This window comes from Hylemonella sp. W303a (genome assembly GCF_046452315.1).
In the GTDB taxonomy this organism is placed as follows: Bacteria; Pseudomonadota; Gammaproteobacteria; order Burkholderiales; family Burkholderiaceae_C; genus Hylemonella.
In genome coordinates this window covers 506,293-563,088 of record NZ_JBKFDG010000002.1, presented here as the reverse complement: position 1 = coordinate 563,088, position 56,796 = coordinate 506,293, and the positions used below count along the sequence as shown (strand labels likewise).

The 56,796-nt window shown below is 63.7% G+C and carries 51 protein-coding genes (2 of these 51 cut by a window edge); 35 read left to right on the top strand and 16 right to left on the bottom strand.

Features of this window, described 5'->3' with window-relative positions:
- From ACLBKS_RS06240 to ACLBKS_RS06210, 7 genes are all read left to right on the top strand, one after another.
- The coding region annotated (locus ACLBKS_RS06240; RefSeq protein WP_410191916.1) for a hypothetical protein crosses the window boundary (this coding region is incomplete at its 5' end): on the top strand, window positions 1–4,603 show 4,603 of its 5,250 nt. Its footprint begins 647 nt before the window's first position.
- Window positions 4,604–4,680: 77 nt separating this feature from the next.
- On the top strand, window positions 4,681–5,163 hold the full coding sequence (locus ACLBKS_RS06235; RefSeq protein ID WP_410191915.1) for a hypothetical protein: 483 nt from the start codon (window positions 4,681–4,683) through the stop codon (window positions 5,161–5,163).
- Window positions 5,164–5,280: 117 nt separating this feature from the next.
- Window positions 5,281–6,180 (top strand): adenylate/guanylate cyclase domain-containing protein, encoded by a 900-nt coding sequence (locus ACLBKS_RS06230; RefSeq protein ID WP_410191914.1) that lies wholly within the window; start codon window positions 5,281–5,283, stop codon window positions 6,178–6,180.
- 17 nt (window positions 6,181–6,197) lie between these two features.
- Window positions 6,198–7,010, top strand: coding sequence for a PP2C family protein-serine/threonine phosphatase (locus tag ACLBKS_RS06225; RefSeq protein ID WP_410191913.1), 813 nt, complete (start codon window positions 6,198–6,200; stop codon window positions 7,008–7,010).
- 31 nt (window positions 7,011–7,041) lie between these two features.
- The gene (locus ACLBKS_RS06220; RefSeq protein ID WP_410191912.1) at window positions 7,042–11,487 is read left to right on the top strand and encodes a protein kinase domain-containing protein; all 4,446 of its coding nucleotides are present in this window, start codon (window positions 7,042–7,044) and stop codon (window positions 11,485–11,487) included.
- Between the two features lie 26 nt (window positions 11,488–11,513).
- The gene (locus ACLBKS_RS06215) at window positions 11,514–11,687 is read left to right on the top strand and encodes a hypothetical protein (RefSeq protein WP_410191911.1); all 174 of its coding nucleotides are present in this window, start codon (window positions 11,514–11,516) and stop codon (window positions 11,685–11,687) included.
- A gap of 103 nt (window positions 11,688–11,790) precedes the next feature.
- A complete protein-coding gene (locus ACLBKS_RS06210; protein ID WP_410191910.1) occupies window positions 11,791–14,991 on the top strand; it encodes an efflux RND transporter permease subunit in 3,201 nt (1,066 codons plus the stop codon).
- Between the two features lie 66 nt (window positions 14,992–15,057).
- Here the strand turns inward: ACLBKS_RS06210 and ACLBKS_RS06205 are convergent, their stop codons facing one another.
- Both ACLBKS_RS06205 and ACLBKS_RS06200 read right to left on the bottom strand, forming a co-directional pair.
- Window positions 15,058–16,347, bottom strand: a complete 1,290-nt coding sequence (locus tag ACLBKS_RS06205; RefSeq protein WP_410191940.1) for a winged helix-turn-helix domain-containing protein — start codon at window positions 16,345–16,347, stop codon at window positions 15,058–15,060.
- Window positions 16,348–16,590: 243 nt separating this feature from the next.
- The gene (locus ACLBKS_RS06200) at window positions 16,591–17,646 is read right to left on the bottom strand and encodes a hypothetical protein (protein ID WP_410191909.1); all 1,056 of its coding nucleotides are present in this window, start codon (window positions 17,644–17,646) and stop codon (window positions 16,591–16,593) included.
- Between the two features lie 239 nt (window positions 17,647–17,885).
- Between ACLBKS_RS06200 and ACLBKS_RS06195 the strand changes: the two genes are divergently transcribed.
- From ACLBKS_RS06195 to ppk1, 4 genes are all read left to right on the top strand, one after another.
- A complete protein-coding gene (locus ACLBKS_RS06195; RefSeq protein ID WP_410191939.1) occupies window positions 17,886–18,599 on the top strand; it encodes a LysE family transporter in 714 nt (237 codons plus the stop codon).
- A 163-nt stretch (window positions 18,600–18,762) separates the two neighbouring features.
- The gene (locus tag ACLBKS_RS06190; protein WP_410191908.1) at window positions 18,763–19,668 is read left to right on the top strand and encodes a GNAT family N-acetyltransferase; all 906 of its coding nucleotides are present in this window, start codon (window positions 18,763–18,765) and stop codon (window positions 19,666–19,668) included.
- Entirely contained in the window at window positions 19,668–20,573 is a 906-nt protein-coding gene (locus ACLBKS_RS06185; protein ID WP_410191907.1) for a UDP-2,3-diacylglucosamine diphosphatase, read from the top strand. The genes ACLBKS_RS06190 and ACLBKS_RS06185 overlap by 1 nt, the downstream gene beginning before the upstream one ends.
- Window positions 20,570–22,771: a polyphosphate kinase 1 gene (ppk1, locus tag ACLBKS_RS06180; RefSeq protein ID WP_410191906.1), complete on the top strand. Its 2,202-nt coding sequence runs from the start codon at window positions 20,570–20,572 to the stop codon at window positions 22,769–22,771. The genes ACLBKS_RS06185 and ppk1 overlap by 4 nt, the downstream gene beginning before the upstream one ends.
- Here ppk1 and ACLBKS_RS06175 read toward each other — a convergent pair.
- The gene (locus ACLBKS_RS06175; RefSeq protein WP_410191905.1) at window positions 22,759–23,313 is read right to left on the bottom strand and encodes a hypothetical protein; all 555 of its coding nucleotides are present in this window, start codon (window positions 23,311–23,313) and stop codon (window positions 22,759–22,761) included. The genes ppk1 and ACLBKS_RS06175 overlap by 13 nt on opposite strands.
- A 239-nt stretch (window positions 23,314–23,552) precedes the next feature.
- Here ACLBKS_RS06175 and ACLBKS_RS06170 point away from each other — a divergent pair, with 239 nt between their 5' ends.
- Together ACLBKS_RS06170 and lplT are read left to right on the top strand one after the other, a co-directional pair.
- Window positions 23,553–25,355, top strand: coding sequence for a GGDEF domain-containing protein (locus ACLBKS_RS06170; RefSeq protein ID WP_410191938.1), 1,803 nt, complete (start codon window positions 23,553–23,555; stop codon window positions 25,353–25,355).
- Between the two features lie 24 nt (window positions 25,356–25,379).
- Entirely contained in the window at window positions 25,380–26,762 is a 1,383-nt protein-coding gene (gene lplT, locus ACLBKS_RS06165) for a lysophospholipid transporter LplT (protein ID WP_410191904.1), read from the top strand.
- 75 nt (window positions 26,763–26,837) lie between these two features.
- Here the strand turns inward: lplT and ACLBKS_RS06160 are convergent, their stop codons facing one another.
- Window positions 26,838–28,187, bottom strand: a complete 1,350-nt coding sequence (locus ACLBKS_RS06160; protein ID WP_410191903.1) for a glycosyltransferase family 4 protein — start codon at window positions 28,185–28,187, stop codon at window positions 26,838–26,840.
- A 289-nt stretch (window positions 28,188–28,476) separates the two neighbouring features.
- On the opposite strand from ACLBKS_RS06160, the gene ACLBKS_RS06155 reads away from it, so the two are divergent.
- Complete coding sequence (locus ACLBKS_RS06155) at window positions 28,477–29,118, top strand: hypothetical protein (protein WP_410191902.1); 642 nt, start codon at window positions 28,477–28,479, stop codon at window positions 29,116–29,118.
- A gap of 142 nt (window positions 29,119–29,260) precedes the next feature.
- Here ACLBKS_RS06155 and ACLBKS_RS06150 read toward each other — a convergent pair whose 3' ends face one another.
- A complete protein-coding gene (locus ACLBKS_RS06150) occupies window positions 29,261–30,955 on the bottom strand; it encodes an aminotransferase class III-fold pyridoxal phosphate-dependent enzyme (protein ID WP_410191901.1) in 1,695 nt (564 codons plus the stop codon).
- A 131-nt stretch (window positions 30,956–31,086) separates the two neighbouring features.
- Here ACLBKS_RS06150 and asd point away from each other — a divergent pair, with 131 nt between their 5' ends.
- The 11 genes from asd to ACLBKS_RS06095 all read left to right on the top strand — a co-directional run bounded on the left by asd (window position 31,087) and on the right by ACLBKS_RS06095 (window position 38,452).
- A complete protein-coding gene (gene asd, locus ACLBKS_RS06145; RefSeq protein ID WP_410191900.1) occupies window positions 31,087–31,965 on the top strand; it encodes an archaetidylserine decarboxylase in 879 nt (292 codons plus the stop codon).
- 277 nt (window positions 31,966–32,242) lie between these two features.
- Window positions 32,243–32,749 carry a DinB family protein gene (locus ACLBKS_RS06140; protein WP_410191899.1) on the top strand — a complete coding sequence of 169 codons (507 nt, stop codon included), beginning with the start codon at window positions 32,243–32,245 and terminating at the stop codon, window positions 32,747–32,749.
- 245 nt (window positions 32,750–32,994) lie between these two features.
- Complete coding sequence (locus tag ACLBKS_RS06135) at window positions 32,995–33,600, top strand: chlorite dismutase family protein (protein WP_410191898.1); 606 nt, start codon at window positions 32,995–32,997, stop codon at window positions 33,598–33,600.
- A gap of 125 nt (window positions 33,601–33,725) precedes the next feature.
- Complete coding sequence (locus tag ACLBKS_RS06130) at window positions 33,726–34,178, top strand: DinB family protein (protein WP_410191937.1); 453 nt, start codon at window positions 33,726–33,728, stop codon at window positions 34,176–34,178.
- A gap of 234 nt (window positions 34,179–34,412) precedes the next feature.
- Entirely contained in the window at window positions 34,413–35,156 is a 744-nt protein-coding gene (locus ACLBKS_RS06125) for an EAL domain-containing protein (RefSeq protein WP_410191897.1), read from the top strand.
- A 55-nt stretch (window positions 35,157–35,211) separates the two neighbouring features.
- Window positions 35,212–35,697, top strand: coding sequence for an arsinothricin resistance N-acetyltransferase ArsN1 family B (locus ACLBKS_RS06120; RefSeq protein ID WP_410191896.1), 486 nt, complete (start codon window positions 35,212–35,214; stop codon window positions 35,695–35,697).
- A gap of 14 nt (window positions 35,698–35,711) precedes the next feature.
- Window positions 35,712–36,182 (top strand): group II truncated hemoglobin, encoded by a 471-nt coding sequence (locus ACLBKS_RS06115; RefSeq protein WP_410191895.1) that lies wholly within the window; start codon window positions 35,712–35,714, stop codon window positions 36,180–36,182.
- Between the two features lie 79 nt (window positions 36,183–36,261).
- Window positions 36,262–36,741, top strand: coding sequence for a DUF4188 domain-containing protein (locus tag ACLBKS_RS06110; RefSeq protein ID WP_410191894.1), 480 nt, complete (start codon window positions 36,262–36,264; stop codon window positions 36,739–36,741).
- A 45-nt stretch (window positions 36,742–36,786) separates the two neighbouring features.
- Complete coding sequence (locus ACLBKS_RS06105) at window positions 36,787–37,203, top strand: VOC family protein (RefSeq protein WP_410191893.1); 417 nt, start codon at window positions 36,787–36,789, stop codon at window positions 37,201–37,203.
- Between the two features lie 57 nt (window positions 37,204–37,260).
- Complete coding sequence (locus ACLBKS_RS06100; RefSeq protein WP_410191892.1) at window positions 37,261–38,049, top strand: helix-turn-helix domain-containing protein; 789 nt, start codon at window positions 37,261–37,263, stop codon at window positions 38,047–38,049.
- A gap of 22 nt (window positions 38,050–38,071) precedes the next feature.
- Window positions 38,072–38,452, top strand: a complete 381-nt coding sequence (locus ACLBKS_RS06095) for a VOC family protein (protein WP_410191891.1) — start codon at window positions 38,072–38,074, stop codon at window positions 38,450–38,452.
- A gap of 77 nt (window positions 38,453–38,529) precedes the next feature.
- On the opposite strand, the gene ACLBKS_RS06090 is transcribed toward ACLBKS_RS06095, so the two are convergent.
- Both ACLBKS_RS06090 and ACLBKS_RS06085 read right to left on the bottom strand, forming a co-directional pair.
- Complete coding sequence (locus ACLBKS_RS06090) at window positions 38,530–38,844, bottom strand: DUF6958 family protein (RefSeq protein ID WP_410191890.1); 315 nt, start codon at window positions 38,842–38,844, stop codon at window positions 38,530–38,532.
- Window positions 38,822–39,367: a GFA family protein gene (locus ACLBKS_RS06085; RefSeq protein WP_410191889.1), complete on the bottom strand. Its 546-nt coding sequence runs from the start codon at window positions 39,365–39,367 to the stop codon at window positions 38,822–38,824. Before ACLBKS_RS06085 ends, ACLBKS_RS06090 begins: the two co-directional genes overlap by 23 nt.
- A 202-nt stretch (window positions 39,368–39,569) precedes the next feature.
- Here ACLBKS_RS06085 and ACLBKS_RS06080 point away from each other — a divergent pair, with 202 nt between their 5' ends.
- From ACLBKS_RS06080 to ACLBKS_RS06065, 4 genes are all read left to right on the top strand, one after another.
- Entirely contained in the window at window positions 39,570–39,998 is a 429-nt protein-coding gene (locus tag ACLBKS_RS06080; RefSeq protein ID WP_410191888.1) for a class I SAM-dependent methyltransferase, read from the top strand.
- Window positions 39,999–40,067: 69 nt separating this feature from the next.
- The gene (locus tag ACLBKS_RS06075) at window positions 40,068–40,523 is read left to right on the top strand and encodes a DUF1772 domain-containing protein (protein WP_410191887.1); all 456 of its coding nucleotides are present in this window, start codon (window positions 40,068–40,070) and stop codon (window positions 40,521–40,523) included.
- A gap of 26 nt (window positions 40,524–40,549) precedes the next feature.
- Window positions 40,550–40,972, top strand: a complete 423-nt coding sequence (locus ACLBKS_RS06070; protein ID WP_410191886.1) for a DUF3052 domain-containing protein — start codon at window positions 40,550–40,552, stop codon at window positions 40,970–40,972.
- A 38-nt stretch (window positions 40,973–41,010) separates the two neighbouring features.
- Window positions 41,011–41,550 (top strand): Rossmann fold nucleotide-binding protein, encoded by a 540-nt coding sequence (locus tag ACLBKS_RS06065; protein WP_410191885.1) that lies wholly within the window; start codon window positions 41,011–41,013, stop codon window positions 41,548–41,550.
- Between the two features lie 185 nt (window positions 41,551–41,735).
- Here ACLBKS_RS06065 and ACLBKS_RS06060 read toward each other — a convergent pair whose 3' ends face one another.
- The 7 genes from ACLBKS_RS06060 to ACLBKS_RS06030 form a co-directional block, all read right to left on the bottom strand.
- Window positions 41,736–43,046 carry a citrate synthase gene (locus tag ACLBKS_RS06060; protein WP_410191884.1) on the bottom strand — a complete coding sequence of 437 codons (1,311 nt, stop codon included), beginning with the start codon at window positions 43,044–43,046 and terminating at the stop codon, window positions 41,736–41,738.
- Between the two features lie 46 nt (window positions 43,047–43,092).
- Window positions 43,093–43,380, bottom strand: coding sequence for a succinate dehydrogenase assembly factor 2 (locus ACLBKS_RS06055; protein WP_410191883.1), 288 nt, complete (start codon window positions 43,378–43,380; stop codon window positions 43,093–43,095).
- 37 nt (window positions 43,381–43,417) lie between these two features.
- On the bottom strand, window positions 43,418–44,122 hold the full coding sequence (locus tag ACLBKS_RS06050; protein ID WP_006295988.1) for a succinate dehydrogenase iron-sulfur subunit: 705 nt from the start codon (window positions 44,120–44,122) through the stop codon (window positions 43,418–43,420).
- A gap of 32 nt (window positions 44,123–44,154) precedes the next feature.
- The gene (gene sdhA, locus ACLBKS_RS06045; RefSeq protein WP_410191882.1) at window positions 44,155–45,963 is read right to left on the bottom strand and encodes a succinate dehydrogenase flavoprotein subunit; all 1,809 of its coding nucleotides are present in this window, start codon (window positions 45,961–45,963) and stop codon (window positions 44,155–44,157) included.
- 3 nt (window positions 45,964–45,966) lie between these two features.
- Complete coding sequence (gene sdhD / locus ACLBKS_RS06040; protein ID WP_410191881.1) at window positions 45,967–46,332, bottom strand: succinate dehydrogenase, hydrophobic membrane anchor protein; 366 nt, start codon at window positions 46,330–46,332, stop codon at window positions 45,967–45,969.
- Between the two features lie 20 nt (window positions 46,333–46,352).
- Complete coding sequence (sdhC, locus tag ACLBKS_RS06035) at window positions 46,353–46,796, bottom strand: succinate dehydrogenase, cytochrome b556 subunit (protein ID WP_410191880.1); 444 nt, start codon at window positions 46,794–46,796, stop codon at window positions 46,353–46,355.
- A gap of 194 nt (window positions 46,797–46,990) precedes the next feature.
- Complete coding sequence (locus ACLBKS_RS06030) at window positions 46,991–47,761, bottom strand: GntR family transcriptional regulator (protein WP_410191936.1); 771 nt, start codon at window positions 47,759–47,761, stop codon at window positions 46,991–46,993.
- 300 nt (window positions 47,762–48,061) lie between these two features.
- On the opposite strand from ACLBKS_RS06030, the gene ACLBKS_RS06025 reads away from it, so the two are divergent.
- From ACLBKS_RS06025 to acnB, 3 genes are read left to right on the top strand one after another with little or no spacing between them, the layout of a single operon-like run.
- Window positions 48,062–49,048 (top strand): malate dehydrogenase, encoded by a 987-nt coding sequence (locus ACLBKS_RS06025; protein WP_410191879.1) that lies wholly within the window; start codon window positions 48,062–48,064, stop codon window positions 49,046–49,048.
- Window positions 49,049–49,081: 33 nt separating this feature from the next.
- Entirely contained in the window at window positions 49,082–50,086 is a 1,005-nt protein-coding gene (locus ACLBKS_RS06020) for an HpcH/HpaI aldolase/citrate lyase family protein (RefSeq protein WP_410191878.1), read from the top strand.
- A gap of 12 nt (window positions 50,087–50,098) precedes the next feature.
- A complete protein-coding gene (gene acnB, locus ACLBKS_RS06015) occupies window positions 50,099–52,693 on the top strand; it encodes a bifunctional aconitate hydratase 2/2-methylisocitrate dehydratase (protein WP_410191877.1) in 2,595 nt (864 codons plus the stop codon).
- Between the two features lie 149 nt (window positions 52,694–52,842).
- Here acnB and ACLBKS_RS06010 read toward each other — a convergent pair whose 3' ends face one another.
- Window positions 52,843–53,379, bottom strand: a complete 537-nt coding sequence (locus ACLBKS_RS06010; RefSeq protein ID WP_410191876.1) for a hypothetical protein — start codon at window positions 53,377–53,379, stop codon at window positions 52,843–52,845.
- Complete coding sequence (locus ACLBKS_RS06005; protein ID WP_410191875.1) at window positions 53,369–55,303, bottom strand: zinc-dependent metalloprotease family protein; 1,935 nt, start codon at window positions 55,301–55,303, stop codon at window positions 53,369–53,371. The genes ACLBKS_RS06010 and ACLBKS_RS06005 overlap by 11 nt, the downstream gene beginning before the upstream one ends.
- Window positions 55,304–55,470: 167 nt before the next feature.
- On the opposite strand from ACLBKS_RS06005, the gene ACLBKS_RS06000 reads away from it, so the two are divergent.
- From ACLBKS_RS06000 to ACLBKS_RS05990, 3 genes are all read left to right on the top strand, one after another.
- Window positions 55,471–55,839: a DMT family protein gene (locus ACLBKS_RS06000; protein WP_410191874.1), complete on the top strand. Its 369-nt coding sequence runs from the start codon at window positions 55,471–55,473 to the stop codon at window positions 55,837–55,839.
- A gap of 96 nt (window positions 55,840–55,935) precedes the next feature.
- Window positions 55,936–56,583 carry a DUF47 domain-containing protein gene (locus ACLBKS_RS05995; protein WP_410191873.1) on the top strand — a complete coding sequence of 216 codons (648 nt, stop codon included), beginning with the start codon at window positions 55,936–55,938 and terminating at the stop codon, window positions 56,581–56,583.
- 10 nt (window positions 56,584–56,593) lie between these two features.
- Window positions 56,594–56,796, top strand: the start of a protein-coding gene (locus tag ACLBKS_RS05990) for an inorganic phosphate transporter (protein ID WP_410191872.1). 820 nt of this gene lie beyond the right edge of the window; 203 of the gene's 1,023 nt are visible here — the first part of the coding sequence; the start codon lies at window positions 56,594–56,596; its stop codon lies off the right edge, out of view.

Genomic DNA, 56,796 nt, shown 5'->3' with positions numbered 1-56,796 from the left:
CAGTTCGGGCAACGGCAACATCACCTTCAATTCCACCGTCGATGGTACGGTGGCGGGGCAGCAGGGGTTGACGCTCAATACCGGGTCTGGCGATATCGCCGTGGCAGGGGATATGGGCAACGGAACACAACTTGAGTACCTGAGGGTCACTCAGGCCCACGACGCTACTTTCTCGTCCCAGATCAATCTGGCTGGAGATTTCACGCAAACGGGCGGTTCCGGCACCACCACCCTGGATGGCGCTTTGACCGTGGGCAGCATCGACCTCAAGGTCAGTCGCCTGACGCTGGACAACGTCGCGTTGAACACCACCGGAAATGGTGACATCACCCTCCAGGTCGACGAGATTTTGACGGTGAGCGGCAGCACCAGTTTCAACGCGGGCACGGGCACGGTCACTCTGGCGCCGTTCACCAAGAGCAACACGGTGCACATTTGCAATAGCAATGTCGCAGGTTCTTGCAGCGGCACTTATGCCACCACCTACGACCTGGGCAGCTTGGCCATCACCGCGGGGACCATTGGGTTTGGCGCGACCGATCATCATGGCGTCATCACCCTGGAAGGGATCACTTTCGGATACGGCCTGGAGGTGTTCAACGACGCCGACATCATCGTGACCGGCAATCTGACGGGAACGGCGGGCAGCTCCTTGATCTTGAATCCTGGCGCGGGCATCACCCGCTTGCAGGGGGGCTCCATCACGACCCAAGGCAATCAGACCTTCAATTCCAATGTGCGATTGAATGGCAACTTTGTCTTGACTGCCACGAATGGCGGTGACATCAATTTCAATGGCACGCTGACCGAGGCGACGACGTCCAACCTGACCATCGCGCAAGCCGACAACGTGACCCTGGATGGCAGCGTCACCCTGACCGGCGATTTCGAGGTCACCCAAGCCAGCGGTACCTTGACCCTCAGTGACGGCCTGCAACTGAAAGCCGGTTCGATCCACTTGAATGCCAATGAAATCGACCGTGGTGCAGGCAGCTCGCAGATCACCTTGGATACGTCGGACGGCAATGGTGGAGCCGGTGGTGACGTGGAGTTGATCACCGACAACCTGACCATCACCAACCTCGACATCCAGGCAGGCAATGGCACCATCACCTTGGCGCCCCAGAATGCCAGCACGGACATGAACGTGTGCAGCAGCGATGCCAGTTCCTGCGGCGGTCCCTTCAATCCCGGTGACGCCGTGTATGACTTGGGCAACACCTTCACCTTCAATTCTGCCGCCACGCTCCAGCTGGGGCAAACCAGCCACAGTGGAGACATCAATCTGTACGCCATTTCGTTGGCCTACGATTTGGCGCTCAACACCAGTGGCTTGATCACCTTGATGGGCAACGTCACGACCAGCGGTACCCTGGATCTGACCGCGGGTCAAGGCATCGAGGTGGGGGGCGGTGGTGTGACCCGCTTGTTCACCATCAACAACGGTGGCGTGGTCAACTTCAACTCCGCACTGAATGCCGCCACCGCGAACACGGAAAGTCTGAGCATCGTGACCACGGGCACGGGTTACGCGGTGTTCGACCAAGCGGTGGGCGGAGTCAAACGCCTGGCCAACTTCAACGTCAATGGCCAGATCAACAACGGCGCCACGGCGCTGAGCGTCAACGCTGGCAACATCAGCCTTTCCAGCAGCTCGACCTTGACCAGCAGCGGCGGCATGACCTTCACGGGTGGGATGAATGCCGCCAATGGCAGTCTGCTGGCAGGCAATGTCACCTTCAACGCCATCAATTTGCAAGGCCAAGTTCACAGCACCGGCAGCCAAACCTTCAACGGTGCCGTGACCTTGGGCGGCGCGACGACATTGACGGCGCGCAATTCCAGCAACGTGCTGCAATCCGTCACCTTCAATGGTGCCTTGGATGGCCAGGGTCAAGGACTGGTGATCAATGGCAACTGGAACCTGCAAACCGCTGCAACCGGCTTGAGTAGCCTGAGTGTCACTGGCACGAGCACGCTGGCGGCCGACGTGACGACGACGGGCGCGCAGACTTACGTCGGCGCTGTGTCACTGGCGACAGCCACACGCACGCTGACGGCGGGCAGCGGCCAGCTGATCGACATGCAGGGCGGTTTGACGGGAGGCGGGCTGGGCCTGAACATCGCGGGCGGCAACTGGAAGCTGGCCGGCAATGCGACCGGCCTGAGCAGCCTGAATGTGGCCGGCACAAGCACCTTGGCGGGCGATGTCACCACCACGGGCGCTCAGACTTATCAGGGCGCGGTGACCTTGGCTGGCACGGGCACACGCGTGCTGCAAGCGGGCTCTGGGCAATTGGTCGACATGCGGGCGGGGCTCTTGGGAGCGGGCTTGGGCCTGAACATCGCGACGGGCAATTGGAAGTTGACCGGCAACGCGACGGGTTTGGGCAGCTTGAACGTGGTGAGCGCGAGCACGTTGGCAGGGGACGTCACCACGACCGGCAATCAGACGTATTCCGGGGCGGTCACCGTGCAGGGGACCCACACCTTGAATGCGGGCGGGACCTTGACCTTGAATGACACCGTGACCTCGAACGCGGGCCTCACGCTGAGTGCCACGAACCTGTATGCCGAGGACACGGTGTCCGCCGCTCAGGATTTGACGCTGAACTTGCAGAACAACCTGACGCACGATGCCGATGGTGTGTCCTTCCAGGCTGGCACGGCGGGATCGGGTGTGCTGACCTTGCGGGTCAATCAAGCCAACAACAGCGCGGGTGTCACGCTGGACTTGAACGGATTGGACCTGTCTGGCACCAGCATCGTGCTCGCGGGCAGCGGCCGTGACACGCTGCAAGGCTACACATCAGGTTCGGGAACGTGGTCGGTGACGGGCAATGGCAGCGGCAGTTTGACGCATGCGGACTTGGGCACCAGCTCGAATGTTGCGGGCTTCAGCGGCTTTGCCACGCTGGTCGGGAGCGACGACGCGGACACCTTCAATGTGTCGGGGAACCACGCAGGCAGCATCCAAGGGGGGGCAGGCGACGACGTGATGCGTTTGGTGGGCTCCGGCACGCTGGGAAGTTTCGATGGCGGTAGTGGCGCGGATACCTTCAACATCACGGGTGCCAGCCATCCCCGCACCGTGGTGTGGGGCCAGGACTTCAGCAACGTGGAAACTTTGTTGGGGAATGGGGATGTGCTGCAGGGCAGCTCCTCCGCTGGAACGACGTGGAGCCTCACGGGCGCCAACAGTGGCACGATCACCGTGGGCTCGGCAGCCAGTTTCTCGGGGTTCACCCAGATCAACAGCGGCACGGGGGGCGAAAACCTGTTCACGTCCAATGGCCAGTACAGCGGCACGGTGCGCTTGGCCGGGACCAACCGCTGGAACTTCACATCCGGTGCGCGTTTGACTCAGGGTAACGTCACCGGCAATGGCAGCCTCACGATCGCCCAGCGCGACGGGCAAACCAGCAAGAGCAATTTCAGCATCAGCAGCAGCGACCTCTATCTGCCCAACTTGTCGGGCTTCACGGGCAACCTGATCATTGGCGGCACCCTCACGCCGCCCACTCTGCCCCTCGGAGGCAGCAGCACGGTGGTGATCAATGCCGACCGCTTGACGGTGGCGGACGCCTTGACCACGGGCGGCAATTTGGTGCTGCTGGGCTCGGACATCGAACTCACCGGTGCCGCGGTCACGAGTGGTGGCAGCACCAGCCTCATCGCGGGAGGGAGCACCTGCAATGGTTGCGCAGGGCTCACCGGCACGGGCGACGTGATCGTCTCCGGCGCTACCAACCTCACAGCCAGCAGCGGTCAGGTCATCGCGGCGCGGGGTATTCAGAACGCCAGTGCCTTGACCCTCAAGTTCGACGGCGGTGATTTTGAGTTGGCCGTGGCGGCCGGGCAGGAGGAAACCTCCCAGCCCAGCAGCCTGTCTGCCGCGCGCAGTATTCCGCTCACCAACCAGACGCAAGCCTTCGTCAACGCCCTGAACCTGCAGTTGGTCAGCGTCTCGGTCAGCTTCGCGAACCCCGCTGCCGCCATGCTGGGCGTGCGCGCCATCGAGGTGATTGACCTGGCCTTGTTCGAGGAAGACCTCACCCTCTTCGGGCGCTTGGGTGAGGGCGTGGCCCTGGCCTTTGCCCAGTGCGAGGAGGTGGAGGGCTGCACGCCCAATGTGACTCTGGAAGAGCTCAACACCGCGCTGAGCCAGATTCAACTCAACATCCAGCAACTGGAGGCGGAGCTGCTTCAAACCCAGGACCCCGAGCGACGCAAGCAGATCGAAGGCCTGTTGGACGAATACCGCGGCCGCCAGAAGGAATACACCGCCTACCGCACCGACCTGGCGGATTTCACTGGCTTCGAGGCGCAGTTCGAGGATGAATTTGGCAAGGCGGGGGCGGCAGAAATTGACATGGCCGCGATGGAGCGCGAGGTGAAGGTGGTCGAAACCATCTATACCCGCGTGCGTTTCCTGGAGAACTTGCGATTCAACCAGGAGCGGCGCAAACTCTTCGCCGAGCGCACCGGCTTGGATCTGAATGACCAGCGCCTGAGCGAGATCATCGATAGCACGCTGAAATCGGCCACCCGTGCCGAAGCGCGCATCGAGCGCATGCTGCAAGGCAAGAACGAGGTCGAATGATGGTGAATAATCATCGGACCTGGAGCAAGTGGCGGGCGGCCATGCCGCCGTGCCTGGTATTTCTCCTTTGGTTCGCGATGTCATGGGCCTCGGCGCAGAGCAAGACGGTCAAGTCGGCGAGCCAGGCGCCTGAAAAATCAGCACAGACCGTGGAGGATCTGGCGTCAGAACTCAAGGAGTTGCGCGATGTCCAGACCGGGCTGGTGCTGACCTTGGCGGCCTGTGGTGACGAGCCGCACTGCGTCTCTGGTGTGAATGATCAGGAGATCACCAGCATGCAGGAACGCCTGCTCAAGGCGACAAAGCAATTGGAGCAAGAAGCGCCCGAGAAACAGGACGCACTGCGCCAAGTCTTGCAAGCCTTGCAACAAGAGGCGGAAAAACTACAGGCCTCGGTGGCGAAGGTGGAGACGGAAATCGACCGGACCAAGCTGGAGGGCAATTGGTCCGATCAGTTCGTCTTTGACGATTTCAATGCCGCGCCCGATGTGCCTTTTGCGAATGAAAAGGTGCCTTTGGTGCGTTTCGAAGATGCGGAGCAGCCATTGCCGCTGGAATAACCGTGCCGACAAAGGCGAGACCCAGTGAGCGTTCCCGGATGACGAGACCAGCAAGCCATCAAGCCATTCAAGTGAAAATAGAAAGATCGCATTTCAGCAATTACAAGGCGAATCACCATGTCCAGCAAAGCCAGCAAATTGTCCATCATGTTCGCCGACATCTCGGGCAGCACCAAGCTCTACGATTCCTTGGGCGATGAACGCGCCCGCAAGGTGGTGGCCGCCACCCTCACCTTGCTGGGTGACGTGGTGGCCCGCTACAAGGGCGCGGTGATCAAGACCATCGGCGACGAGATCATGTGCACCTTCGACGACGCGGAGACCGCCACCAAGGCCGCGTGCGACATGCAGGAAAGCCTGGATGAGGCCAATGACGGCGGCGCCACCGAGGTGCCGGTGAACATCCGCGTCGGCTACCACTTCGGCCCCTGCATCCTGGAGGACGGTGATGTGCATGGTGACGCGGTGAACGTGGCCGCGCGCATGGCGGCGCAGGCCAAGGCGCGCCAGATCATCACCACGGCGGAGACGGCCAAGCTCTTGCCGTCCATGCTTCAGAGCAGCACCCGTTTCGTGGACCATGCCTTCATCAAGGGCAAGGGCGAGATGGAAATCGTCGAGTTCATCTGGCAGGAAGATGACGTCACCACCATGTCGGTCGACCTGCCCAAGGTCGCCGGCCATGTGGGCCAGACCGCGCAGCTGCGCCTGGAATACCGTGACGTCGCCCTCGTGCTCAACAGCACCCGCGAGATGGCCGTGCTCGGACGCAGCCCCACCTGCGACATCGCCGTGGCCGAGACCCAGGCGTCGCGACAACACATCAAGATCGAGTTGCGGCGCGACAAGTTTTTCCTGATAGACCAGAGCACCAACGGCACCTGGGTGCAGAGCGCGGGCGTCCAGGCCGTCGTGCGCCGGGAAGAGATTCAGTTGACGGGCGAAGGCTTGATCAGCCTGGGGCGTGCGATGGACGACAACCCCCAGGAACTGATTCGCTACAGCCTGCAAGGTTGATCAGGAGGAAACCCACCATGTCGCTGTTGAAGAAAGAAGCTCCTACCCAAGGAGCCAGCCCAAGGTCCGGACTGTCCGGGCCGGAGATCGCCATCTCCTGCGGCATGAGTCACAAAGGGCATGTGCGGCAGGTCAACGAGGATTCCTACCTGGACTTGCCGCAAAAGGGTCTGTGGGTGGTCGCTGACGGCATGGGAGGGCACGAGGCGGGCGATGTGGCCAGCCAACTCATCGTGAACAGCTTGCGGCAAGCGCCCTTGAACGGCAGCCTGTCCGACCGGCTGAATGAAATCGAGGACGTCCTGGACCGGGTGAACCGCAGCCTGCTTGAGCGCGGGCAGGGCAAGGCCCAGGCCCAAAGCGAATCGGCTGGCGCCCGCCCGCCCGTCATCGGCAGCACGATCGCCTTGCTGGCGGCGGAGGATCGGCATGTCGGCGTGGTCATGTGGGCCGGTGACAGCCGGGTCTATCGCCTGCGCAAGGGATGCTCGCTGGAGCAGGTGTCCAGCGATCATTCTCAGATCGCCACCTACCTGAAACAGGGGCTCATCACGCCCGAGGAGGCCAAGACCCATCCCGAGCGTCACATCATCACCCGCGCGGTGGGCAGCCAGGAGGACCTGTTTCTGGAGGCGGATCTTTGCGAACTGGCCTCGGGCGAGCGCTTCCTGCTATGCAGCGATGGATTGACCCGCCACCTGAACGACGACGAAATCGCCCAATTGCTGGCCGAGGGAACGCCGCAGGAGGCGTGCCAGAAACTGATTGACCTGACCTTGAGCCGCGGCGCCAAGGACAACGTCACCACCCTGGTGGTGGAGATCGCCTGAGGGCGGCAAGGCTAGGACGAGGCAGAACACCATGGTCGATCCCCGGCGCTTGCTTGATGATCTCGCCAACGCGGAACTGGCGCTGCCGGAGCTGCTCGGGGTCATGCCCGGCCTCTTGCAGCGGCGGGACTTCACCCTGCAGCAAATGCACGAGGCGTTGGATGAATACCTGAACTCTGGCCGTTTGAGCGCGGACTCGGTCGAACGCATCCGGCAGTACCTGCCCGAGACCCAGCCCGGCGACGAATTGGACGATGGCCCGTCCCCCGACGACGAGGATGACGAGTCCGATGGGGCTGCCACCGTGGTGGCGTATGCCCCCGCCGCGGCCGAGGCGTCAGCGCAGGAGCCCCCAGCCGATGACGATGGCGCGGCGACGGTCGTGGCCTACCCGCAACCGAGCGGCCCCGGTGCTTCGTCTGCAAATCATCCCCCGGTTGACGAGGAGGAGGGCGGCGCGACCATCATCGCTTATCCCGGCGGATCGGGCCCACGAGATTTGGGCCTCGGTCCCACTGGCGGTGATGACGACGAAGCGCCGACCGTCGTCAGCAACACGCAGGCACCCTCGACCACGGACAGTTTCACCCATGCGCCGACCAGCCCCACGGGCTACCGGCAGCAGACCCAGCAGAGCACGGGTAGCACCAGTGGCCAAACGTCATCGCGCGCGTCCCAACTGTCGTGGGACTTGCATGGCGCCACCAGTCCGCAGCTGCAAAAGCTGGGCCCAGGCTCCATCATCAAGGAGCGTTTCATCCTCGACAAGGTGCTGGGCGCCGGCGGCATGGGCAAGGTGTTCCAGGCACGTGACCTGTTGAAGGTCGAGGCCAAGGACAGCAACCCCTACGTGGCCATGAAGGTGCTGACCGAGGACTTCAAGGCGCACCCCCAGGCCTTCATTGCGCTGCAGCGCGAAGCCAGCCGCCAGCAGAAGTTGGCTCACCCCAACATCGCCACGGTCTACGACTTCGACCGCATCGGCATGACCGGCACCCAGGTGTTCATCACCATGGAGTTGCTGGTTGGCAAGCCGCTGGACACCTACATCCGCAAGGTGGTGCGGCCCAAGGGGGGCCTGCCTTTCGAGGAAGCCTTTCCCATCATCCAGCAACTGGGGTCGGCGCTGATCTACGCGCACAAGCAAGGGCTGGTTCACTCGGACTTCAAGCCGGGCAACGCTTTCTTGTGTGACGATGGCGTCGTCAAGACGCTGGACTTCGGCATCGCCCGCGCGGCCAGTGGGGGCGACAAGGCGGCCGACAAGAAAGAGGGCGACAAGGACGGTGAATTCGATGCGGGTTCCCTGGGCGCTCTGACCCCGGCTTATGCGTCGCTGGAAATGTTGCAGGGCAAGGATCCATCCACCCAGGACGACCTCTATGCCCTGGCCTGCGTGGCCTACGAGTTGCTGACGGGATACCACCCCTTCAACAAGAAATCGGCGCTGCAGGCGCAAGAAGCCAAGCTCATCGCGGCGCCGATCAAGAACCTCAAGAAGCGCCAGATGAAGGGCCTGTGGCATGGCCTGGCCTTCGAGAAGGAAAAGCGCACCGCCACGGTCGAGCAGTTCCTGGTGGAGCTGGAAGGCAAGGCCAACTGGCACAAGAACCCCTGGGTGCTGGGCAGCGCCTTTTCCGTCGTGCTCGCGATCGCAGCCTACAACCCGGTGGTCAATTACATGGAGGATCTGCGCGTTCAGAGCCTCATCGCTGACGTCAAGACTGGAAAGCCGGAGCTGTTGGAGCAAGCGATTGGTCGACTGCCGCAGTTCGGGGTCACCGCCCGCGCGCGCATCGCCGAAGGCGGGCGCGAGGTGTTCCAGAGCTATTTCCGGCAACGGATCAACGCGGTCATCAATCTTGAGGAAAAGAAGTACGACTTCGCGAGCGCGGAAAACGAATTGCGGCGCATGGCCCTGCTGTTCCCGGACTCCGCAGCGCTGTCCGATCAGACGGCTTACGTGGATCTGCAGCGCAACCGCTATCTGCACCTATTGGGCCAGAAGCTCAATGCGGCGCTGAAGAACGAATGGCTGCTGCCGGACCCGAAGAACCCAGGCCGGGCCATCACCGAGATCATGGCGACGGTGGAGTCGGTCGCGCCCAAGCATGAATTGCTGCGCGACCCGCGCATCCCGGACGCCTATGCCACCAATGCCCAGGAAGCGATCAACATCGCGGACCTGGACAAGGCGCGCGCCTTCTTGGACGTCATCCTGGCTCGCCTGCCCGACGACATCGACCTGATCAACACCCAGGACCGCTGGCAACGCGCCAAGGACGAACTGCAACGCTCCCAGCAGGTCGCGGCCGTGCAGCGCACCGGGGCGCCGCAGGCAGACCGCGGCGTGCTGCTGGCGCTGGGGTTGCACGCCCAATTGGCCCAGCAGGGTTTTGGACCTGATGACGCCTTGCGGCAGTTGGAGCAGCGCCTGGCCTCGCCCGCGAAGGACGGCAAGGAGGAAGCGGCCTGGCAGGCTGAAGTGCTTCAGCTCAGCCTCTACCTGGCGCGCCAGCAGCAAGATCTGGGTCCGGCCCTCGCGCCGCGTTGGGAGGCCGCGAAAGGCAAGCTGGCTGACCATTACCTCGCGCGCATCCAGGCCCTGGAGGCCGCGCGTCGCTACAGCCTGGCCCAAGCCACCGTTGATGACATCCGGCCCCTGCGCCTGGACCCTGCGCGCGTGGGGCAGGCGCGCGAGCGCATCGACGCAGCCTACAAGAAATTCTTGAGCGAGCGTGAGCAGCAGGCGCAGCAGGCCCGCGTCACGGGTCTGCAGAACAGCTTGCTGTTGGAGACCCGGGCGCGCGAAATGGACGCCGCCGAATCCACGCTCGCCGAGTTGAAGCAGTACCTCAACGAGCGCGATCCCTTCTTCACCGTGACCGCGGCCGAAGCCATGACCGAGGCTTACCTCGAACTGGCGCGCAACCAGAGCAACGTGGGCGAATACCAGAAGGCGGTGAAGCTGGCAGAGCGTGGCCTGGTGGTGTCGCCCAACGAAATCCGGCTGCAGCAGATGCGCGAGCGCAACGTCGCCGAATACAACATCGTCGCGCTCAACCGTGTGTTCGGCGATGCCCAGCATTTCGACACGCCGGGCACGCAACGCATGCTGGACGAGGTGCGCAACTTCGTGCCCGACCGTTATCCCGATCTGGAGCGCCAGTACACCGGCATGCTGATCGAGCGCGTCGCGGCTTTGGCCCAGAGTGGGCAATCCAATGCCCGCTCCCAGGCCGAGAGCTTGGCCACGCGCGCCAGCATTCTTTTCCCGGACAACGCGCGGCTCAGTCAACTTCGCTCGCAACTCGCGCCGCCGCCCTGGATCGATGGACGCACCGCCCGAGCCGCCCTGACCACCGGGCGCTTGAACGAAGCCCAGGGCATGCTCGAGACCGCGCGCAAGCGTCTGCCCGATCACCCCGAGGTGACGGATTTCGCCAAGGACCTCAAGAGCCGCAAGGACGAGGCGGCCGCGGCCTATGCCCAGTTCCAGGCCAGCATGGACGCGGGCGAGTACGACAAGGCCCGCGAGCAGCTCGGCTCGGCGCGCCAACTGTGGTCTGACAATCCGACTTACCGCGCCGCGATCTCCACCCTCAGCCAGAAGATGGCGACCCAGCGCTGGCAGGGGCGCATCCTGCAGCGTGACGCCGACATCCGCAGCCTGACGAGCAGCAAGGGGGTCACGGGGTCCGACGTGGCGGGCCAGGCGTGGACACCGATCCAGAGCACCACGCCTTGCACCGACAGCCTGGCCGGGCTCGGCCGCCGGGCTCGCGCCATTTGCTTCGACATGCTGCACGACCGGGTGCGCGGCCCCCTGATGGTGGTGGTGCCGCCCTTGGGCGAGCGCGTGGGCCCGGCCACCGGTGGCAAGTATTTCGCCGTCAGCAAGTACGAGATTTCCAACGAGGACTACAACAAGTACTGCTTCTTCAGCGGGCAATGCCCCGTGGACGACAGCAAGGCCAAGACCCTGCCCAGGGTCGGCCTGAGCGAGAAGGAAGTGTTGGCCTACACCACGTGGCTGTCCGAACGCACCGGCAAGACCTACCGCTTGCCGACCCGCGCCGAGTGGTTGCACGCCGCGGGCGCGGCCGGGCAGCAACCTCCCAAGGACTACAACTGCACGGTGCGCTTGGGCGGGCAGGTGCTCAAGGGCGATCAACTCACGCCCGTGTCCAGCGGCCACCAGAACGGATGGGGTTTGCAGAACTTCATCGGCAATGCGCAGGAGCTGGTCCTCAGTGCGGGCCGTCTGCAGGCGATGGGAGCTTCTTACCAGGACCCCCACGCGGAATGCAGTCTGAGCTTCGTGCGCGACCACTCCGGTCGGGCCGACGAGGTCACGGGCTTGCGCGTGCTGCTGGAAGACGTGCAGGCGCCGCTGTTGCAAGCGGTTGCGCCTTCCGCCGTCGTTGCGGCGCCCACATCCGCTGCTGCCCCCGTTCCGGTCGTTCCCGCGCCGTGATCGGTATGAACAACGGAGATTCGACCATGCACACCAATCTGAAAACTTTGTCGCGTCAGTACGCCAGTGGCATGATCAGTCGGGCCGATTACCGTCGGGCCCGCGCCGAATTGATCGATGCCTTGCACAACCACGATCAGACGCAACCCCACACCACCGAACCCGCCGTCACCGAGGAGCCTCGGCGTCAGGAGGGCTGAGCCCGCGGGCGGGATTTACGCGGGGTTCACGTTTCGGTGTTAACTTCGGCGGCTTGCTCCCGTTCCCCAGCCGTCCAGCGCACCACGCTGGGCTGACGCCGCCATGCAACTCGCCGAACTGTCCATCCGCCGACCGGTCTTCGCGACCGTGCTCTCGCTGCTCATCGTCCTGATCGGCGTGGTCAGCTTCTCGCGCCTGTCGGTGCGCGAGTACCCCAAGATCGACGAGCCGGTCGTCACCGTGTCGACGTCCTATGCCGGAGCGTCCGCCGAGGTGATCGAGTCGCAGGTGACCAAGCCGCTGGAGGATTCCATCGCGGGCATCGATGGGGTGGATGTGCTCACCTCCATCAGTCGGCCCGAGAGCAGCCAGATCACCGTGCGTTTCAAGCTGGAGAAGGACGCGGATGCCGCTGCCGCCGAGGTGCGCGACCGCGCCTCCCGCGTGCGCCGCCGTTTGCCGGCCGAGATCGACGAGCCGGTGATCGCCAAGGTCGAGGCCGACGCCTCGCCGGTGATCTGGCTGGCGTTCACCAGCGAGACCCGCAGTCGGCTGGAAATCAATGACTTGGTCAACCGGGTCGTCAAACCTCGCCTGCAAACCGTGACCGGCGTGGCCGACGTCAGCATCTTCGGCGAGCGCCGTTATGCCATGCGGGTCTGGCTGGACCCGGACCGCATGGCGGGCTACGGCCTGACCACCCAAGAGGTGGAAGACGCCATCCGCCGCAGCAACCTGGAACTGCCGGCCGGGCGCATCGAGTCTCAGCAGCGCGAGTTCAGCGTCACCTCGCTGACCGACTTGGCGCGGGCCGAGCAGTTCGCGGCCGTCGTCATCAAGAGCGTCAATGGCTTTCCGGTCAAGCTGGGTGACGTGGCGCAGGTGGCCGAGGGCCCGGCCAACGAACGCAGCACGGTCCGCCTGAATGGCAAGGACGCCATTTCCGCGGGGGTGATCCGCCAGGCCACGGCCAATCCGCTGGATTTGTCGCGCGAGGTGCGCGCCGCCCTTCCGCGCTTGCAAGCCGACTTGCCGCCCGACATCCGCATCGACATCGCGAACGACAACTCGGTCTTCATCGACCGCTCGGTCCGCAACGTCTACCAGACCATCCTGGAGGCCGTGGCCCTGGTGGCCTTGGTGGTCTTCGTGTTCCTGCGCACCTTGCGCGCGTCCATCATTCCCATCATCACCATCCCAGTGAGTTTGGTGGGTGCCTTCGCGCTGATGGCCGTGGCGGGCTTCTCCATCAACACGCTCACCTTGCTGGCGCTGGTGCTGGCCATCGGCCTGGTCGTGGACGACGCCATCGTGATGCTGGAGAACATCTATCGCCACATCGAGGATGGCATGGACCCGTTCGCCGCCGCCATCAAGGGTGCGCGCGAGATCGGCTTCGCCATCATCGCGATGACCCTGACCCTGGTGGCGGTGTACGCGCCGCTGGCCTTCACGCCGGGGCGCACCGGGCGCCTCTTCGTGGAGTTCGCGCTGGCCTTGGCAGGCGCCGTGCTGGTCTCGGGTTTCGTGGCGCTGACGCTCTCGCCCATGATGTGTTCGCTGCTGCTCAAACACAACCCCCAACCCAACCGATTTGACCGGGGCATGGAGCGCTGGCTGACCGCGCTCTCCAACGGTTATGGCCGCTTGCTGCGTTGGCTGATCACGGCCCGCGCCGGCGTGCCCACTCCAAGTGCTCCGGCGAGGACCTCGGACCTGCTCGGAGGTTTGGGCTTGGCGCAGCGTCGGCGCTTGCGCTTCCTGCCGCCTTGGCTGTTGCAAGCCCGTTGGTTGGTCATCGGCGCCATGGTGCTGTGCGGGCTGACCATCTGGCGCGTCTACCCTGCGATGAAGCAGGAGCTTTCGCCCATGGAAGATCGCGGCACCATCATCGCCAACATCAACGCGCCTGATGGTTCGACGCTGGAGTTCACCAACCGCTATGCGCGGCGGATGGAAGAGATGGGTCAGAAGTACCCCGAGTTCGACCGCATCTTCGCCAACATCGGCAATCCCACCGTGTCCCAAGGCAGCGTCATCTACCGCACGGTGGACTGGGAGCAACGCCAGCGCACCACCCTGGAATTGGCGCGGTTGCTGGGGCCCCAGTTCAACTCCCTGGCGGGCGTAAATGCCTTCGCGATCACACCGCCGTCCCTGGGGCAGGGCTTCCGTGATCGCCCCTTGAACTACGTGATCCAAACCTCCGACAGTTACGAGAACCTGAGCGTCGTGGTTCAGCAGTTCATGGAGGCGATGGCACGCAACCCCGGCATCGTGTCCCCCGACGCCGACCTGCGCCTGAACAAGCCCGAACTCCGCATCGAGGTGGACCGCGACAAAGCCGCCGACCTCGGCGTGGGCGTGGACACGGTGGCGCGCACCATGGAGACCATGCTGGGCGGGCGCACGGTGACCCGCTACAAACGCGACGCCGAGCAGTACGACGTGATCGTCCAGACCCGCCCCACGGGCCGCACCACGCCCGAAGACATCGACAAGATGTATGTGAGGGGCAAGAACGGCGCCATGGTGCCCTTGTCCGCCTTGGTGGTGTCGCGTGAGAGCGTCAGCCCGCGCGAGCTCAACCACTTCGGGCAGCGCCGCAGCGCTTCGATCACCGCCAACCTGGCGCCCGACTATTCCTTGGGTGAGGCGCTGGCGTTCATGGATGCCACGGCTGCCAAAGTTCTGAAGACGGGCTACAGCTCCGAACTGAATGGCACTTCGCGCGAGTTCCGCAAATCCCAGGGTGCGCTGGGCCTGGTCTTCGCGCTGGCCTTGCTCTTCATTTTCCTGGTGCTGGCCGCGCAGTTCGAGAGCTTCGTCGACCCCTTCATCATCATGCTGTCCGTGCCGCTGTCCATGGTGGGCGCTCTGCTGGCCCTGCAGTGGACGGGAGGCTCGCTCAACGTCTATTCCCAGATCGGCCTGATCACGTTGGTGGGCCTCATCACCAAGCACGGCATCCTGATCGTGGAATTCACCAATCAATTGCGCGAGCAGGGCATGGACATGGTGGACGCGCTGGTGCAGGCCTCCAGCCAACGCTTGCGGCCCATCCTGATGACCACGGGCGCGATGGTGCTGGGCGCCGTGCCGCTGGCCTTGGCCCACGGTGCGGGCGCGGAAAGCCGTCAGCAGATTGGCTGGGTCATCGTCGGCGGCATGACCTTGGGCACCGCGCTCACCGTCTTCGTCGTGCCCACCATGTATGCGTTGCTGGCGCGCTCCGCTGTCCCTGGCGCCAAGACGACGGTGGTGGACGAGACGCAGCCGTCCCCGGTCGGGCCCTCTCACTGAGTTGGGCGCAGTCGCACCCCGCACCCCACCCGTCCTTTTCCAGTCATGCGCATCGTCCGGCGTTCGTCAGGCGGGCCGGGCTGCGGCGCTTCCAGCCGCGGGCTCGGCTGTGCTGGTCTCGACCATGTGCTTGAGTTTCTGCAGTATGTCGCGCGCGCGCGGATGCTGACGCAGCGGCGCGCACGCCGGTGAGTGCAGCAGTCCGGGTAGCCCGCTGTAGCGACCCTGGTAGGCCACCGCGATTTCCTCGGCCGCATCGTCCAGCTCGCCCAATTCAATCAAGGTGGTCACCCGCGCCACGCGCTGATGCAGGGTGCAAGGATGGCGGCCGGCGGGCGACGCATCCAGCGCGCGGCGGGCTTCGGTGCGCCTGCCACACCGGGCGAGGACGTAGGGCAGGCTGACCCGTGCGTAACGCGGCAGTTCAGCCAACTCGTGCAGTTCCCGCGCCAATGGAATCAGCGCAGCGCGGGGCGCTAACCTCGCCTGCAAGGAGCACCATGCGCTCGCGACCAGGGTGCTGCCGGGGTGGGCGGCCCGAGCCGTGTCAATGGCGCCTAGCGCCGCGTCCCGCTCCCCGGCGTGCGCCAGCAGGCGCGCCCACATCACTTTTTCGACCGCCGAGTGGGGCCGCTGCGCCAGGATGCGGTGTTGGCAAGGATGGGCGTGCGCCGCTTGACCCGTGGCCAGCAAGTGCCAGATGTAAGGTTGCAGTGCATGGGCCGAGTCCGGTAATTCCCGCAAGGCCGACTGGTGGAGGTCGCGCGCCTCGGCAAAACGCCAATCCAGGTCGTGCAGACCGGCCCGCGTGGCGGCCAACAGCGGACATTCAGGTGCCAGAGCCTGCGCCAGTCCGACTTGCACCCAGGCCTCCTCGAGGCTGGCCTGCGCCTGGGCGTTGAGGTCCAGACGGTGAACCAGCAAAATGGCGTGTGCCCGCAGCACGCGCGCGGGGATGTAGTCGGGCTGCCGTTCCGTCAGCTTGCGCAGCAAGTCGATGGCGCGTGCCAGGGGTGTGGCCGTCTGCCGCTGCACCAGGGAACAGGCGTGCATGAATTGCTCGACCACGTCCACCGGCGCTTGCGCTGCCTGCACCAAGGCTTCGTGCACGGATGGGGTGGGAGGCGGTGGCAGCAAGCGGTAACCAAAGCCATAAACCGCTTCTATGCGCGCCTGCGGAACGAGACGCCGCAACTGGCTGATGCAGCGCACCAGGCTTTCGTCCGACACCGCGCGTTGCCGAGGCCAAGCCTGCCGCATGATGTCTTCCTTGCTGATTGCTTGCGAGGGGTGACTCGACAGCAGGGTGAGGATGGCTCTCTCTTTTGGGGGCAGGCGTGCGAGCGTGCTTTCCATCCACGCGGGCGGGCCGCTCAGCGGCAGGGCGGACTGAGACAATGGGCAGGGCTTTCCGGTCAAGTGGTGGCGCAAGGTGCCCGGGAAGCGCGCTCCCGGGCCTTCGCCACGGCTTCATGCTAATCGGAGCCCCTGTCCTTGAGGAGATGCGAAATATTTTGACGCGGACCCCTCCCGATCCACGTCCAAGTCCGTGCCCGCCCGTTGCCCTGTGGGGCCCGACCAGGCCGATTCAAAATTCAATCAAAACTTGATGTTGGGTCTGAACACGAACGTCAGCTCGTCGGCGTCCGAGTCGGCCAGCGCGCCGGAATACTTGCGGCTGTTCTCGTAAATCAAGCCCACGTCCAGCGCCAAGGCGACTCGGTAGCGCGACAACGGGAAGATCCGTCCAATGACGATTTGCTGACGCATCAGGTGGCCATCGTCACGCGCGAACTCAGTCAGGAACTCAACGTTGGCGTTGTTGAGGAAGCTCAGCAGCTTGGAGGTGTAGCTCAGGTTGGTGCGGCGCAGACCCACGTAAAAGAGGTCGCGGATGTCCGGGTTGCCATGTTCCTTGAGGCCGACGCGAAAGCTCCAGCTCAGTTCTTCCTCGCGAAACGTGCGTTCGCCCTTGAGCTTCCATTCCAACTCGCACCAGTCGTCGTCGATCAGCACGTTGTTGTGGATGTGTTGCGTGCCGCAAGACAGCAGGTAGCCCATGTAGCCGCGATTGCTCTGCTTCTCGTCTTCGCCTTCGCGGCGGAATTTCATGGAGCTGCCCAGGAAGGCGGAGATCGCCCAGGGCTCTTGGAAGCCGGCCGTGACGCCATCGATCAGGTTGAAGTTGTTGCCCCCTGCCGAGCCAACGTCGTAGTTGTCGTAGCCATCGGGATGGGTGCGTTTGTACCAGGTGCCCAGCACTGGCATCGGGTTGACGCTGGCCTCCAGGAGGAACAGGCGAGGCTGGAAAGAGTCGTTGAAGAGGCGCCGGTACACCTCGCTTTCTTCCAGGTGTCCGCCGTTGGGTTCATCGGCGTCGGTCAGCGCAATGTCCGCCCCCACGTTGCTGTAGTAGGCGTCCAGCTCGTAATGGAAGGCGATGCGCGGCGGCCGCGTTGACGCAGCGGCTTCGGTGCTGGCGGAAGCGGCAGCGATCACTGGCGTGTCGGGGGGCACCGGCGCTGCGGGGATGGCTGGTGCCGCGGTGGACACCGCGTCCATAGGCACGTCCGGCGCATGAGTGTCCTGGGCACGGGCCGGCATGTCCCACAAACCGCCAAGCGTCATCGCGAGCAGCAGGAGCGAAAGGCGCAAGGAAGGCCAGCGGGAAACGTCAGGACAAGACACCGGGAGCGAGGCAGAAAAGCGGATGCGCCACGAGGTGCGTGCCCAACGGCACCTTGGAAGCCCTGAGGGCGCGCACCGGCTGCGTGGACCGGCGCGTAGCATATCAAAGGCCGCCCCCGCGCCGTTGAGCGGGGCCTGGTGGGGTGGGGGGTAGTCGCCGCAGGTATAGTCTGCGCCCATCCTTGTTGTTGCCCACTGCTGGTTCCGTGCTCGCTCTTTTTCTGTCGGCCCTTATGCTGGGCTTCATCTTCAATGCCGCGCCAGGCGCGGTGTTTGCCGAAACCATACGCCGGGGCCTGCGGGGCGGCTATCGCGGTGCCTTTCTGGTGCAGGTGGGTTCGCTGACGGGGGACGCCCTCTGGGCTGTGCTGGGCTTGGTCGGCGTGGGTCTGCTGGCCCGCACCGAGGTGCTGCGCACGCCGGTCGCGCTGGCGGGCATCGCCTACCTGCTCTGGCTGGCGTGGGATGCCTGGCGCGCGTCCCGCCTGCCGATGCCACCGATCGAATCCGAGGGTTCTCGGATGCAGGCCACGACAACGTCCGGCACCAGCGTGCCCGCGGACTCCTCTTTCGCGCATGAGGCCAGCGCCCGTGGACCCTCGTCCGCCGACGACGGGCGAGCCGCCCTGCGTGCTGGCGCTTTGCTGTCCATCACCAACCCTCACAACGTGGCGTATTGGGCCGCTTTGGGCAGCGCCATGGGGGCAGCGGGGGTGAGCGATCCACACTGGACGGACTACGCCATCTTCTTCACCGGGTTCATGGTGTCCTCGGTGGTGTGGTGCTTCGTCTGTGCGGCGCTGGTCGCGCGCTTCTTCGCGGGGGCCAACGAGCGCTGGGCCCGATGGACCCACCGCGCCTGCGCGCTGGCGTTCCTGCTGCTCGCCCTGTCTTCGGCCCGTAGCCTGGCCGGTCTCTGACCAGATTCCCTGGCCCCCTCCGCTAGAGCACGCAACCGGAGCCGTGGGCCGGATCGGAGTCCGGTCTTTCGAGGCTCCGTCATCGATTCGTCATGAATCGGACATGGTGTCGTCATCCCTGCTCACCACACTGGTGTCACACAGGATGAACAACGCAGACACCATGAAAGAACACACGCGTCCGAGTTTCCCGCTGTCACTCTGGCCCCTGGCGTCGAAGATTCCGCGGATTCCGACGCGGATTTCCACCGCCTTCGCGCAAGCACTGCCGTCCATGCTGGTCCGCGGGCAACGCCCCGTCAAACCGCCGGCGCAGCGTCCAGTTGAACGGCAGGAGTCGGGCGTGGAGGTGTCTTGGGCGCGGCACCAGGACGAAGTCCGCGCGGCCCAACGCTTGCGTTACTTGGTTTTCGCGGGGGAAATGGGCGCGCGCCTGAATACCTCGGTGCCCGGCCATGATGTGGACCTCTACGACGACTATTGCGAGCACCTGCTGGTGCGCGACGTGGCCACGCGCGAGGTGATCGGCACCTACCGCATGCTGACGCCGGCCCAGGCGCGGCGCCTCGGTGGTTTCTACAGCGACAGCGAATTCGACCTCACCCGCCTGCGCCCCTTGCGCGAGAACATGGTGGAAGTGGGCCGCAGCTGCGTGCACCCGGACCACCGCAACGGTGGCGTCATCATGCCCTTGTGGGGCGAGCTGATCAAATTCATGGCGCGCAACCAGATCGACGCGATGATCGGCTGCGCCAGCATCCCCATGCTGGACCCGGTCAGCGGCGAGATCAATGGCAACGCCGCCGCCAGCCTCTGGCGTCAGTTGAGCCAGACCCACCTCGCGCCCATCGAACACCAAGTCTGGCCCCGCCTGCCGCTGCCAGTGGATCAGCTGGACGGCAGCCTGTCGGTCGAACCTCCGGCGCTCATCAAGGGCTACCTGCGCCTGGGCACCAAGGTGCTGGGGGCACCGGCCTGGGACCCAGACTTCAACTGCGCCGACCTGCCGATGATGATGCGTCTGTCGGACATGCCCGCGCGTTACCGCAAGCACTTCGTGGGGCAATGATGCAGAGTCCCACCAGCGAACACCTGCGCGCCGCCCTCGAAGAACGCGACGAGGCCGACGACAAGCGGCCCCGCTACCGCGCCGTTTTCATTTCCGATCTGCACCTGGGCACGCCGGGTTGCCAGGCGGGCGCCTTGCTGGACTTCCTGCGCGAAAGCAGCAGCGAGCGCCTCTACCTCGTGGGCGACATCATCGATGGATGGCAATTGCGCCGTCGCTGGTACTGGCCTCAGCAGCACAACGACGTGGTGCAAAAGCTGCTGCGCCGCGCGCGCAAGGGCAGCCGGGTGATCTTCGTGCCCGGCAACCACGACGAGTTCGCCCGCCAATTCCTGGACCACCAGTTCGGTGGCATCGAGGTGGTGGAGGAGGCCGTGCACGTCACCGCCACGGGGCAGCGCCTGTGGGTGACGCATGGCGACTACTTCGACGGCGTGATCCAGTACGCCAAGTGGCTGGCCTACGTCGGCGACACCCTGTACGAATGGGCGCTTAAACTCAACCGCTATCTCAATCACTGGCGCGCCAAGCTGGGCCTGCCCTATTGGTCACTGTCGGCTTACCTGAAGCTCAAGGTCAAGAAGGCCGTGAATTTCATCAGCGATTTCGAAGTCGCCGTCGCGCGCGAAGCCAAGAAGCGCGGCCACCATGGCGTGATCTGCGGCCACATCCACCACGCCGAGATGCGTGAGATCGATGGGGTGCTCTATTGCAACGATGGCGACTGGGTCGAAAGCCTCACCGCCTTGGTCGAGCACCACGACGGTCGGCTGGAGATCGTGCATTGGGGTCAAGTGCTGGCCGGCGTGATCGCCGACGCACGGGATGGCCGCAAGCGCGCCACTTCCACCGTGGAGCCGGACCCCGCCGAGGAGGCGGTCCCTGCCCTGATGTCTCAGCCATGAACACCAACCTTCCGACTGTGATCAGCGACATCGCGGCCGCGGCGGCACAAGGCAAGGAGACGGCCTTGCCCTTGCTGGACCGCGACCACAGTGTGCTGGCCTTCAACTGGCGCGTCTTCGATTGGGCCTGCCGTGCCGATGTGCCCCTGCTGGAGCGCCTGCGCTATCTCTGCATCGTGTCGTCCAATCTGGACGAGTTTTTCGAGGTGCGCTCCGAACCCCATTTGATGGCTTACCAGCGCAAGGACGCGCAGGGTCTCTACACCGCTGCGTCGTTCACGCGTCTGTCCGTCGCCATTCACGAACTGGTCGCGCGCCAGTACGCGCTCTACAACGACGAACTCATGCCCGCCTTTCGCAAGGAGGGCATCGAGATCGTTTCCCACGGGGACCGCAACACCGCGCAGCGGCGCTGGGTGCGCCAGTACTTCGAGCACGACGTGCAGCCTCTGCTGATTCCCGTGGGTCTGGACCCCTCGCATCCCTTTCCGCAGGTGGCCAACAAGTCGCTGAACTTCATCGTTCGCCTGGGTGGCAAGGATGCTTTTGGGCGCGAGAACGACATCGCCATCGTCAAGGTGCCCCGCGCGCTGCCGCGTCTGATCCCCATGCCCGAGAAGCTCTGCGGTCAAGGACACCGCAGGCGGCGCCTGTTCGTGTCGCTGTCCAGCGTGATCCGCGCGCATCTGGAGGAGTTGTTTCCTGGGCGCGAGGTGCGCAACTTCTCGCAGTTCCGGGTGACGCGCCACTCGGACCTCGCGGTCGACGAGGAGGACGTGAAGAACCTGCGCACCGCGCTGCGCCAGGGTCTGGAGCATCGCCACTATGGCCAGGCCGTGCGCCTGGAAGTCTCGGCGGGTTGCCCCCAGGATCTGGCGGACTTTTTATTGAGCCAGTTCGATTTGCCCGAAGGTGCGCTCTACCGCGTCCACGGCCCCGTGAACCTGGTGCGCTTGGGCCAATTGGTTGATCTCATCAATGATCCCCAGCTGGAAAAGCGCCTGCGTTTCGCGCCTTACCGGGCCAGCTACCCGGCGCAGCTGGCGGGCACGGCGCAGGGGGCGGCATCCACCTCCGGCGCGGCTGGGACTCTGTCGATCTTCGAGCGGCTGGAGCGGGGTGACGTGCTGATTCACCAGCCGTATGAACGCTTTGATGGGGTGCTCGATTTCCTGCGCGAGGCCGTGAACGACCCGCAGGTGCTGGCCATCCGTCAGACGGTCTATCGAACGGGCGCCAACTCGGCGTTGATGGATCTGTTGCGCGAGGCGGTGCGCCGCGGCAAGGAAGTGACGGTGGTGCTGGAGCTGAAGGCGCGCTTCGACGAGGAGGTGAACATCGACTGGGCCGAGCGCCTGGAGTTCATCGGCGTGCAGGTGCTCTACGGCGTGGTGGGCCTCAAGACCCATGCCAAGGCCATGCTGGTCACGCGCCGCGTGCCCGGTGCCGGGGGGGAGGGGGGAGGGCCGACGCTGCGGCGCTATGCCCACTTGTCCACGGGCAACTACAACCCTGCCACCGCGCGCTTCTACACGGACTGGAGCCACTTGACCGCGGACCCGCAGATCACCGCCGACGTCGAGCAGGTCTTCATCCACCTGGCCGGGCAGAACCGACTGCCGAAGCTGCATCAGCTCTGGATGGCGCCCTTTCACCTGCACAAGAAACTGCTGGAAAAAATCGAGGGCTTGCAGGCTGCCGCCGCGGCGGGCAAACCCGCCCGCCTGGTCGCGAAGATGAACGCGTTGACCGACGAGGCCCTGATTCGCGCGCTCATCGATGCCGGACAACAGGGGGTGAAGATCGACCTGATCGTGCGCGGCGCCTGCATGCTGCCTGCGGGCGTGCCCGGGCAGACGGAGAACATCCGCGTGCGCTCCATCATCGGACGCTTTCTGGAACATGCGCGGGTGTTTTACTTCCGCCGTGGTGAGGGCGAGGAGCTGGAGGAGTCCCTCTACCTGGCCAGCGCGGACTGGATGAACCGCAACATGCTGCGCCGCGTTGAACTCGCCTGGCCCGTGCTCGACCCCGCGCTGCGCCAACGCGTGATCGACGAAACGCTGACGGCCGCCCTGCAGGACAACGATGGCGCCTGGGAGCTGATGCCCGACGGCCGTTATGAACGCCTGCAGCCCGCCGAGGGCGCGCCCGCCCTCAGCGTGCAGCGCGCACTGATGGGGCGTTACGGGGCCTGAGTCGCGTCGCCGTCGCCGGCGGCTTGGGCTGCGGCGGCTTGCCCTGCGGGGGACTTCGCCTTGCCCGGCTTCTTGGGGGACGCGTCCTTGGGTGCCTTTGCGGACTTTGTTGGCTTGGCTGGCTTGCTCGGCTTGTCCGTTGACGCGGCGCTCAAGGGTTCTGGCAGGGCGCGCAGCGCGTCCAGCAAGGCCGTGTCCGCCAGCTTGCCGAGCGTCAGCAAGCCTGCGCGCAGCAGGGTGTTCTTCTTGACCTTGAAGCCCAGCACCGCGACGCGGCGCTTGAGTGCGCCCAGCGCGGCATCTTCGTCCTTGGGCAAGCTGTAGCGGTCGTGCACCAGCTTCGGCTTCTTCTCGGTCGACTTGACCTTGACCACCTTGACCTTGATCTGTTTCGTTTCGGACGTCTTCGTGGCCCGGGCGGGTGCTAGGGCGGGCGACGCTTTGGTGGTCTTGTTCTTCTTCTCGGCCGGGCTGGCGGTCGCCGTGGTTTTCTTGGAGGCTGCGGGGGCGGTGTTTGGGTTCGGCTTGGACGACGGTTTCATGGTGGCTTGCAGAGTTCGGGTTCGGTGGGAAAAAGCAGCCGGTTATACCGAGTCGGCCATGAAACCGCTACCTCGTTTCGACGGGTTCACGCCCAGGTCACGGAGGTGTCATTTTTTATTCACTCGCATGACGTCATTCCGTCACGCGCGAGGGGCAGTATGAATGGGTGATTGACCAAGTTCACCTCTATGTTCCCGACGCGCTGACCCGGGAGGGCACGGGCTCGCTGGCCGCCTTGATGCGGCAAGGGGGCTTGCGCGCGGTGTTTCAGCCCATCGTCGATTTGAAGTCCGCCGCGGTGCACGCCCATGAGGCATTGATCCGTGGGCCCGAAGACAGCCCCTTGCATCGCCCCGATGCCCTGCTGCGCGCCGCGCAGGACGAAGGGCTGCTCTACGAATTCGAGCTGTTCTGCCTCCAGGTCGCCTTGCGGCGCTGGGGCGCCCTGCGTCAACCGGGGCGGCTGTTCCTCAATATCAGCGCCAATGCGCTGTCGCGCCTGGTGGACGTGGGCGGCACCACGCTGCTGGCGCAAGGCATCCGCAACCTGCAGGTATCGCCACGCAAGGTGGTGCTGGAGATCACCGAGCACGAACGCGTGCACGATGTCGACGCCTTGTGCGAAGTCTCGCGCGCCTTGCAGTCCGAGGGGCTGGCGCTCGCGCTGGACGACTTCGGCGATGGCCGCTCCAGCCTGCGCCTGTGGTCCCAGCTCAAACCCGACATCGTCAAGATCGACAAGTACTTCAGCCACGACATCCACGAAAGCGCCGACCGGCTCAAGACCTTGCAGGCCTTGCTGCAGATCGCCGATGTGTTTGGCACGTCCCTGGTGGCCGAGGGCATCGAGCACGAGGCGGAACTGCGGGTGATCCGGGACCTGGGCGTTACTTACGGTCAGGGCTGGCTGCTGGGCCGACCCGGCGCCGAGGTGTCCGCCGAACCCGCCCGCGAGGCGGTGGGCGTGCTGCTGGACACGCGCGTGGCGGTGCTGCCCGAGCAGCGTTACGTGGCCCAGCGCGGCCAGCTGCGTCACTTGTCCATCATCGATGCCCCCACGCTGACCCCCGCGACCAGCAACGACGAGGCGGCGGCGATGTTCCAGGCGAACCCAGGTCTGCATGCCATGGCCGTGCTGGAAGGGACCTTGCAGGGGGACGGTGGTGGCGACCGGCCCATCGCCATCCTCAACCGCCAGCAGTTCATGGACCACTACGCCACGCTGTACTTCCGCGAGATCCATGGCCGCAAGTCCTGCATCAAGCACGCCAACCGCGAGCCGCGCCTGATCGAGCGCAATTTCGACATCGAGGAGCTGGTGGGCATCCTGACTTCGCAAGACCAACGCTACCTCAGCGATGGCTTCATCGTCACCGACAACGGGCGCTACGTTGGCTTGGGCACGGGGGACCAGCTGGTTCGCTCCGTCACCGAGCTGCGGCTGGAAGCGGCGCGCCACGCCAACCCCTTGACCTCGCTGCCGGGCAACATCCCGATCAGCCTGCACATGCAGCGTCTGCTCGACAGCGGCGGCGCCTTCACCGTCTGCTACCTGGACCTGGACAACTTCAAGCCCTTCAACGACCACTACGGTTATTGGCGCGGCGACGAGATGATCCGTCTGCTGGCCCGCCTCGCCGCGGCCCACAGCGATCCGCAGCGGGATTTCGTGGGCCACGTCGGTGGTGATGATTTCATGATCCTGTTCCAAAGCGAGGACTGGCGCTCGCGCTGCGAACGGATCATCGCCACGTTCGCGCGGCAGGCGCGTGAACTCTATGACGAGGAAGGGCGCACGCGCGGTGGCGTCGAGGCCGAGGACCGCCAGGGCGTGCGGCGCTTCTTTCCCTGCACCACCGTGTCCATCGGCGCGGTGCGCGTCGCCGGAGGCGAGTACCGCGATGCCGAGGAACTGGCCACCAAGGCCTCCCTGTCCAAGCACGAGGCCAAGCTTGCGGGCGGACTGCATGTGATGGGGGAGGTGGCGGCGCCCGCGCGTGCGCTTTCCCATCAGGACAACGGTGCGCACGCGGATGCGTGAAGCGTCACGATGGACCCGATGCCCATGAGCATGGACGATCGTCGCATGCGCTTGGAGGGGGCTGCCCACACCTCCTCCAGACCTGGGTTGCCGCGGGGTTTCGTGTGGCTGATCGCGGCGCAGTTTCTCTCCGCCCTGGCCGACAACGCCCTGCTGATCGTCACCATGGCTTGGTTGCACGCGCTGGGCGTGCCAGCCTGGTGGGCGCCCCTGCTCAAGTTCAGCTTCACGGCGTCCTATGTGGTGATGGCGCCCTTCGTCGGCTCGCTGGCCGACCGCATCTGCAAGCGCCGTCTGATGGTGTTGATGAACAGCCTGAAGTTGCTCGGTGCCCTGGCCCTGCTGGCGGGACTGCACCCCTTGGCGGCGTTCGCACTCGTGGGCTTGGGCGCCTCGGCCTACGCGCCCGCGAAATACGGCCTCTTGACGGAAAGCACGCCGCCTGCCGCCCTGGTGGCCGCCAACGGCTGGGTCGAATCCGCCGTGGTGCTCTCGGTGTTGCTGGGGGTCGTGGTGGGCGGGGCGCTGGTGGCGCCGGTTTGGTTGCAATCCAGTTGGGTGCAGGCGGTGGTGACGGGCGAGCAGCTGGCTTGGCTGGGGGCTTGCCTGCCAACGGCGGCGCTGGAGGCGTTGTCCCCCGATGTGTCGGTCCGCTTGCGCACTCTGCAGGTGTCCTTGCTGTGTGTGGTGGGGGTGTATGTGTTGGCCGCTCTGTGCCATTTCGGCATTCGACCCAGTGGCGCGCGCTATCCCCAGCGGCCCGGAGGCTTTCTATCCTGGCATTTGTGGACTGACTTCCGCGCCGCCAACCGTCGCCTGTGGTTGGACCGCAGTGGCGGCTTGTCCCTGGCCGTGACCTCCGTGTTCTGGGGCTTGTCGTCGCTGATGCAATTCGCGGTGTTGCTGTGGGCCACCCGCGTGCTGGCCTTGGGCTTGGATCAGGCCGCCTACTTGCAGGGCACGGTGGCCGCCGGCGTGGTCGCAGGGGCGGTCTGGGTGGCTACGCGTTTGCGCCTGCGCCACGCACTGCGGGTGCTGGTGCTGGGCCTGCCCATGGGCGCGCTGCTGGTGCTTGGCCCTTGGTTGATCACCGATTGGCGTTGGGCCTTGCCGGTCTTGCTCGCCTTGGGCGCGCTAGGCGGCGTGATGGTGGTGCCCATGAACGCCTTGCTGCAACACCGCGGCCACCGTTTGCTCAGCGCCGGGCAATCCATCGCGGTGCAAGGATTCAACGAAAACCTCGGCATCTTGTTGGCCTTGGCCTCTTACGCGGGACTCATCGCCTTGGAGGTGCCTGTGCAAGTGGTCATGGCGCTCGCTGGCACCGGGCTGGCGGCGTTCGTGGTGTCGATGCAGGGGCGGCGTTGGCTCAAGCGTGGTCGATCCGTCGGGCGCACGGACCACTGACTCAGCACCAGCACCTGAAGCCGATCACGCTGCCACGGGCGACGCCGTCCGACGTCGGCCCCGCCGCTCAGTGCTTCACGCCAGTTCGACCTCGACGTCGCTGCCTCGGGAGGCCGGCTCGGCGGCTCCGCGCGGGTTCTCGATGGCCTGCTTCATCACCGTTTCGACCTGGGCCACGATGCCGCTCCAACCGCAGCGGCGCGCGGTTTCGTGCGCGCGCACGCGCAGACGAGCGCGCAGGTCCGCGTCTCGCGCCAGGTTGAGCAGTTGCCGCGAGAAGAGCGCTTCGTCGTCCAGCGGCGCGAGCAAACCGTTGTGGCCGTGCGTGATGTGTTGCGCCGCGGCGGCGTAATCAAAAGCCAGCACCGCCAGGCCACTGGCCATCGCCTCCAGCACCACGTTGCCGAAGGTCTCCGTGCGGCTGGGGAAAGCGAAAATGTCCGCGCTGGCGTAGCAACGCGCCAGGGCCTCGCCTTGCAACACGCCCGTGAAGATCACCGCGGGGCCGTAGGGCGCCAGTTCGGCTTGCAGTTCCTCGCGCGCGGGTCCGTTGCCGGTGAGCACCAGCAGCAACTCGGGTTGTTGCAGGCGCGCCTGTTTCCATGCGGCGATCAGCAAACCCAGGTTCTTTTCGTGCGCGATCCGACCCACGCACAACAGCACCGGCGCGTCGGGCCGCACGCCGGCTTGTTCGCACCACTGCGCGCGCAGCTTGGGGTCGCGCCGGGCGGGATGCAGCAGTTGGGTGTCCACGCCGCGCGCCACCACGTGCAGACGCTCGAAGCCTCGGGCGTCAAGCTGGTCCGCCAGCTCGCGCGTGGGCACCATGGTGGCCTGGGCTTGGTTGTGGAAGCGCTTGAGGTAGGCCATGATGGGCTTTGCCAGCCAGCCCAAGCGGTAGTGACCGCTGTAGGCGTGGAAGTTCGTGCGGAAGTCCGAGGTGACGGGAATGCGCAGCTTGCGCGCCACGCGCAACGCCGACCAGCCCAGCGGCCCCTCGGTGGCGATGTGCACCAGGTCCGGCCGCTGCACCGACCACAGCGCGCGCAATTGCCGCCGCGCCGGGAAGCCGATCTGCAGGTGCGGGTAGTGTGGAATCGCCATGCCGCGCATCAGCACGTCCTGCGCTTGCGCGTTCAATGTCCCGAGCTCTGTTTCCGTCTGGGCGGGCCTGCCCTTGTCGACCGCCACGGCCGAGTTCTTTTCATGCGTCTGCCTCGGCCGCACGAGCTGCACTTGATGGCCGCGCTCGCGCAGGCCTTGCACCACGCGTTGCAGCGTCATCGCGACGCCGTTCACTTCCGGGGGATAGGTTTCCGTCACCACGGCCAGACGCAGTTGCGTCTGCGTGGCGGGCAGGTTTTCGATGCAGAGTTCCTGGTACGCCGCATCGGCCATGTCGGAGTCATCGAAAGGGGGCTTCATGCCAGACATCTTGAGTGCGCCACATCTCAGATTCATGACGACGGCGTGGCATCTTCGTGAAACCGCGCCTCGCGGTGGAGCGGCAAAACAACATTCGGGACGGCCTCGCACCACCATGCTGCATGAACGGTGTGGATGTCATCGTTTTTTCATGCGCTCCCGCGAATATGGCAAGGCTGTTACATCGCAGGGCTGCGCCTTGCATGGGGCCGCCTCGGATCGGCCCATGCAGAACCCCGCGAGTCCCCGCGCAAGCCGGTCTCGCACCTCATCTCTTTAGGAGTTTCACGTGTCTTCATTTCTGCACGATCTCAAGATCCAGCGCTGGGACGACCACCGCTACTACCACCACAGCCGCATCAACCAGTCGCTGCACTTCATCAGCGCGATCTCGTTTCTGGTGGCGTATGTCTTCCTCGTCATCAACCCGCCCATCGCGGGGTTGATCGGCTGGTTGATCTCCATGGTCACGCGTCAGTCGGGCCATTTCTTCTTCGAGCCGCGCGGGTATGACCACATCAACCAGGTCACCGACGAGTACAAGGAAGAGATCAAGGTCGGCTTCAACATCCAGCGCAAGGTGGTGCTGATGGCCGTGTGGGCGGGACTGCCCCTGGCGCTGTGGCTGGACCCGGACTTCTTCGGTCTGATGGAGCCCCACCGCGACCTCGAAGGTTTCGTGCTCAACGTCGGCTGGCTCTGGCTCTGGCTGGGCGCGGCGGGCCTCTTGGTGCGCGTGCTGCAACTGTGGCAAAAGCAAAACCTCTACACCGGCATCGTCTGGGCCACCAAGATCCTGACCGATCCCTTCCATGACATCGCCATGTACTGGAAGTCGCCGTACTACCTCTTCGTCAAGCGCGAACTGATCGACCCCGGTCATCATTTGGCCGAGGGCGACGAGCACAAGCCGGAGTACGCGCAAGGCTGATGGATCGCTGGACGCTGACCCCGTTCACCACGGGGTCCGTAAAAGAAAGGGCGGCAACTTCGGTTGCCGCCCTTTCTTTCTGGGTGCACCAGGGTGATCGGTCGATTGCCCTTCGCTCTGATCCGCCGATCACCCTTCGCTTTCAGGCCCGACCGAACCAGCGCGAGGAAAACTGCCGCAGTGTTTCGCGCAGCACCGTGCGCTTGATGGTCTTGTTGCTGAGCTTGGATGCACCATCGATGCTGGAGACGTGCCACCAGCCGTCCTGCCGCATCAGCCGCGCCGCTTGCACACAGCGTTCCAGCACGGCGTCGAAGTCGGCCTCGCCGTAGTTCAGGCTGAAGATGAAACGGCCCGTGCCGACCCAGCTCAGGGCCAAGCCCGCGTCGCGCAGGTAGTACTGGAACATCCAGTTGTAGCGCGAGGGGACTGTGTAATTCAGCGTCCAGATGGATTGCAGATTGGCCGCTTGAACCGGCAGACCTTCCGCGACCATGCGGGCATTGAACTTCTCACGCCGGGCGTCCCACACCGCGTCCTGATCTTGGTAGAGCGCCTGGACCGCCGGCGTTTCCAATTGGCGCAAGAAGGCGTTCATCGCGCCCATCACATACGGGTGCTCCTTGAAGGTGCCGCGGGCGAAGCAGATGTCCGCGGGTTTGTCTTCGCGGAAGCGTTGCATCAGGGCGCGGCTGCCGCAGACCACGCCGACCGGGAAACCGCCGCCCAGGGTCTTGCCATAGGTCACCAGGTCGGCCTGCACGCCGAAGTATTCCTGCGCGCCGCCAGGCGCGAGCCGGAAACCCAGGAACACTTCGTCGAAGATCAGCACGATGCCGCGCTGCGTGCACACCTCGCGCAGTTGCTTCAGCCAGTGGGCGTAGGCTTGTTTCTGCTCCGGGCCGTAGCTCGCGTTGCGGCTGCTGTCGAGCAGGGTGGAATCCCCCGGGGCGCTCTTGTTCGGGTGCAGGGCCTGCAGCGGGTTGACCAGCACGCAGGCGATGTCCTTGCGGGTGCGCAAGACCTTCAGCGAGGCCTCGTGCATCTCGCGCAGGGTGTAGGTCTCGCGCGGGGGCAGGGGGTTGCCGGGGCCGGGCTGCACGTCTTCCCACCAGCCGTGGTAGGCGCCGGAAAAGCGCACCAGATGCTTCTTGCGCGTGTGGTAGCGCGCCAGGCGCACGGCTTGCATCACGGCCTCGGTGCCGCTCATGTGGAAGGACACATCGTCCTTGCCGCTGATGGCTTTCAGGCGCTTCACGTTGTCGGCCACGCAGGGGTGCAGCATGCCGAGCACCAGGCCCAGGTCCTGCGTGAGCGCCGCGCCCTCGGCCATGTTCTGCTTGTAGAAATCCACGCCCAGCACGTTCACGCCATAGGAACCCGAGAGGTCGTAGTAGCGATTGCCATCCAGGTCGGTGACGGTCACGCCGCTGGCCGATTGCACAAAGGCACCGCTGGCCATGTGCTCGCGCAGGTAGGGGCTGTACTGGAAGGGCACGCGGTAGGCGCCGGTGAAGCGCAGGTCGGGAATGCCGTCACGCATCTCCTTCGTCAGCGCGATGGACTTCGGCGCCTTGGCCTGCAGGCGACCGGCCAGCGCGTGGAACCCCGCGCGGCGCAGCTGCACCACGTTCTCAGGCGCGCCGTCGCTGTTGAAGAACTGCGACTCGTCATAGGCATAACCCGGCAGCAGCCGGGCCAGGCGCTTGGCCATGCGCGAATGCCCCGTGAGAGAAGGGTGCTTGGCGCGTGAGAGTTCCAGCCTGCGCTTGATCTTGGGCAGGGTGAGGGCCGCTGCCCCGAGCAGACCGGCCGTCCAGGCAAATTCATCCACCATGGTTGTGTTGCTTTCGTGACTGAAATGCCCTTTGTAGGCGGCCAATTTGACAGGCGCGTGAAATCCCCGTGACGCGCGGCCCGTCACCCCCGTTTCGTCGTTCTGCAACAAATCCGCCCTAGAGTCGACGCATGAACGTCATCCACCGCCTGCTGCAGCAGGAAAACCTGAACTTCGTCCTCACCAACCGCCTGCCGCGCGTCGCGCTGACGCGCTTCATGGGGCGCTTCGCCCAAATCCGCAACCCGCTGGTGCGCGTGCCGTCCATTGCCGCGTTCAAGTTCTTTGCCCGGCCGGACCTGGGCGAGGCCAAACAGAAGAAGTTCGATAGCCTGCGCGACTGCTTCGTGCGCGAACTGAAGGAAGGTGCGCGGCCCTTCGACCCGGACCCTCATGGGGTGTGCGCCCCCAGCGACGGCATCATCGGCGGCCATGGCCGCATTCAGGGCGATGAGCTGCTGCAAATCAAAGGCATGCCTTACAGCTTGAAGGAGCTGCTGGGCAACGACGCAGCGGCTTCCCAACTGGCACAGCAGCACCAGGGGGGCAGCTATGTCACCCTGCGCCTGCGCGCGGGCATGTACCACCGCTTTCACGCGCCCACCGATTGCCGGGTGCGGCGTGTCACGCACATCCAAGGCGACGCGTGGAACGTCAACCCCATCGCGCTCAAGCGCGTGAAGTCGCTCTACTGCCGCAACGACCGCGCGGTGATTGAAACCACCTACCGCGATGATCACGGCCAGGAGCATGCACTGACCTTGGTGCCCGTAGGCGCCATCCTCGTGGCCAGCGTGCGCCTGCACTTCCTGGACCTGAACCTGCACCATGACTACGCGGGGCCGCAAGTGCTGCCTTGTGACGCCACCTTGCAACGCGGGCAGGAAATGGGCTGGTTCGAACATGGCTCCACCATCGTGGTGCTCGCGCCGCCGGGACTGGAACTGGTGGACGGGTTGTCGACGGGGAGTGAGGTGAGGGCGGGGCAGGGGTTGTTGAGGCAGGCTTGAGCCATCTAACTCGATGGACCAGCGCCCCCAGTACGGGCTGCTCTGCGCCCAGGCTGTTGAGCTGCTAGCGTATACGCTCACGCATCTGATTTAGCAAACCTGGTGCTCACGGGGCGCGGAGGTGGCGCTACATTGCGGGGTTTTTGGATCAGCGCAATACTGTTCATGTAAAACAAGCAACTCGCTTGCGAAAAGGGGCGCAAAAATGAACACTTGGCCCATTTATTCCGTACTGATGCGGTCCATATCAAGTTAGACCGCATATCTGCCACACTGCATGAATCAACTAACTTTGGCTGCCCTTGCGGCCTTCCCTGACCAGCTCTCGTCGCTATACGAGTCGTTCCCTCTGGCGTCGAAGCATTTCGCTCCAGCATCCTGGGAGGGGGTGCCCAGCGAACCACTGACCGCAATTGAGCAAATCTGCCATGTCCTCGATATTGAGGTCGAAGGGTATCAAGTTCGAATCCAACGAACTCTGAACGAGTGGAATCCTGTTCTCCCATCGCTGGACACTGAAGCGATGGCGCGAGACCGTCTGTACCACCGGAAGGAAGCAGCAGCAGTTCTTCGCGACTTCCGTCGTGCGAGATCCGAAACCGTAGGCAGGCTCCAAGCGCTCACTGCCGAGCAACTAGAACGGCCAGCTCAGTTTGAGGGCTATGGTCAAGTTACGCTGCAGAGTCTCGTGCATTATCTTTGCAGCCACGATCAACAGCACTTGTCCGGCCTGCAGTGGTTGCTGGGCAAGCTATCAAGTCCAGCCACCAAGAATGCAGCCTAGCGCCGCATATTTGGATTCCCCATCAACGACAAAATACTCATTGACTAAGAACCTAGGGGCAAAGTCCTACAGTCGTAAATCCGGCATCTAAGGTGGGATCTTAAAGTCTCGTGCAAACGTGGAATCTGCGTTACCGCAAGGCTCCACCAATCCTATTGGCTGCATAGGAGCCAGCGGTGTTATCGGCGTCCTGCGGTGTCGGTGAGCCCGATTGACGATGTTCCGAACGCCTTTGCCAGCGGCGCGTGGGATTTCGAGTAACTTCATTAGACTGGAAAAACTTCCACGCCTCCATGTCAACTCGATCATTCACCTTTGTTGCCGCCACCACCGGCGAGTGGAGCGTCCGCTCACAAACAACGATCTGCGGGCCCGCCTTGGATCAGCCCGCTGCCATCAGCGTGCTCTCCGGGTTCGACGTCCCATCGAATTCGATGTGGAAACTCAGAGGCATCACCAGCAACGTCCGGTATGTGGAGCAAGGTGAAAAGACCGCGCTGCAGTTCAAGCAGGAAGGCCTGGGCCGGCCCGCTGCCACTTTCGCGGCCTTGATCCCGATCCGAAAATCTCCCGCTTGGTGGGATCTCACCCAAGATGAGCGCCGCCAAATCTTCGAAGCGCAATCGCAGCACATTGCCATAGGCATGCGTTATCTGCCTGCCATCGCTCGCAGGCTGCACCATTGCCGGGACATCTCGGAAGATGAGCCCTTCGATTTCTTGACTTGGTTCGAGTACGCTCCCGAGCACGAAGCGCAGTTCGATCAAATGCTGCTCGAACTCCGTTCTTCGCCTGAGTGGCGGTATGTCACGCGAGAAGTTGACATCCGCTTGGTCAAGAATTCGGCCTGAGCTTTTCGGCTACAACTGAGGCCCGAAGACGAAAACACAGCCAAGGTCATTCTTCATCAAGGACCACCCACATGAATGGCGCTCTCATCTCTCTGTTCAACCACAAGGCGTGAGCCAATACAGAACTGCACGCCGCCCTTGAAAGGTTTGACGCGGAACAACATCCCACTGTCTTTAGCGCCATGCTTCATACACTCGACCACGCGAATGTCGTGGATCGAATTTTCATGTGTCATCTAGATGGAACCACCGCGCCAGTCTTCAAGACGACCCATAGTGAACAGACTCCGACTCTGTCGGAGCTTCGTCAGTCAGTCATATCGACGGACGAGTGGTACCTTCAGTTTGTTTCCAAGGTCAGCGCTGATCGCCTCAACCACCGAATTCAATTCACGTTCACTGATGGCGACAAAGGCAGCATGACCTGCGAAGAGATGTTGCTTCATGTCATCACGCACAGTGGCTATCACCGTGGCAGCATCGGCCAGATGCTCGAGGACACGGGAACGAGTTCACCGCCTGATTCGCTGACGAAGTTCTTGCATCGGTTAGAACCTCACCGGAGAATTGTTCTTTGACCAAACAGTGGTCGAAACTACATCTCCCGGTGACGGCTATCTGAGTTCGGCCTCGCGTCAATCAAGACGAGGACCCCAATGTGGCGCCGCAGACGGCGCATTCCCATTCGGGATCGTTCATCCATCCATTCAAAAAACCACCCCAGATGGGTCAAGCCTGACCTTCAAGGACAAATCTTAGAATGACCGGAGAAGACAGAAATCAACTCAGGATAAGCATTCAAGGGAGAAGCTGTGGCGACGAGAAGTGAGGATGTCGTGTCGGGGCTGGAACAGGGTGAGTTTCACCTCGAGTACATGCCCATCGTTTCCCTGGCCACCGGCGATTGTGTCGCCGCGGAAGCGCTGATCCGCTGGAAGAAGGATGGGCAGGCGGTTTCTCCCGCGGTCTTCATTCCTGAAATAGAAGGGACGCCGGCGATCGGCCTCCTCACTTACTGGCTAGTGGAGCAGGTGGCGGTGGAACTTCGCGCTTGGCTGAGAGCCCACCGAGACTTTCACATCTCGATCAATGTGCCGCCCGAGTTGTTTGGCCGGGGCGGACTGCAGTACGCGGCTCACCATGCGGGGGTCAAAGATTTGTACCCGCAGTTCGTCCTGGAGATGACGGAGCGTGGTTCACCGGATCGCATTTCGCTCGAAGGTTTGCGTTCCGCGCGTCGGCTCGGCCTCGGGATCGCGATCGATGATGTGGAAGCCGACGGCCTCAGCCTGGTGCTGCTGGCGCGAACCAAACTGGACTACATCAAACTCGACAAAAGCGTGGTGGATCAAATCGCCAGTGAAGGTTTGATTGATCAGACGAAAGAAGAAATCAGGCGGGTGGCGGCCACTGGCCACCCCACCGTCGTGGCGGAAGGGATCGAGCACGAAGTGCAAGTGAAAAAACTCATGGAGCTGGGCGTGCAATGGGGGCAGGGATGGTTTTTCTCAAAGTCGCTGCCTGTGGATGCTTTCTTGGTCTTTCTTCAAAAGTGAATGGCTCCGCGTTCGTGGGAGCTTGAAAAAAATTGCGTGATTCTGGAGCCTTGTTGTGATTCGCTCTGCCCAACCTGCTGACGCTGAAGCCATCGTCGGCATCTACAACCATTACGTGGCCAACACCACCATCAGCTTCGAGGAACAGCCGGTCTCTGTCGAGGAAATGCTGCGGCGCATCGACGTCATCCAGGCGGCGGGCCTGCCTTGGCTGGTGTTGGAAGAGTCGGGGCAACTGCTGGGGTATGCCTATGCCGGCAAATGGAAAGAGCGCTCGGCCTACCGTTACTCCGTTGAGACGTCGGTCTATCTCAAGCAAGGCGTACAAGCCCGAGGCCTGGGCAGCCGCCTTTACGAGGCCTTGTTTTCCACCCTGGCGGAGCGAGGCATTCACGCCGCCATGGGCGGCATTGTGTTGCCGAACGACGCCAGCGTCCGCCTGCACGAGAAGATGGGCATGAAGCAGGTTGCCCGCTTTGAGCAAGTCGGGTACAAGTTCGGGCAGTGGCTGGATGTCGGCTACTGGCAGAAGGTCTTCTGATCAAAGGTGTGCTGATGCAAACCCAATCCCCTCCCTCCCTCTACGCTTGGCTTGGCGGCATGGAAGCGCTCTTGCGCTTGACGACCCGCTTCTACGAGCGCGTTCCCGCCAACCCGACGCTGGCTCCGGTGTTCGCTCACATGAACCCTGAGCATGCGAAGCATGTCGCTGCCTTCCTGGCGGAGGTGCTGGGTGGGCCAGAGGAATATTCGGCCAGTCATGGCGGTCATCCCCACATGATTCGTCAGCACCTGAATCGGCACCTCACCCAAGAGCAGCGACGCGCTTGGTTGACGCTGCTGCTCGACACCGCCGATGAACTGGGCATGCCCGATGACCCGGAGTTCCGGTCCGCCCTGGTGGGTTACCTGGAGTGGGGTTCCCGCCTCGCGGTGCTGAACTCGCAAGACGGTGCGGAGGTCAACCCCGACGCGCCCATGCCCAAGTGGGGCTGGGGCGAGGTCAAGGGCCCTTACGTGCCTTGACGGTCCTTGGGCCTTCCGTGGGCAGAGTCGATCCCGATTCATCCAGCATTTCAGCGAGGCACGCGGTGGCGTGATGGCCATGATCCACAAAGAACGATTGACCGCGACCCTGGAAGGGGACTTTGTCGTCTTCCTGATCGGCATGCGGATCAACAAGCCCTGGTTGATCCACAAATGGTTTCCGGTCGCTCAGGCCATGCCGCGCATGCTCAAGGAACTCGGGCGGCAACCCGATCTGGGGTTGTTGCACGCGGAGATGTGGTTCTCGCGCACCATCATCCTGGTGCAGTACTGGCGTTCGATGGACCAACTGCTGGCCTATGCCAAGAACAAGGACGCGGCCCATCTGCCTGCCTGGCGCGCCTTCAACCAGGCCATAGGTACCGACGGTTCGGTGGGAATCTGGCATGAGACCTACCAGGCCTCGGCGGGCAGTTATGAAAACGTCTACGTCAACATGCCACCCTTTGGTTTGGGCAAGGCGGGGCAGTTGCAGTCGGCCTCCGGTGGCAGGCAATCGGCTGCGGGACGCCTGGGCAGGGGGCGTGAAACGTCATGAGCCCCCATTCGTTTTGCAAGTTTTGATTCATCGGAGACAACTCGCATGCTCGACCACATGACCTTTCGTGTTCGCGACATCCAACGCACAAAGGCTTTCTACACGGCCGCGCTCACGCCCCTGGGATACACCCTCTGCTTCGAGGGCAACTATGGATCGAACCTCTTGGGCTTTGCCTATCCCGACCCTTCCGAGCCGGATGGCAAGAAGGCCGACGTGTGGTTCATCGATGGCCCGTCTCCGCATGGCGGTTCGCCCGTGACCACCGGATGCCATTTGGCCTGGAAGGCCAGCAGCCGCGCGGCTGTCGACGCCTTCTACCAGGCTGCGATTGCCGCGGGCGGCAAGGACAATGGACCACCCGGTCTGCGCCCGCACTACCACGCCCATTACTACGGCGCCTTTGTGATTGACCCAGAGGGCAACAACGTCGAGGCCGTGTGCCATCGGCCTGATGCTTGATGCCTTGGTAACGCTGGGTGCTCACCACGGTACATCAGCGACTGGCCTCCTCGTCCCATGAGCCAACGCCCTCAACCCCCGAGTACAGCCTTGCCTGCTGTGGCCCTTAGGGCCTACGTCAGCCACTATTGGTTGAGCTTGGACAACCAGGACCCAAGCTTTGCCATCACGCCGGACGGCTCCGTGGACATGGTGCTGGTGCTGGGCGGATCGAATCACCAGGTCGACGTGTATGGGACGAGCACCCGAAGAACTGAGCTGGCCATCGCGCCCGCGTGCCATTACCTCGGCATCCGCTTCAAACCCGGACAGAGTCGCCACTTTCTGGACATGCGGGCCAGCGAGTTGACGGATTCGGTGTTGCCTGCCGAGGGGCTGTTGATTCCCCGAGTGCTGGAACTGGCCGAGTCCATCGCGAGTCAAACCGTGTTCACTCGCCTGGACGCGATATTGCTGGCTCACCTGCAACGGCGGCCCCCGCAGCCCAGTCGCATCGACGATGCTCTGCGGCACATCGAACAGTCGCCACGTCCCTTGCGTGTCGATGAGTTGGCCGAGCTGTGCTGCAAGAGCCCACGGCAGTTTGAGCGTAACTTTCTGGAGGTCGCAGGTCTGTCGCCCAAGCTGTTTTCGGACATCGTCCGGTTCCGGCGTGCTTGCGCGCTGCTGGCCCGCGCGGACTTACCCCTTGCGCAGATCGCGGTCGAGTTGGGTTACACCGACCAAAGCCACTTCAGCCATGCGTTCACGCGCTTCCATGGTGCGCCACCCTCGCGGGCACGTGCGCAAGATGTCGCTTTCTTACAAGACGTCGCGGACCTCGCTGAACAGAATTCAGGCTTCTGAATCATCCCGTGAGGAGCGTTGAATGAAATTCTGGTCAGGTGTGGTCACCGAGAAGGTGCGTGAGTCCAAGGACTTTTACGTCCGGCTGTTTGGCTGCGAGGTGTTGTTCGAGGGCGAGGACGACTGGTTTGTCCTGTTGCAACTCGGCGAAGGTGAACTGGGCTTCATGAAGCCGAATCTCCCTTCACAACCCCCCATTTTTCGCCAGGCGTTTCAAGGGAGAGGCCTGTGGGTCGCCGTGGACGTGGACGATGTGGACGCGGCCTACGCGCGCATCCAGTCCCTGGGTGTGCCGATTGAAATGCCGCCGCGCGACGAACCCTGGGGCGACCGCCACTTCGTGGTGGTCGATCCGAACGGCATCGGGGTCGATGTGGTCCAGCATCGGCAGGGCGCAGCCTGACCCCTCTTGAAGTGGGGAGGAGTGCGCGGCGGCGCAGGCAGTGCGCGCCTGTCTGTGTCAGCGCGAAGGCGACCGGCTCAGGTCGATCGCCTCAAGCGCAGTGGCTTGGTGTTCTCCCGTTGGATGAGTCCCTTGGCTTCCAGATCCAGTTGTGTCGCCTTGAGCCACCATCCGGCCTTGGCGCCCTCGGGAAACAAGGCCTGCGGCAACAACGGGAGGATTGCGACCTTGACCTCGGCCCCGGTCATCCCGGGGGCGGTGCGGGGCAGCACGGAGATCAGCGCCTCTTTCATGGCCAGGTACTTGGCGCGATCCACGCGCTCCACCCGGCCCGGGGTGTTGATGTTCTCTATCGATATCTTGTCGTCGTCATTGCGCATCCAGATCTCCATGGACCCAATCCACTTTGGGTACACGAAAGCCCATGGCCGCCCAGGCCCAGAGTAGTCGTGCATAAAAGGAAAACGTGTGCGTGCCAGGATTGGGCACATCCTCCGGAAGCACCACCCCCTCGGGCTTGCTTCGGGTCATCGTCCTGAGGTCCAGCGCCGGCAAGGTTCCCGCTGGCCAGAGACCACCGTAGATGCTGAGCCAATGGCCCCCACTGAAATCCAGGAACATGGGCGTGTTGCAGCAACGCGCGACGACACGGCGCGTTGAGGCGTTTTTTGACAGCCGGTGCGCACGCAACAACTCCGCGCCCTTCACGCAGCACACTCGGTCCTTGCGATAAAGAACGAACCGGGTGGCACCGTGGTGATCCAGCACGGGTCTGGCGCCGGGCAGCGATTGCAAAAAGGCGCCTGCTTGCTGGCAATCGCTGCAGAGGCAGGCGGCGCTGACGATGGGCGAGCCGTACGCCTGCAAGGCGCATTGCCCGCAAGCGCAGGGCAGTGGGGTGATCTGATCGGGCATGACTGCTGGTCCTGTGTTTGTTTGTCGATTTGCTGCACTCCATCCAGGAGCCCGACGCGTGGCGCCTGGCAGTTTCGACAGAAGGGGACGGATCCTAGGGTTTCCCTTGATCAGGAAGCGCTGCCAGGCGAGGCCCCAGACCTTTTTGCTCTGCTGATACTTGTGCATCATCCGGGGCGGTACAGGTTTCGAGTTCACAACCATGTCTGAGCGCATCGAACGCTTTGTCGAGTCCATGAACATTCAGCCCGGTGACCGGGTGCTGGAGATCGGTTGCGGGCATGGCCTTGCGGCCACGTTGGTGTGCCAGCGCTTGAAGACAGGGCGCTTCGTGGCCATTGATCGGTCAGGCAAGATGGTCGCCGCAGCCGCGCAGAGAAACAAGGGCTACGTGGAAGCGGGCGTCGCCCGCTTCCTTGAATCAACCTTGGAGCAACTGGATCTTGGGGACGAGCGATTCGACAAAATCTTCGCGATGCGGGTGCGCTTGTTTCACGATCAGCCCGAACTCGCGTGTGAATTGGCGCAGCGCTGGCTCACGGCCCATGGAACACTTTACGTGCAGTATGACGAGCCTGGCCAGACACCGGAGGCGAATGTGACAATCTGGCGAGCTGAACAACTCACCTGATCTGCGTGGCGTATCAGACTCTTCCAAAACTTGAGGACCCGATCCTCCGTGTTGATGACTGCAGGACCCATGATCATTGCATCCACCATCGCCTCGGCGCTCGTTGCCGGGGTGTTCTTTGCCTTCTCCGTCTTCGTGATGCGGGCCCTGGCATCCTTGCCCGCTGCGCAGGGCATCCTGGCGATGCAGCGCATCAACGTCACGGTGATCCATCCGCTGTTTCTGGGGGTCTTTCTTGGCGCTGCGCCCTTGTTGGGCGCCGCCACGTACGTGGTCAGGCATGACCCGCATTCCTTCCCGTGGCTGTTGGCCGCTTTCCTGGTCTATCTGCTGGGTTCGGTGGTGGTGACCTTGGCGTTCAACGTGCCGCGCAACAACCGGCTCGCCACGCTGGAGGCAGACGGTCCGCAAGCAGCCGCGTATTGGCCGGTCTACCTGCGGGTGTGGCTGTTCTGGAACCATGTGCGTTGCATCGCTTCGATCGCCGCCGCGGTGCTGGCCCTGAGCGCGACCAAGGTTGTCTGAACTTGCATCGAACTTCAGGAGGCACCATGGCTGTTGGTTACTCAGGAACGCCCTTGCCCAAGAAGCTCGGCATCACCGAGGCCACGCGTCTGACGGTGCTGCACGCGCCAGGCGACTACGCTGCCATCCTGGGCGAGTTGCCCGCTGGGGCGCAGGTCCAATCCAAACTCGGCGCGAGCACCCGGCTGATCCACCTCTTCGTGACAGAGCGCGAGGTTCTGGCGTCGGAATTGGCGCGCTTGCGCAATGCGCTGCACCCAGACGCGGCTGTTTGGGTGTCGTGGCCGAAGAAGTCCGCCAAGGTGCCCACCACGGTCACCGAAGACACCATCCGCGAACTGGCCCTGCCGCTAGGCTGGGTGGATGTGAAGGTATGCGCGGTCACGGACGTTTGGTCGGGGCTCAAGTTGGTCGTGCGCAAGGAGCTGCGGCCGAAGGCGCAGGCCTGACAGGTCAATGAAACTGAAAAAAGAGGAGCTTCATCACCATGTCCAGTGCGTCCCTACGCAAGCCCCAGATACGCAAGCCCCAGGTCTGTGTCCTCGGCAGCGCCGAGCCGGGCTCCACCGCCTACGAGTTGGCGGGCCAGGCCGGTGCGCTGCTGGCCCGGCACGGCATCACGCTGGTCAGCGGTTGCGGCAGTCCTGCCACGCGGGTGGCCGCCGAGCGAGCGGTTGCTGCAGGCGGTCTGGTACTCAGCATCGTGCCGCCCGACGAGATGCCGCCCGCCGATTGGCCCGCGACGGTGGTGGTGCCTTGTGGCATGGGCGATGCACGCAACCTGCTGATGGCGCTGTCGGGCGACGCCTGCCTGGTCATCGGCGGGCGCGCAGGCACCATTTCGGAAGTCTGCTTGGCGTGGCTACACAAGCGTCCACTGCTGCCTTTGGTCGGGCATGGGGGCTGGTCCGATTCCTTGCCATCGAGTCCTCCCGACGAACGCAAGAACTCGCCCATCCTGCCCTGGAGCAGCATGGCTGAGTTGGAGCGCCAGCTTCGGCAATTGCAGCTCGTGCCTTCTGCCTGACCCGTATGGCCACGGAGACAAGAACGTGATCGCTGGTCGACACAAATGGCCTGATAGGCCCGATATCAAAATCGAAGCGTTCGTCTTCTGAGTAAATCACCATCAAAAAAAGCCCGCCGAAATTCGGCGGGCTTTTTTTTGGAACGCACAAGCAGCGATGACTGCCCGTGTTGCTCGGTGACCGATCAGCGCTTGGCGATCGGCGGCACGTCGCGGCGCGGCGAGCCGGTGAACAGCTGGCGCGGACGGCCGATCTTGTACTCGGGGTCGCCGATCATTTCGTTGAGTTGGGCGATCCAACCCACCGTGCGGGCCAGGGCGAAGATGCCGGTGAACAGGTTGACCGGGATGCCGATGGCGCGCTGCACGATGCCGGAGTAGAAGTCCACGTTCGGGTAGAGCTTGCGCGAGACGAAGTACTCGTCTTCCAGGGCGATCTTCTCCAGTTCCTTGGCCAGGGCGAACAGCGGGTCCTTCTCCAGGCCCAGCTCGGTCAGCACCTCGTTGCAGGTCTGCTGCATCAGCTTGGCCCGCGGGTCGTAGTTCTTGTACACGCGGTGGCCAAAGCCCATCAGCTTGACGCTGGAGTTCTTGTCCTTCACTTGCTTGATGAACTCGCCGATCTTGGCCACGCCACCCTGATTCTGGATGTCGTAGAGCATGTTGAGTGCGGCTTCATTGGCGCCGCCGTGAGCGGGGCCCCAGAGGCAAGCGACGCCCGCGGCGATCGCGGCGAAGGGGTTGGTGCCGGAGGAGCCGCACAGACGCACCGTGGAGGTGGAGGCGTTCTGCTCGTGGTCCGCGTGCAAGATGAAGATGCGGTCCAGCGCCTTCTCGATCACCGGGTTGACCTTGTACTCTTCGCAGGGCGTGGCGAACATCATGCGCAGGAAGTTGCCTGCGTAGCTCAGGTTGTTCTGCGGGTACATGTAGGGCTGACCGATGCCGTACTTGTAGGCCATCGCGACCAGCGTGGGCAGTTTGGCGATCAGGCGGATCGCCGAGATCTCGCGGTGCTCCGGGTTGTTGATGTCCGTGCTGTCATGGTAGAAGGCCGACAACGCGCCGATCAGGCCGGTCAGGATGGCCATGGGGTGGGCGTCACGGCGGAAGCCACGCAGGAAGAACTGCATCTGCTCGTTCACCATGGTGTGGTGCGTGACGAGGTCGGTGAAGCTCTTCTTTTCCGTGGCGTTCGGCAAGCTGCCCTTGAGCAGCAGGTAACAGGTCTCGAGGAAGTCGCAGTTCTCCGCGAGCTGCTCGATGGGGTAGCCGCGGTAGAGCAGTTCGCCCTTGTCGCCATCGATGTAGGTGATGGCGGACTGGCAAGAAGCCGTCGAGAGAAAGCCGGGGTCATACGTGAACATGCCCGTCTGGCCGTACAGCTTGCGGATGTCGATCACGTCCGGGCCGATGTTGCCCGAGTACACGGGCAGCTCGATGGCGGGCTTGCCGTTGCTGAACGACAGGGTGGCTTTGTTGTCTGCTAGTTTCATTTTCTTGACCTTTCTCTCATCAAGCTGGGGGAATCAAAGCAACACCTTAGCGTTGCTGCAACATCTTCAGCACTTCGCGCACTTCGTCACGATCCATCTCAGGGGCCACCTGCGCCAGGGGCTTGCGGCCCAGGTTCAGGTCGAGCAGGTCGTTGTCGCTCAGCTCCATCAGCGCGGACAGGCCGGCGGCCTGGCGCACCGTCAGGGACGACTCATGCTGCTGGAAGAAGCGCTCGATGAACAGATCGTTTTCCAGCAGGCCTCGGCGGCAGCGCCACTTGAGCTTGCTCAGACTGCGTTCATCGATGCGGGGATCTTCCGTCATCACGGTCATCCTGACTTTCTTGCGTGCGTCTCTCGGGTCCGGGCCGTCAGACCGAGCGCGCCACCATCATTTCCTTGATCTTGCCGATGGCCTTGGTGGGGTTCAATCCCTTGGGGCAGACATCGACGCAGTTCATGATGGTGTGGCAGCGGAACAGACGGTACGGGTCTTCCAGGTTGTCCAGACGCTCGGCGGTGGCCTGGTCTCGGCTGTCCGCGATGAAGCGGTAGGCCTGCAACAAGCCGGCGGGGCCGACGAACTTGTCCGGGTTCCACCAGAAGCTGGGGCAGCTGGTCGAGCAGCTCGCGCACAAGATGCACTCGTACAGGCCGTTGAGTTCTTCGCGTTCCTCGGGCGACTGCAGGCGCTCCTTCTCGGGCGGCACTTGCTCGTTGACGAGGTAAGGCTTGATGCTGTGGTACTGCGTGAAGAACTGCGTCATGTCCACGATCAGGTCGCGCACGACGGGCAGGCCCGGCAGCGGCTTGAGCACGATGGTGCCCTTGAGCGTTTTCAAGTTGGTCAGGCAGGCCAGACCGTTCTTGCCGTTGATGTTCATTGCGTCCGAGCCGCAGACGCCTTCGCGGCAGGAGCGGCGGAAGGACAGCGTCGGGTCCACGGCCTTGAGCTTGACCAGGGCGTCGAGCAGCATGCGTTCATTGCCTTCGAGCTCGATCTCGATGGTCTGCATGTAGGGCTTGGCGTCCTTGTCGGGATCGTAGCGGTAGATGCTGAAAGTACGTTTTTGCATGATGTTGGTCCTTGGGTGCCCTTGCGTGACGTTCAGAACGTGCGAACCTTGGGCGGCACGGAGTCCACCGTCAGGGGCTTCAGGTTGACGGCCTTGTAGGTCAGGCTGTTGCTCGCGCTGTGCCACAGGGTGTGCTTCATCCAGTTGGCGTCGTCGCGACCCAGCGGGGCCGTGGGGTGATCGGCCGGGTGCTCATAGTCCTTGACCGTGTGCGCGCCGCGGCATTCCTTGCGGGCGGCGGCGGAGATCATGGTGGCCTGGGCGCACTCGATCAGGTTCTCGACTTCCAGCGCCTCGATGCGCGCCATGTTGAAGACCTTGGAGGTGTCCTTCAGACCAATGCCGCCCACGCGCTCGCGGATGGCGTTGATCTTGCGCACGCCCTCGTCCATGCTGGCTTGCGTGCGGAACACGCCCGCGTGCTGCTGCATGGTCGCGCGGATGTCGTTGGCGACGGTCTGGCAGTATTCACCCTTGGTGTCGGAGTCCAGGCGGTTGAGGCGCGCCAGGGACTTGTCGGCCGCGTCCTTGGGCAGTTCCTTGTGGGACTTGGTGCGTGAGGCGAACTCGACGATGTGGTTGCCGGCCGACTTGCCGAAGACCAGCAGGTCCAGCAGGGAGTTCGTGCCCAGGCGGTTGGCGCCGTGCACCGACACGCAGGAGCATTCGCCCACGGCGTAGAGGCCGTTGACCACTTCGCGGTCGTTGCCGTTTTGCTGCACCACGACCTGGCCGTTGATGTTGGTCGGAATGCCGCCCATCTGGTAGTGGATGGTGGGCACGACGGGGATCGGCTCTTTCGTGATGTCCACGTTGGCGAAGTTCACGCCGATTTCGTAGACCGAGGGCAGGCGCTTGTGGATGGTCTCGGCGCCCAGGTGGTCGAGCTTGAGCAGCACGTAGTCACCGTTGGGGCCGCAGCCACGGCCTTCCTTGATTTCCTGGTCCATCGAGCGGGACACGAAGTCACGCGGGGCCAGGTCCTTCAGCGTGGGCGCGTAGCGCTCCATGAAGCGCTCACCCTTGTTGTTCAGCAGGATGGCGCCTTCGCCGCGGCAGCCTTCGGTCAGCAGCACGCCCGCGCCGGCCACGCCGGTGGGGTGGAACTGCCAGAACTCCATGTCTTGCAGCGGAATGCCCGAACGCGCCGCCATGCCCAGGCCGTCACCGGTGTTGATGAAGGCGTTGGTGGAGGCCGCGAAGATGCGGCCCGCGCCGCCGGTGGCCAGCAGCACGGTCTTGGCTTGCAGGATGTGCAGGTCGCCGGTTTCCATTTCCAGCGCGGTCACGCCCACCACGTCGCCTTCGGCGTCGCGGATCAGGTCCAGCGCCATCCACTCGACGAAGAACTGGGTCTTGGCCGACACGTTTTGCTGGTACAGCGTGTGCAGCATGGCGTGGCCGGTGCGGTCGGCTGCAGCGCAGGCGCGTTGCACGGGCTTTTCGCCGTAGTTGGCCGTGTGGCCACCAAAGGGGCGTTGGTAGATGGTGCCGTCCGGGTTGCGGTCGAAGGGCATGCCGAAGTGCTCCAACTCGTAGACGACCTTGGGCGCTTCACGGCACATGAATTCGATCGCGTCCTGGTCGCCGAGCCAGTCGGAGCCCTTGACGGTGTCGTAGAAGTGGTAGTGCCAGTTGTCCTCGGACATATTGCCCAGCGAGGCGCCGATGCCGCCTTGCGCCGCCACGGTGTGTGAGCGGGTGGGGAAGACCTTGGACAGCACGGCGACGTTCAGGCCGGCGCGCGCCAGTTGCAGCGAGGCGCGCATGCCGGAGCCGCCCGCGCCGACGATGACGACGTCGAACTTGCGCTTGGTGATGGACGAAGAGGTATAGGACATGACTCAGAGGCTCCAGAGGACTTGGAGGGCCCAGCCAGCGCAACCCGCCAGCCAGACGATGGTGAACACCTGCAGCGACAGCCGCAGCCAGACGGGCTTGATGTAGTCCATCCAGATGTCGCGCATGCCGACCCAGACGTGCCAGATCAGCGCGATCACCACGGCGAAGGTGATGACCTTCATCCACTGTGGCGCGAAGATGGCAGCCCAGCTCTGGTAGCCCAGCGGGCCGCTGCTCAGCAGCACGCGCGCCAGCAGCAGCGCGGTGAAGAGGGCCATGATGACGGCGGTGGCGCGCTGGACGATCCAGTCACGCACGCCATAGTGCGCGCCCACGACGAGGCGCTTGGAGCCGTAGTTGACGGACATGGTGTGTGCTCCTTGGTGACTCAGTACAGGCCGAACAGCTTGGCGCCCAGCACGACGGTCAGTCCAATGGACAGGACCAGCGTGACCACGGCGGACTTGCGGCCGAATTCCTTGGTGACGGCGTGCGTGGCGTCCATCCAGAGGTGGCGCAGGCCCGCGATGATGTGGTGCAGGTAGGCCCAGATCAGGCCCAGCGTGGCGAGTTTCACGAACCAGCCTGGCACGAAGCCGATGCCTGCGCTGAATGCGGCTGCGAAGCGTTCGTAGGACAGCTCCGAGGTGGTGGCGGTGTCAAACAGCCAGATGACGAAGGGCAGCAGCAGGAACATCAGCGCGCCGCTGACGCGGTGCAGGATGGACACCCACCCCGCCGCGGGCAGGCGGTAGGTGGGGAGGTCCTTGAGGGCGTTGATGTTGCGGAACTCGGGCCGCTGGGCCCGGGTGGGAGTGGCAAGCTCGGACATGGTGTGTCTCTCTTGGTGAAAAGAAAAATTCGCTCCGCGATGCACGGGTGGTGGCAGGGGGAGCGAGGTCGCCGGATTCTAGGTCAAGGCAGGACTTGTCTGCATTCCCGAGTGATTCATTTCGTGCTGTTCAGTGCGTGATCCGTTGTGTGCATGGGGGTATCGCGTGATGGGTTCCTTGCGCCATCCCCAATTCAATTGAGAACGTTGCGGTAGTGGTGCATGTCCGTCAGGTACAGGCCACGGCGTAGTTCCATGGGGACATCGTTGTAGGTATAGGCGACGCGCTCGACACTCAGCAAGGGCGTCGAGCGGCTGATCTTGAGCAATGCGCTTTGGGCCGCGTCGGGCAGCACCGCGCGGATTTTTTCCTCGGCCCGCACCATGCGCACGCCGAATTCGGTCTCGAACAGGGCGTACATCGGCCCCAGGTTGTCGCGCAGGCGCTCGGCCGTGAGGCCCTTGAAGGGCGCGCCAGGCAACCAGAGGTCTTCCAAGATGGTGGGGCGGCCGGAGAAAGACAGCACCCGGCGCACTTGCAGCACGCCATCGCCTGTGCGCAGCGCGAGCGCGCGCGCGACCTCCGCGCTGGCCCGCACCCGCTTGCAGTCGATCACGTGGCGCTCGGCGGGGGTCGCCTGGCGCGGTTCGCCCGCGTCGAAGGCATCGGGCATCAGGCGCAGGAATCGGTATTGCACCTGCTGCTCCGCATGCGTGGCGACGAAGGTGCCCTTGCCCTGGCGACGCAGCAGCAGGTTGTCGGCCGCGAGTTCGTCAATGGCCTTGCGCACGGTGCCCTGGCTGACGCGGTAGCGCGCGGCCAGGTCGAGCTCGCTGGGGATGGCCTCGCCCGGTTTCCATTCGCCCGACTGCAGGCTTTGCAGGATCAGTCCTTTGATTTGCTGGTAAAGCGGGCTGAACGCGGGCGCGAGCGGCGAGGGCGCGGAGGCAGGCGTGGAAGCCATGCCGTCCGTGGCGTCACCGGCGCTGGAGGGCGTTTGGGAGCTCATGGCGGTGGCAGGGCGGGTGGCGGGCGGGAGGGATATGAATTTGCCGACCCGTGCGAGGAAGCTCGCCAGGGAGGGCTTGATGGGCGTCAATCATATCTTATATAAGACATAAGACAAATTGAAACAGCCCGGTTTTCGGGCTACACTTCCAAATGCTTCCCAGCGGTGCCAGGCCCGCGTGTTTGCGGCAGAGTTTCGCAGCGCCACGGCTGTTTCCGCGTTCAACTTCTTCAACAAAATCCTGGAGTTCCTGCCATGAGCAAAAAGCCTGTTCGTGTCGCCGTCACCGGCGCTGCCGGTCAAATCGGTTACGCCCTGCTGTTTCGCATCGCCTCGGGCGAAATGCTGGGCAAGGACCAGCCCGTGATCCTGCAACTGCTCGAAATCCCCGACGAGAAGGCCCAGAAGGCGCTCAAGGGCGTGATCATGGAGCTGGAAGACTGCGCTTTCCCGCTCCTGGCTGGCGTGATCCCCACGGGTGACCCGCTGGTGGCCTTCAAGGACGCCGACTACGCCCTGCTGGTGGGCGCACGTCCGCGCGGCCCGGGCATGGAACGCGCCGACCTGTTGGCCGCCAACGCCCAGATCTTCACCGCCCAAGGCAAGGCCCTGGACAAGGTGGCCTCGCGCAACGTCAAGGTGCTGGTGGTCGGCAACCCCGCCAACACCAATGCCTACATCGCGATGAAGAGCGCGCCCAGCCTGCCGCGCGAGAACTTCACCGCCATGCTGCGCCTGGACCACAACCGCGCCGCTTCGCAGATCGCCGCCAAGACCGGTGGCAAGGTCGGCGAGATCGAGAAGCTCGCCGTCTGGGGCAACCATTCGCCCACCATGTACGCCGACTACCGCTTCGCCACCATCGGTGGCAAGAGCGTGAAGGACCTGATCAACGACCAGGTCTGGAACGAAACCGTGTTCCTGCCGACCGTGGGCAAGCGCGGCGCGGCCATCATCGACGCGCGCGGCTTGTCGTCCGCGGCCTCCGCCGCCAACGCCGCCATCGACCACATGCGCGATTGGGCCCTGGGCACCAACGGCAAGTGGGTCACCATGGGCGTGCCCTCCAATGGCGAATACGGCATCCCGAAGGACGTGATCTTTGGCTTCCCGGTCACGACCGAAGGCGGCAAGTACAAGATCGTCGAAGGCTTGGCCATCGACGAGTTCAGCAAGAAGTGCATCGACAAGACCCTGGCCGAGCTGCAAGGCGAGCAGGACGGCGTCAAGCACCTGCTGTGATCCTTCGCGCCTGACGCACCACCCCAGCAGTCCATGCTCCACCCGCGTGACGTTCTACTTGGCGCCCAGGCCGCGACCGGCTTCTTGCCGGTGTGCGACCACTACTGTGGCGTCGAGGTGCGCATGCGCAAGAGCCTGGCCTTGCAGGCCGAGCTGGCCGAGGAGTTCGGCGCCATTGTCTTTGACGTGACGCTGGATTGCGAGGACGGCGCGCCCGCCGGTGCCGAGGCCGAGCACGCTGCCCTGGTGGCCAGCATGGCCTTGGGCGCCGCCCCATCAGCCCGGGTCGCGGCCCGGGTGCACCCCGTGGGTCACCCGGCGTTCGAGGCCGATGTGCGGACCATCGTGGGGCAGGCGGGTTCGCGCTTGCGCCATCTGATGGTGCCCAAGGTCGAGTCCGTGGCCGACGTGGCGCGGGCCGCGGCTGCGGTCGACGCGGCCGGAGGCCAGCGCCTGCCGCTGCACGTGTTGGTCGAGTCGCCTTCGGCGGTGCACCGCGCCTTTGAGATCGCCGCGCACCCGCGTGTGCAGTCGATCAGCTTTGGCCTGATGGATTTCGTCTCGGCCCATGGCGGCGCGATCCCCGACAGCGCCATGACGGCGCAAGGCCAGTTTGACCATCCCCTGGTGGTGCGCGCCAAGTTGGAAATCGCCGCCGCCTGCCATGCCCATGGCAAGACGCCTGCGCATTGCGTGGTGACCGAATTCAAGGACGCCGCCGCCTTGCAGCGCGCCGCCCAGCGTGCCGCGCGCGAGCTGGGCTACACGCGCATGTGGAGCATCCACCCCGACCAGATCCGCCCCATCGTCGCGGCCTTCGCACCGCAGGAGCAGGACATCGAGCGGGCCGCCACCCTCATCGAGGCGGCTGAACAAGCGCAGTGGGCGCCCATCAGCCACCAAGGCGTTTTGCACGACCGCGCCAGCTACCGCTACTACTGGCAAGTGCTGGAGCGCGCATTCCGCACCGGCAAGGCCTTGCCCGCGAGCGTGCGAGGCCATTTCACCCAAGATCAACCAGACCCTGAACTCATCTGACAGGAGCACACCATGTTGCAAGCCTACCGCGCCCATGTCGCTGAACGCGCCGCGCTCGGCATCCCGCCGCTGCCGCTGACCGCCAAGCAGGTGGCCGAACTGATCGAACTGATCAAGAACCCCCCGGCCGGCGAAGACGCCTTCTTGCTGGACCTGCTGACGCACCGCGTGCCCCCGGGCGTGGACGACGCAGCCAAGGTCAAGGCCAGTTTCCTGGCCGCCGTGGCCCATGGCGACATCAAGGTGGGCCTGATCTCCAAGGCCAAGGCCACCGAGCTGCTGGGCACCATGGTGGGCGGATACAACGTGCACCCCTTGATCGAACTGCTGGACGACGCCGAAGTGGCGGGCGTTGCCGCCGAGGGCCTGAAGAAGACCCTGTTGATGTTCGACTACTTCAACGACGTGGCGACCAAGGCCAAGGCGGGCAACGCCAAGGCCAAGGAAGTCATGCAGAGCTGGGCGAATGCGGAGTGGTTCACCTCGCGCCCCGAAGTCGAGAAGAAGATCACCGTCACCGTCTTCAAGGTGCCGGGTGAGACCAACACCGACGACCTGTCGCCCGCGCCCGATGCCTGGAGCCGCCCCGACATCCCGCTGCACTACCTGGCCATGTTGAAGAACACGCGCCCGGATGCCGCCTTCAAGCCCGAGGAAGACGGCAAGCGCGGCCCGATGAAGTTCATCGACGACCTCAAGAAGAAGGGACACCTGGTCGCCTACGTGGGTGACGTGGTGGGCACGGGTTCCAGCCGCAAGTCGGCCACCAACTCGGTGATCTGGGCCACGGGCCAAGACATCCCCTTCGTGCCGAACAAGCGCTTCGGCGGCGTCACACTGGGCGGCAAGATCGCCCCGATCTTCTTCAACACGCAGGAAGACTCGGGTTCGCTGCCGATCGAAGTGGACGTGTCCAAGCTGGAAATGGGCGACGTCGTGGACGTGCTGCCCTATGACGGCAAGATCCTGAAGAACGGCCAGACCGTGGCCGAGTTCAAGCTCAAGAGCGACGTGCTGCTGGACGAAGTGCGCGCGGGTGGCCGCATCAACCTGATCATTGGCCGTGCCCTCACCTCCAAGGCGCGTGAATTCCTGGGCTTGCCCGCCTCGACCCTGTTCCGTCTGCCCCAAGCCCCGGTGGCATCCAAGGCCGGTTTCACCCTGGCGCAGAAGATGGTGGGCCGCGCGGTCGGCTTGCCGGAAGGCCAGGGCGTGCGCCCGGGCACCTACTGCGAGCCCAAGATGACCACGGTCGGCTCGCAAGACACGACGGGCCCCATGACCCGCGACGAGCTGAAAGACCTGGCCTGCCTGGGCTTCAGCGCCGACATGGTGATGCAGTCCTTCTGCCACACGGCGGCTTACCCCAAGCCGGTGGACGTCAAGACCCACCGCGAGCTGCCCGCCTTCATCAGCAACCGCGGCGGCGTGGCCCTGCGCCCCGGTGACGGCGTGATCCACTCCTGGCTCAACCGCCTGCTGTTGCCCGACACCGTGGGCACCGGCGGCGACAGCCACACGCGTTTCCCGATTGGCATTTCCTTCCCCGCTGGCTCGGGCCTGGTGGCTTTCGCCGCCGCCACCGGCGTGATGCCGCTGGACATGCCTGAATCGGTGCTGGTGCGCTTCAAGGGCCAGATGCAGCCGGGCGTGACCCTGCGCGACCTCGTGCACGCCATTCCGCTCTACGCCATCAAGGCCGGTCTGCTGACCGTGGCCAAGGCGGGCAAGAAAAACATCTTCTCGGGCCGCATCCTCGAAATCGAGGGCCTGCCGGATCTGAAGGTGGAGCAGGCGTTTGAGCTGTCCGACGCTTCGGCCGAGCGCTCTGCCGCCGGCTGCACGATCAAGCTGAACCCCGAGCCGATCAAGGAATACCTCACCAGCAACGTCGTGCTGATGAAGAACATGATCGCCGAGGGCTACGCCGACGCCAAGACGCTGCAGCGCCGCATCGAGAAGGTCGAGGCCTGGCTGGCCAAGCCCGAGTTGCTCGAGGCCGACAAAGACGCCGAGTACGCCGCCGTGATCGAGATCGACCTGGCCGACATCACCGAACCCATCGTCTGCTGCCCGAACGACCCGGATGATGCCAAGTTCCTGTCCGAGGTCGCGGGCGCGAAGATCGACGAAGCCTTCATCGGTTCGTGCATGACCAACATCGGCCACTTCCGCGCGGCGGCCAAGCTGCTGGGCGGCCAGCGCGACATCCCGGTCAAGCTGTGGATCGCGCCGCCGACCAAGATGGACCAGAACGAGCTGATCAAGGAAGGCCATTACGCCGCCTTCGGCACCGCCGGTGCACGCACCGAAATGCCGGGCTGCTCGCTGTGCATGGGCAACCAGGCCCAGGTGAAGGAGGGCGCCACGGTGATTTCCACGTCCACGCGCAACTTCCCGAACCGCCTGGGCAAGAACACGAACGTGTACCTGGGCTCGGCCGAGCTGTCCGCCATCGCCTCGCGCCTCGGCCGCCTGCCGTCCAAGGCCGAGTACTTGAAGGAAATGGGCATCATCGACGCCGACAAGGCCAGCGTCTACCGCTACATGAACTTCGACCAGATCGAGGAGTACAAGGAAGTGGCCGAGAAGGCTGCTGCCTGCTGATCCTGCGCCGCGCCCGCTGCGGCGGGTGCGAGGCCCGAGCCCGCCGTTCAGGCGGTGCAGAACGAACAAAGGCCCCAGGGTGTTGCCCTGGGGCCTTTGTTTTTGGGTGTGGCTTGCGTAGCCTTCTGTCCAGTCAGCCCTGGTTTCGCTCAGGGCAGGCGTTCCAACAGCAAGTCCAGATTGGGCTCGTCCTCGGTGGCAATGCCGGGCTTGGTGACAGGCTCGATTTGCTTCAAGACACGCACGCGCCAGCGCTGGCCGGACTCTTCGATGATGACGGTCGAGGGGGTCACGTTGCCGGTCACCGGCAATTGCTCTCCCGCCGAAGTCTGAATGAACCATTGTCCCGTGCCCTGACGCAGCAGGCGAGCCTGGCCCACCAGCCGACGCCCCGAGCGGGCATGCGTCAGCTCGATGCGGTCGGGCGGGGTCTGGGCACTGCCACCCCAGGTGCGGACCACGGTGGGGCCGGAGGGGTGCAGGTCGCGGCTCACGCTGTCGGGCGGCGGCAAGGAGGAGTTGCTGCTTGCCGTGCTGGGGCTGCTCTGCGCCGCAGCATTCGGCGTGGCGGGTTCCCCGGGCTTGCCTTGAACGGGGGCGGGCGGGTTGGCGACGCAGCCTGCGGTCAGGCTGAGCAGCAGGGCGAGCAGAAGAGGGCGATGGGTGCCGCGCGGGTCATTTGCCATGACGTAGCTTTTCGAAGAAGAGCATGGATGGAGATGTTTCGTGGGCGATCGGTTGTTTATCCGCTGTGATCGGGTTGGTGACCAACGTGTTGTTCGCTTTGACTAAGCTGGCGCCCGTATTTCCCCAGGGGCTGCGCGCGAAGGGAAGTTTGAGATTGCCCCAGTCGTTATGGTCGGTCAGTATTTCTTGCAGTGCGTCATCATTCAAAGAGCCCATCAATGCCGTGGACGTTAGGTTGCCGCTGAGATCCCAGTCAGCGTAAGCTGAGCCATTTAAGTTGCCGCGGCCAACGTTGTTGGCCTCCAGTAGGCTGGCTTCATTCAGGGGTGTGCTGCTCCCGTCGGAAAAGTCCATGAAGAACTGTGATGGGGCGCTATAAGGTGAGTTGGGTAATGAACTCAAATTGATGTCTTGTTCAAATTCATAGCGCCAGCGCAAGTAAGCTGTGTCGGCTTCTGGATTAGCATCCAAACCGTTGAGTTGGTATAGGTAGTTCATCACGCTCCAATAATTGGGCTTGTAATTGGTTTGCTCGTTGCCGCCGTGTTCCAGGCCCAGGTTGTGCCCCAACTCATGCATGATGGTTGATGCTTGTGTATTGATCAGGTAATTAAGCTCGGCGGTTGGTGTTGTGGCGAGCGGCCAGGCTCCCATCGACACAATAAGGTCGTTGCCAATCAATTCCGCCAAGCCTGATGAACCCGCAGTGCCATCATTCTTTTGCGAGTTCGCTAGCAGCAGGTAGTGGAAGACCGCGCGGCGGCGCAAGTCCATGTACTCGGCCTTGTAGTCGTAGAGGCTACGCCGGCTGCTGGTATTGTCTGCGCAAGTGGTCTGATTAAAGGTCACACACTTCTCATAAGCCACGACGCTGCTGCCTTGGCCCAGATTGAAATTCGTTGTCGAGAAACTGGCAGTGAAGAAGGTGCCCACATCAAAGTGCACGGCGATGTTCCGGTTGTCGAACGCCTCCACCACTTTCTCTAGCGCTTCACGACGCGGAATCCCCCCAGGACCCGCACCGATCATGTGATCAACTTCGATGAAGATGTCCCGTTTGCCTGTGCGCGCGCCCATGGCATAGAGGTCTAGTCCACCGAAGGTGCCGCCGGAAACTTCGGCCGTATCAGGGATGCCATCGCCATCGGCGTCGGCGCTGTTGCCCACGTCGTTGCGACCTGCGGGAGTGGCCCAGTTGACGCTGGTCCAATCGCTCGCGCTGTCGCTGTCCGTGCTGATTGGGTGGCGGCGAACAATCGAGTATCCATAATCAGTGTCCATCGAGCTAGGCAAAGACGATGCCGAGGCGCCGAACCATTGACTGCTGGTTGTGGGGGCCTGAGTTGAGGCGCCGAAGCGGACGAAATCTACGGTTGAGCCATTTTTCAGTATTTCGATGAATCCGCCGCTGCGCCAAAACGGGACTTGATTACCGAAGCGGAGGCGGACCATCTGGGTACCTCGCTGTCCTGCATTGGAGGCATTACCTGAAACAAGCACATACCCGCCGGCCGGCACGGAAAAGCTTGGCGGTGTGAATGTGGTAGTTGTGACCGTCGCGCTGAGGGTGGCGTTGGTGCTGCTGGATCTGATCCGATAGCCCGAGAGATCAATGGCCAATACCGTCGGGTTGTAGACCTCAAACCAGCAATCCACGTTGTAGTAGTAGCAGCTCCCCACCTCGGAAATGACGAGGTCCGTGGGCGTCCGTGCGGTGCTGCCTCCACTCCCGCCACCCCCGCCGCCCCCTCCGCCACCACCACCACACGCCGCGACCAGGGCAGCGCCAGAGATCAGCAGCGGCCAGAGCAAGGCGCTGCGCCAGCGGGCGAAGCGCGTCGTTGAACTGGGTTGTGCGGAGTAGGGGAAGTCAAGTGGGCTAAGACCGAGAGGATGGTCTTGCCGAGCGGGCTTGTGGGGCATGTGCAGAGAGGTCAGCAATGTAGGGAAATCTCCATGCGGCAGTCGCTCGGCTGGCGGCGCGTGGAGATCAGCGAGGTCCGAGGTATTCTATGAACCGCTGTCATTGATGAATGCTGAATGAACATTCGAGGTGGCGGCAAATTGTTTCTGCTTGTAAGACACCCCTCATGCCGTTCCTTCAATCCATTCCCCTGTCCGTCCAGACCGTTGTGTTGCTGATCGCCAGCAATGTCTTCATGACCTTCGCCTGGTACGGCCACCTCAAGAACCTGGCGACCGCGCCCTGGTACACGGCGGCCTTCGTGAGTTGGGGCATTGCCTTGGCCGAATACCTGTTGCAGGTGCCAGCCAACCGCATCGGTTTTCAGCAGGCGGGGTTCACGGTGGGGCAGCTCAAGATCATTCAAGAGGTCATCACCCTCAGCGTCTTCGTGCCCTTCGCCGTCTTTTACATGCGCGAGCCCTTCAAGCTGGACTACCTCTGGGCGGCCTTGTGCATGGTGGGCGCGGTGTATTTCATCTTCCGCAGCGCTTGAATCGGGCGAGGCGCTGCCCTGCGTGCGTGGATCGTGATTCGCCAGGCGTCGGCGGTTAAACTCGACGTTTCATCAATTTGTCACAAATAAGACGCCATGCTGTTTGGAAAACTGATGCCGCGCGACGGCAATTTCTTCGAGAAATTCAACCAGCATGCGGACCGCACGGTACAGGCCGCCCGGGCCTTTGCCCTGCTGGTGGCGAATTACGGAGACGCGCAGCTGCGCGAACAGTACAACCGCGAGGTGGACGAGGCCGAACACGCGGCGGACCGCATCACGCAGGATGTGAGCCGTACCCTGCACCTGACCTTCATCACGCCCATTGACCGCGAGCAGATCCACACGCTGATCAACACCATGGACGACGTGGCCGATCTGCTGCAGGACGCGGCCGAGACCATGGCGCTGTACGACGTGCGCGAGATGACCGATGAAATCGTGCGCCTGACCGAACTGTGCGTGAAGTGCTGCGAACGGGTGAAGGACGCGGTCTACCTGCTGGGCACGATCGGCGAGGCCAAGTCCGCCGAGGCTGCGCTCAAGACCTGTGAGGAGATCGACAAGCTGGAGTCCGACGCGGACCGCGTGATGCGCACTGCCATGAGTAAGCTCTTCCGAGAGCAGCCCGACGTGCGCGAGATCATCAAGCTCAAGGCCATTTACGAATTGTTGGAGACCGTGACCGACCGCTGCGAGGACGTGGCCAACGTCATCGAGGGCATCGTCCTCGAAAACGCCTGAGGTTCCGGACATGGAGAACCTCACTCACGTGACGCAGACCGCGTTGTGGACCATCGTCCTGTTGGTCTGCCTGGCCCTGGTCTTCGACTTCATGAACGGGTTTCATGACGCGGCCAATTCCATCGCCACGGTCGTTTCCACCGGCGTCTTGCGACCCGGCCAGGCCGTGCTGTTCGCGGCCTTTTTCAACGTCGCGGCGATTTTTGTCTTCCA

What these genes read in the sequence shown, in the direction of transcription:
- ACLBKS_RS06170 (WP_410191938.1), top strand. Translation starts at nt 23,553, where the DNA reads ATGCGGCAAGGGGGCTTGCGCGCGGTGTTTCAGCCCATCGTCGATTTG.
- ppk1 (WP_410191906.1), top strand. Translation starts at nt 20,570, where the DNA reads ATGAACACCAACCTTCCGACTGTGATCAGCGACATCGCGGCCGCGGCG.
- acnB (WP_410191877.1), top strand. Translation starts at nt 50,099, where the DNA reads ATGTTGCAAGCCTACCGCGCCCATGTCGCTGAACGCGCCGCGCTCGGC.
- ACLBKS_RS06085 (WP_410191889.1), bottom strand. Translation starts at nt 39,367, where the DNA reads ATGCCCGATCAGATCACCCCACTGCCCTGCGCTTGCGGGCAATGCGCC.
- asd (WP_410191900.1), top strand. Translation starts at nt 31,087, where the DNA reads ATGAACGTCATCCACCGCCTGCTGCAGCAGGAAAACCTGAACTTCGTC.
- lplT (WP_410191904.1), top strand. Translation starts at nt 25,380, where the DNA reads ATGAGCATGGACGATCGTCGCATGCGCTTGGAGGGGGCTGCCCACACC.
- sdhC (WP_410191880.1), bottom strand. Translation starts at nt 46,796, where the DNA reads ATGTCCGAGCTTGCCACTCCCACCCGGGCCCAGCGGCCCGAGTTCCGC.
- ACLBKS_RS06230 (WP_410191914.1), top strand. Translation starts at nt 5,281, where the DNA reads ATGTCCAGCAAAGCCAGCAAATTGTCCATCATGTTCGCCGACATCTCG.
- ACLBKS_RS06080 (WP_410191888.1), top strand. Translation starts at nt 39,570, where the DNA reads ATGTCTGAGCGCATCGAACGCTTTGTCGAGTCCATGAACATTCAGCCC.
- ACLBKS_RS06055 (WP_410191883.1), bottom strand. Translation starts at nt 43,380, where the DNA reads ATGACCGTGATGACGGAAGATCCCCGCATCGATGAACGCAGTCTGAGC.
- ACLBKS_RS06160 (WP_410191903.1), bottom strand. Translation starts at nt 28,187, where the DNA reads ATGAAGCCCCCTTTCGATGACTCCGACATGGCCGATGCGGCGTACCAG.
- ACLBKS_RS06175 (WP_410191905.1), bottom strand. Translation starts at nt 23,313, where the DNA reads ATGAAACCGTCGTCCAAGCCGAACCCAAACACCGCCCCCGCAGCCTCC.
- ACLBKS_RS06185 (WP_410191907.1), top strand. Translation starts at nt 19,668, where the DNA reads ATGCAGAGTCCCACCAGCGAACACCTGCGCGCCGCCCTCGAAGAACGC.
- ACLBKS_RS06140 (WP_410191899.1), top strand. Translation starts at nt 32,243, where the DNA reads ATGAATCAACTAACTTTGGCTGCCCTTGCGGCCTTCCCTGACCAGCTC.
- ACLBKS_RS06225 (WP_410191913.1), top strand. Translation starts at nt 6,198, where the DNA reads ATGTCGCTGTTGAAGAAAGAAGCTCCTACCCAAGGAGCCAGCCCAAGG.
- ACLBKS_RS06210 (WP_410191910.1), top strand. Translation starts at nt 11,791, where the DNA reads ATGCAACTCGCCGAACTGTCCATCCGCCGACCGGTCTTCGCGACCGTG.
- ACLBKS_RS06050 (WP_006295988.1), bottom strand. Translation starts at nt 44,122, where the DNA reads ATGCAAAAACGTACTTTCAGCATCTACCGCTACGATCCCGACAAGGAC.
- ACLBKS_RS06205 (WP_410191940.1), bottom strand. Translation starts at nt 16,347, where the DNA reads ATGGAAAGCACGCTCGCACGCCTGCCCCCAAAAGAGAGAGCCATCCTC.
- ACLBKS_RS06060 (WP_410191884.1), bottom strand. Translation starts at nt 43,046, where the DNA reads ATGAAACTAGCAGACAACAAAGCCACCCTGTCGTTCAGCAACGGCAAG.
- ACLBKS_RS06220 (WP_410191912.1), top strand. Translation starts at nt 7,042, where the DNA reads ATGGTCGATCCCCGGCGCTTGCTTGATGATCTCGCCAACGCGGAACTG.
- ACLBKS_RS06115 (WP_410191895.1), top strand. Translation starts at nt 35,712, where the DNA reads ATGCAAACCCAATCCCCTCCCTCCCTCTACGCTTGGCTTGGCGGCATG.
- ACLBKS_RS06100 (WP_410191892.1), top strand. Translation starts at nt 37,261, where the DNA reads ATGAGCCAACGCCCTCAACCCCCGAGTACAGCCTTGCCTGCTGTGGCC.
- ACLBKS_RS06235 (WP_410191915.1), top strand. Translation starts at nt 4,681, where the DNA reads ATGTCATGGGCCTCGGCGCAGAGCAAGACGGTCAAGTCGGCGAGCCAG.
- ACLBKS_RS06000 (WP_410191874.1), top strand. Translation starts at nt 55,471, where the DNA reads ATGCCGTTCCTTCAATCCATTCCCCTGTCCGTCCAGACCGTTGTGTTG.
- ACLBKS_RS06075 (WP_410191887.1), top strand. Translation starts at nt 40,068, where the DNA reads ATGATCATTGCATCCACCATCGCCTCGGCGCTCGTTGCCGGGGTGTTC.
- ACLBKS_RS06020 (WP_410191878.1), top strand. Translation starts at nt 49,082, where the DNA reads ATGCTCCACCCGCGTGACGTTCTACTTGGCGCCCAGGCCGCGACCGGC.
- ACLBKS_RS06065 (WP_410191885.1), top strand. Translation starts at nt 41,011, where the DNA reads ATGTCCAGTGCGTCCCTACGCAAGCCCCAGATACGCAAGCCCCAGGTC.
- ACLBKS_RS06005 (WP_410191875.1), bottom strand. Translation starts at nt 55,303, where the DNA reads ATGCCCCACAAGCCCGCTCGGCAAGACCATCCTCTCGGTCTTAGCCCA.
- sdhD (WP_410191881.1), bottom strand. Translation starts at nt 46,332, where the DNA reads ATGTCCGTCAACTACGGCTCCAAGCGCCTCGTCGTGGGCGCGCACTAT.
- ACLBKS_RS06215 (WP_410191911.1), top strand. Translation starts at nt 11,514, where the DNA reads ATGCACACCAATCTGAAAACTTTGTCGCGTCAGTACGCCAGTGGCATG.
- ACLBKS_RS06090 (WP_410191890.1), bottom strand. Translation starts at nt 38,844, where the DNA reads ATGGAGATCTGGATGCGCAATGACGACGACAAGATATCGATAGAGAAC.
- ACLBKS_RS06110 (WP_410191894.1), top strand. Translation starts at nt 36,262, where the DNA reads ATGATCCACAAAGAACGATTGACCGCGACCCTGGAAGGGGACTTTGTC.
- ACLBKS_RS05995 (WP_410191873.1), top strand. Translation starts at nt 55,936, where the DNA reads ATGCTGTTTGGAAAACTGATGCCGCGCGACGGCAATTTCTTCGAGAAA.
- ACLBKS_RS06150 (WP_410191901.1), bottom strand. Translation starts at nt 30,955, where the DNA reads ATGGTGGATGAATTTGCCTGGACGGCCGGTCTGCTCGGGGCAGCGGCC.
- ACLBKS_RS06025 (WP_410191879.1), top strand. Translation starts at nt 48,062, where the DNA reads ATGAGCAAAAAGCCTGTTCGTGTCGCCGTCACCGGCGCTGCCGGTCAA.
- ACLBKS_RS06070 (WP_410191886.1), top strand. Translation starts at nt 40,550, where the DNA reads ATGGCTGTTGGTTACTCAGGAACGCCCTTGCCCAAGAAGCTCGGCATC.
- sdhA (WP_410191882.1), bottom strand. Translation starts at nt 45,963, where the DNA reads ATGTCCTATACCTCTTCGTCCATCACCAAGCGCAAGTTCGACGTCGTC.
- ACLBKS_RS06190 (WP_410191908.1), top strand. Translation starts at nt 18,763, where the DNA reads ATGAAAGAACACACGCGTCCGAGTTTCCCGCTGTCACTCTGGCCCCTG.
- ACLBKS_RS06010 (WP_410191876.1), bottom strand. Translation starts at nt 53,379, where the DNA reads ATGGCAAATGACCCGCGCGGCACCCATCGCCCTCTTCTGCTCGCCCTG.
- ACLBKS_RS06030 (WP_410191936.1), bottom strand. Translation starts at nt 47,761, where the DNA reads ATGGCTTCCACGCCTGCCTCCGCGCCCTCGCCGCTCGCGCCCGCGTTC.
- ACLBKS_RS06095 (WP_410191891.1), top strand. Translation starts at nt 38,072, where the DNA reads ATGAAATTCTGGTCAGGTGTGGTCACCGAGAAGGTGCGTGAGTCCAAG.
- ACLBKS_RS06105 (WP_410191893.1), top strand. Translation starts at nt 36,787, where the DNA reads ATGCTCGACCACATGACCTTTCGTGTTCGCGACATCCAACGCACAAAG.